53 protein-coding genes and 1 pseudogene are annotated in these 55,679 nt (G+C 72.3%); 23 read left to right on the top strand and 31 right to left on the bottom strand.

The features are described 5' to 3' along the window. Positions 1-65: 65 nt before the first annotated feature. The 3 genes from IRY44_RS17055 to sucD all read left to right on the top strand — a co-directional run bounded on the left by IRY44_RS17055 (position 66) and on the right by sucD (position 2,992). Positions 66-470, top strand: coding sequence for a cobalamin B12-binding domain-containing protein (locus IRY44_RS17055; protein ID WP_013288515.1), 405 nt, complete (start codon positions 66-68; stop codon positions 468-470). A 453-nt stretch (positions 471-923) separates the two neighbouring features. Continuing rightward, entirely contained in the window at positions 924-2,102 is a 1,179-nt protein-coding gene (sucC, locus tag IRY44_RS17050) for an ADP-forming succinate--CoA ligase subunit beta (RefSeq protein WP_013288514.1), read from the top strand. A gap of 2 nt (positions 2,103-2,104) precedes the next feature. After that, the gene (gene sucD, locus IRY44_RS17045) at positions 2,105-2,992 is read left to right on the top strand and encodes a succinate--CoA ligase subunit alpha (RefSeq protein ID WP_194801350.1); all 888 of its coding nucleotides are present in this window, start codon (positions 2,105-2,107) and stop codon (positions 2,990-2,992) included. A gap of 56 nt (positions 2,993-3,048) precedes the next feature. Here the strand turns inward: sucD and IRY44_RS17040 are convergent, their stop codons facing one another. After that, positions 3,049-3,318: a DUF4190 domain-containing protein gene (locus IRY44_RS17040; protein WP_135241993.1), complete on the bottom strand. Its 270-nt coding sequence runs from the start codon at positions 3,316-3,318 to the stop codon at positions 3,049-3,051. Positions 3,319-3,477: 159 nt separating this feature from the next. Here IRY44_RS17040 and IRY44_RS17035 point away from each other — a divergent pair, with 159 nt between their 5' ends. Next, positions 3,478-4,764 (top strand): DUF6350 family protein, encoded by a 1,287-nt coding sequence (locus IRY44_RS17035; RefSeq protein WP_194801349.1) that lies wholly within the window; start codon positions 3,478-3,480, stop codon positions 4,762-4,764. An 87-nt stretch (positions 4,765-4,851) separates the two neighbouring features. On the opposite strand, the gene IRY44_RS17030 is transcribed toward IRY44_RS17035, so the two are convergent. Both IRY44_RS17030 and IRY44_RS17025 read right to left on the bottom strand, forming a co-directional pair. Further along, positions 4,852-5,424 carry a DUF4190 domain-containing protein gene (locus tag IRY44_RS17030; RefSeq protein ID WP_194801348.1) on the bottom strand — a complete coding sequence of 191 codons (573 nt, stop codon included), beginning with the start codon at positions 5,422-5,424 and terminating at the stop codon, positions 4,852-4,854. A 35-nt stretch (positions 5,425-5,459) separates the two neighbouring features. Continuing rightward, on the bottom strand, positions 5,460-5,753 hold the full coding sequence (locus IRY44_RS17025) for a CD225/dispanin family protein (protein WP_194801347.1): 294 nt from the start codon (positions 5,751-5,753) through the stop codon (positions 5,460-5,462). A gap of 179 nt (positions 5,754-5,932) precedes the next feature. Between IRY44_RS17025 and purN the strand changes: the two genes are divergently transcribed. From purN to IRY44_RS17010, 3 genes are all read left to right on the top strand, one after another. Then, positions 5,933-6,553: a phosphoribosylglycinamide formyltransferase gene (gene purN / locus IRY44_RS17020; protein WP_194801346.1), complete on the top strand. Its 621-nt coding sequence runs from the start codon at positions 5,933-5,935 to the stop codon at positions 6,551-6,553. Beyond that, complete coding sequence (gene purH, locus IRY44_RS17015) at positions 6,550-8,124, top strand: bifunctional phosphoribosylaminoimidazolecarboxamide formyltransferase/IMP cyclohydrolase (protein ID WP_194801345.1); 1,575 nt, start codon at positions 6,550-6,552, stop codon at positions 8,122-8,124. The genes purN and purH overlap by 4 nt, the downstream gene beginning before the upstream one ends. 151 nt (positions 8,125-8,275) lie before the next feature. Beyond that, entirely contained in the window at positions 8,276-8,653 is a 378-nt protein-coding gene (locus tag IRY44_RS17010) for a hypothetical protein (protein WP_194801344.1), read from the top strand. A 223-nt stretch (positions 8,654-8,876) separates the two neighbouring features. Here the strand turns inward: IRY44_RS17010 and IRY44_RS17005 are convergent, their stop codons facing one another. From IRY44_RS17005 to IRY44_RS16985, 5 genes are all read right to left on the bottom strand, one after another. Further along, positions 8,877-9,905 (bottom strand): ABC transporter ATP-binding protein, encoded by a 1,029-nt coding sequence (locus IRY44_RS17005; protein ID WP_194801343.1) that lies wholly within the window; start codon positions 9,903-9,905, stop codon positions 8,877-8,879. Then, positions 9,889-10,926 carry an ABC transporter ATP-binding protein gene (locus tag IRY44_RS17000; RefSeq protein WP_194801342.1) on the bottom strand — a complete coding sequence of 346 codons (1,038 nt, stop codon included), beginning with the start codon at positions 10,924-10,926 and terminating at the stop codon, positions 9,889-9,891. Before IRY44_RS17000 ends, IRY44_RS17005 begins: the two co-directional genes overlap by 17 nt. Before the next feature lie 6 nt (positions 10,927-10,932). Continuing rightward, positions 10,933-11,889, bottom strand: coding sequence for an ABC transporter permease (locus IRY44_RS16995; RefSeq protein ID WP_187691290.1), 957 nt, complete (start codon positions 11,887-11,889; stop codon positions 10,933-10,935). Further along, a complete protein-coding gene (locus IRY44_RS16990; protein WP_194801341.1) occupies positions 11,882-12,820 on the bottom strand; it encodes an ABC transporter permease in 939 nt (312 codons plus the stop codon). Before IRY44_RS16990 ends, IRY44_RS16995 begins: the two co-directional genes overlap by 8 nt. Positions 12,821-12,909: 89 nt before the next feature. Next, complete coding sequence (locus IRY44_RS16985) at positions 12,910-14,508, bottom strand: ABC transporter substrate-binding protein (RefSeq protein ID WP_194801340.1); 1,599 nt, start codon at positions 14,506-14,508, stop codon at positions 12,910-12,912. Positions 14,509-14,901: 393 nt separating this feature from the next. On the opposite strand from IRY44_RS16985, the gene IRY44_RS16980 reads away from it, so the two are divergent. Both IRY44_RS16980 and mdh read left to right on the top strand, forming a co-directional pair. Beyond that, positions 14,902-15,765, top strand: a complete 864-nt coding sequence (locus IRY44_RS16980; protein WP_194801339.1) for a bifunctional methylenetetrahydrofolate dehydrogenase/methenyltetrahydrofolate cyclohydrolase — start codon at positions 14,902-14,904, stop codon at positions 15,763-15,765. A gap of 98 nt (positions 15,766-15,863) precedes the next feature. Further along, positions 15,864-16,814 carry a malate dehydrogenase gene (gene mdh, locus IRY44_RS16975; RefSeq protein WP_194801338.1) on the top strand — a complete coding sequence of 317 codons (951 nt, stop codon included), beginning with the start codon at positions 15,864-15,866 and terminating at the stop codon, positions 16,812-16,814. 128 nt (positions 16,815-16,942) lie between these two features. Here mdh and IRY44_RS16970 read toward each other — a convergent pair whose 3' ends face one another. After that, positions 16,943-17,749 carry an MBL fold metallo-hydrolase gene (locus IRY44_RS16970; protein WP_194801337.1) on the bottom strand — a complete coding sequence of 269 codons (807 nt, stop codon included), beginning with the start codon at positions 17,747-17,749 and terminating at the stop codon, positions 16,943-16,945. A 139-nt stretch (positions 17,750-17,888) separates the two neighbouring features. Between IRY44_RS16970 and IRY44_RS16965 the strand changes: the two genes are divergently transcribed. Continuing rightward, on the top strand, positions 17,889-19,106 hold the full coding sequence (locus IRY44_RS16965) for an NADP-dependent isocitrate dehydrogenase (protein ID WP_120573189.1): 1,218 nt from the start codon (positions 17,889-17,891) through the stop codon (positions 19,104-19,106). Positions 19,107-19,311: 205 nt separating this feature from the next. Here IRY44_RS16965 and galT read toward each other — a convergent pair whose 3' ends face one another. From galT to IRY44_RS16945, 4 genes are all read right to left on the bottom strand, one after another. After that, positions 19,312-20,385, bottom strand: a complete 1,074-nt coding sequence (gene galT / locus IRY44_RS16960; RefSeq protein ID WP_194801336.1) for a galactose-1-phosphate uridylyltransferase — start codon at positions 20,383-20,385, stop codon at positions 19,312-19,314. Beyond that, the gene (locus IRY44_RS16955; protein ID WP_194801335.1) at positions 20,382-21,170 is read right to left on the bottom strand and encodes a DeoR/GlpR family DNA-binding transcription regulator; all 789 of its coding nucleotides are present in this window, start codon (positions 21,168-21,170) and stop codon (positions 20,382-20,384) included. The genes galT and IRY44_RS16955 overlap by 4 nt, the downstream gene beginning before the upstream one ends. Positions 21,171-21,345: 175 nt before the next feature. After that, a complete protein-coding gene (gene cysC / locus IRY44_RS16950; RefSeq protein WP_194801334.1) occupies positions 21,346-22,875 on the bottom strand; it encodes an adenylyl-sulfate kinase in 1,530 nt (509 codons plus the stop codon). Between the two features lie 128 nt (positions 22,876-23,003). Then, positions 23,004-24,551 carry a glycosyltransferase family 2 protein gene (locus IRY44_RS16945; protein ID WP_194801333.1) on the bottom strand — a complete coding sequence of 516 codons (1,548 nt, stop codon included), beginning with the start codon at positions 24,549-24,551 and terminating at the stop codon, positions 23,004-23,006. A 162-nt stretch (positions 24,552-24,713) separates the two neighbouring features. Here IRY44_RS16945 and IRY44_RS16940 point away from each other — a divergent pair, with 162 nt between their 5' ends. From IRY44_RS16940 to IRY44_RS16920, 5 genes are all read left to right on the top strand, one after another. Beyond that, the gene (locus IRY44_RS16940) at positions 24,714-25,628 is read left to right on the top strand and encodes an ABC transporter ATP-binding protein (RefSeq protein ID WP_194801332.1); all 915 of its coding nucleotides are present in this window, start codon (positions 24,714-24,716) and stop codon (positions 25,626-25,628) included. Beyond that, the gene (locus IRY44_RS16935) at positions 25,621-26,499 is read left to right on the top strand and encodes an ABC transporter permease (protein ID WP_194801331.1); all 879 of its coding nucleotides are present in this window, start codon (positions 25,621-25,623) and stop codon (positions 26,497-26,499) included. The genes IRY44_RS16940 and IRY44_RS16935 overlap by 8 nt, the downstream gene beginning before the upstream one ends. After that, positions 26,496-27,455 carry an ABC transporter ATP-binding protein gene (locus IRY44_RS16930; protein WP_194801330.1) on the top strand — a complete coding sequence of 320 codons (960 nt, stop codon included), beginning with the start codon at positions 26,496-26,498 and terminating at the stop codon, positions 27,453-27,455. Before IRY44_RS16935 ends, IRY44_RS16930 begins: the two co-directional genes overlap by 4 nt. After that, a complete protein-coding gene (locus tag IRY44_RS16925; RefSeq protein WP_194801329.1) occupies positions 27,455-28,165 on the top strand; it encodes an ABC transporter permease in 711 nt (236 codons plus the stop codon). Before IRY44_RS16930 ends, IRY44_RS16925 begins: the two co-directional genes overlap by 1 nt. Before the next feature lie 150 nt (positions 28,166-28,315). After that, positions 28,316-28,753 (top strand): hypothetical protein, encoded by a 438-nt coding sequence (locus IRY44_RS16920; RefSeq protein WP_194801532.1) that lies wholly within the window; start codon positions 28,316-28,318, stop codon positions 28,751-28,753. 50 nt (positions 28,754-28,803) lie between these two features. Here the strand turns inward: IRY44_RS16920 and valS are convergent, their stop codons facing one another. The 5 genes from valS to IRY44_RS16895 all read right to left on the bottom strand — a co-directional run bounded on the left by valS (position 28,804) and on the right by IRY44_RS16895 (position 37,176). Next, on the bottom strand, positions 28,804-31,368 hold the full coding sequence (gene valS, locus IRY44_RS16915; RefSeq protein ID WP_194801328.1) for a valine--tRNA ligase: 2,565 nt from the start codon (positions 31,366-31,368) through the stop codon (positions 28,804-28,806). 70 nt (positions 31,369-31,438) lie between these two features. Next, a complete protein-coding gene (locus IRY44_RS16910; RefSeq protein WP_194801327.1) occupies positions 31,439-33,361 on the bottom strand; it encodes an ABC transporter ATP-binding protein in 1,923 nt (640 codons plus the stop codon). Next, a complete protein-coding gene (locus tag IRY44_RS16905) occupies positions 33,358-35,178 on the bottom strand; it encodes an ABC transporter ATP-binding protein (protein ID WP_194801326.1) in 1,821 nt (606 codons plus the stop codon). The genes IRY44_RS16910 and IRY44_RS16905 overlap by 4 nt, the downstream gene beginning before the upstream one ends. Positions 35,179-35,215: 37 nt before the next feature. Then, positions 35,216-35,728 (bottom strand): methylated-DNA--[protein]-cysteine S-methyltransferase, encoded by a 513-nt coding sequence (locus IRY44_RS16900; protein ID WP_194801325.1) that lies wholly within the window; start codon positions 35,726-35,728, stop codon positions 35,216-35,218. Then, complete coding sequence (locus IRY44_RS16895; RefSeq protein ID WP_194801324.1) at positions 35,725-37,176, bottom strand: DNA-3-methyladenine glycosylase 2 family protein; 1,452 nt, start codon at positions 37,174-37,176, stop codon at positions 35,725-35,727. Before IRY44_RS16895 ends, IRY44_RS16900 begins: the two co-directional genes overlap by 4 nt. A 242-nt stretch (positions 37,177-37,418) precedes the next feature. On the opposite strand from IRY44_RS16895, the gene IRY44_RS30735 reads away from it, so the two are divergent. Then, the gene (locus tag IRY44_RS30735; RefSeq protein WP_228532298.1) at positions 37,419-37,883 is read left to right on the top strand and encodes a hypothetical protein; all 465 of its coding nucleotides are present in this window, start codon (positions 37,419-37,421) and stop codon (positions 37,881-37,883) included. A gap of 50 nt (positions 37,884-37,933) precedes the next feature. On the opposite strand, the pseudogene IRY44_RS16890 reads toward IRY44_RS30735, so the two are convergent. Next, positions 37,934-38,755, bottom strand: a pseudogene (locus IRY44_RS16890) (EamA family transporter); the annotation flags it as partial. 93 nt (positions 38,756-38,848) lie between these two features. Between IRY44_RS16890 and IRY44_RS16885 the strand changes: the two are divergent. From IRY44_RS16885 to IRY44_RS16865, 5 genes are all read left to right on the top strand, one after another. Then, entirely contained in the window at positions 38,849-39,361 is a 513-nt protein-coding gene (locus IRY44_RS16885) for a MarR family winged helix-turn-helix transcriptional regulator (protein ID WP_194801322.1), read from the top strand. A 30-nt stretch (positions 39,362-39,391) separates the two neighbouring features. Then, on the top strand, positions 39,392-40,135 hold the full coding sequence (locus IRY44_RS16880; protein WP_194801321.1) for a peptidase E: 744 nt from the start codon (positions 39,392-39,394) through the stop codon (positions 40,133-40,135). Positions 40,136-40,196: 61 nt separating this feature from the next. After that, complete coding sequence (gene ychF / locus IRY44_RS16875) at positions 40,197-41,282, top strand: redox-regulated ATPase YchF (RefSeq protein WP_194801320.1); 1,086 nt, start codon at positions 40,197-40,199, stop codon at positions 41,280-41,282. Positions 41,283-41,380: 98 nt separating this feature from the next. After that, on the top strand, positions 41,381-42,079 hold the full coding sequence (locus IRY44_RS16870; protein ID WP_194801319.1) for a hypothetical protein: 699 nt from the start codon (positions 41,381-41,383) through the stop codon (positions 42,077-42,079). A 1,307-nt stretch (positions 42,080-43,386) separates the two neighbouring features. Then, positions 43,387-43,950, top strand: coding sequence for a dihydrofolate reductase family protein (locus IRY44_RS16865; RefSeq protein ID WP_194801318.1), 564 nt, complete (start codon positions 43,387-43,389; stop codon positions 43,948-43,950). A 72-nt stretch (positions 43,951-44,022) separates the two neighbouring features. Here the strand turns inward: IRY44_RS16865 and IRY44_RS16860 are convergent, their stop codons facing one another. Genes IRY44_RS16860 through IRY44_RS16850 form a run of 3 tightly spaced genes read right to left on the bottom strand, consistent with a single transcriptional unit; the run spans position 44,023 to position 45,949 of the window. Next, complete coding sequence (locus IRY44_RS16860) at positions 44,023-44,718, bottom strand: ABC transporter permease (protein WP_194801317.1); 696 nt, start codon at positions 44,716-44,718, stop codon at positions 44,023-44,025. Further along, positions 44,715-45,593: an ATP-binding cassette domain-containing protein gene (locus IRY44_RS16855; RefSeq protein WP_194801316.1), complete on the bottom strand. Its 879-nt coding sequence runs from the start codon at positions 45,591-45,593 to the stop codon at positions 44,715-44,717. The genes IRY44_RS16860 and IRY44_RS16855 overlap by 4 nt, the downstream gene beginning before the upstream one ends. Beyond that, complete coding sequence (locus tag IRY44_RS16850; protein WP_128137275.1) at positions 45,590-45,949, bottom strand: GntR family transcriptional regulator; 360 nt, start codon at positions 45,947-45,949, stop codon at positions 45,590-45,592. The genes IRY44_RS16855 and IRY44_RS16850 overlap by 4 nt, the downstream gene beginning before the upstream one ends. A 166-nt stretch (positions 45,950-46,115) precedes the next feature. Between IRY44_RS16850 and IRY44_RS16845 the strand changes: the two genes are divergently transcribed. Further along, a complete protein-coding gene (locus IRY44_RS16845; protein ID WP_194801315.1) occupies positions 46,116-46,397 on the top strand; it encodes a hypothetical protein in 282 nt (93 codons plus the stop codon). A 20-nt stretch (positions 46,398-46,417) separates the two neighbouring features. On the opposite strand, the gene IRY44_RS16840 is transcribed toward IRY44_RS16845, so the two are convergent. The 5 genes from IRY44_RS16840 to IRY44_RS16820 all read right to left on the bottom strand — a co-directional run bounded on the left by IRY44_RS16840 (position 46,418) and on the right by IRY44_RS16820 (position 49,375). Beyond that, the gene (locus IRY44_RS16840) at positions 46,418-46,909 is read right to left on the bottom strand and encodes a GNAT family N-acetyltransferase (protein WP_194801314.1); all 492 of its coding nucleotides are present in this window, start codon (positions 46,907-46,909) and stop codon (positions 46,418-46,420) included. An 87-nt stretch (positions 46,910-46,996) separates the two neighbouring features. After that, positions 46,997-47,728, bottom strand: a complete 732-nt coding sequence (locus IRY44_RS16835; protein WP_194801313.1) for a class I SAM-dependent methyltransferase — start codon at positions 47,726-47,728, stop codon at positions 46,997-46,999. A 207-nt stretch (positions 47,729-47,935) separates the two neighbouring features. After that, complete coding sequence (locus IRY44_RS16830; protein WP_194801312.1) at positions 47,936-48,649, bottom strand: vancomycin high temperature exclusion protein; 714 nt, start codon at positions 48,647-48,649, stop codon at positions 47,936-47,938. Between the two features lie 22 nt (positions 48,650-48,671). Further along, positions 48,672-49,034 carry a PH domain-containing protein gene (locus tag IRY44_RS16825; RefSeq protein WP_135241958.1) on the bottom strand — a complete coding sequence of 121 codons (363 nt, stop codon included), beginning with the start codon at positions 49,032-49,034 and terminating at the stop codon, positions 48,672-48,674. A 32-nt stretch (positions 49,035-49,066) separates the two neighbouring features. Beyond that, positions 49,067-49,375 (bottom strand): 4a-hydroxytetrahydrobiopterin dehydratase, encoded by a 309-nt coding sequence (locus IRY44_RS16820; RefSeq protein ID WP_194801311.1) that lies wholly within the window; start codon positions 49,373-49,375, stop codon positions 49,067-49,069. A 184-nt stretch (positions 49,376-49,559) separates the two neighbouring features. Here IRY44_RS16820 and IRY44_RS16815 point away from each other — a divergent pair, with 184 nt between their 5' ends. Continuing rightward, complete coding sequence (locus IRY44_RS16815; protein ID WP_194801310.1) at positions 49,560-50,000, top strand: (deoxy)nucleoside triphosphate pyrophosphohydrolase; 441 nt, start codon at positions 49,560-49,562, stop codon at positions 49,998-50,000. Positions 50,001-50,107: 107 nt separating this feature from the next. Here the strand turns inward: IRY44_RS16815 and IRY44_RS16810 are convergent, their stop codons facing one another. The 4 genes from IRY44_RS16810 to IRY44_RS16795 form a co-directional block, all read right to left on the bottom strand. Further along, positions 50,108-51,247 carry a succinate dehydrogenase/fumarate reductase iron-sulfur subunit gene (locus IRY44_RS16810; RefSeq protein WP_194801309.1) on the bottom strand — a complete coding sequence of 380 codons (1,140 nt, stop codon included), beginning with the start codon at positions 51,245-51,247 and terminating at the stop codon, positions 50,108-50,110. Positions 51,248-51,250: 3 nt separating this feature from the next. Continuing rightward, positions 51,251-53,161 carry a fumarate reductase/succinate dehydrogenase flavoprotein subunit gene (locus tag IRY44_RS16805; RefSeq protein WP_194801308.1) on the bottom strand — a complete coding sequence of 637 codons (1,911 nt, stop codon included), beginning with the start codon at positions 53,159-53,161 and terminating at the stop codon, positions 51,251-51,253. Positions 53,162-53,171: 10 nt separating this feature from the next. Continuing rightward, positions 53,172-53,993, bottom strand: coding sequence for a hypothetical protein (locus IRY44_RS16800; protein ID WP_121685313.1), 822 nt, complete (start codon positions 53,991-53,993; stop codon positions 53,172-53,174). 227 nt (positions 53,994-54,220) lie between these two features. Continuing rightward, positions 54,221-55,639 carry a TldD/PmbA family protein gene (locus IRY44_RS16795; RefSeq protein ID WP_194801307.1) on the bottom strand — a complete coding sequence of 473 codons (1,419 nt, stop codon included), beginning with the start codon at positions 55,637-55,639 and terminating at the stop codon, positions 54,221-54,223. Between the last annotated feature and the right edge of the window lie 40 nt (positions 55,640-55,679).

The following is a 55,679-nucleotide window of genomic DNA, read 5'->3' as shown; positions in this document are numbered from 1 at the left end:
CCGCCTCCCGTCCGGCCGGGTTACCGTTCGTTCAGGTCAGGAGTGCCGGTGAAAGGTGTGCGCAGATGAGCTCTCGTATCCGGGTCGTCGTCGCGAAGCCCGGCCTGGACGGCCACGACCGGGGAGCGAAGGTGGTCGCCCGTGCCCTGCGTGACGCCGGCATGGAGGTCATCTACACCGGCCTGCACCAGACGCCCGAGCAGATCGTCGAGACCGCCATCCAGGAGGACGCGGACGCGGTCGGCCTGTCGGTGCTCTCCGGCGCGCACATGACGCTGTTCAAGCGCGTCGTCGAACTGCTCACCGAGCGCGACGCCACCGACATCGTGGTGTTCGGCGGCGGCATCATCCCCGAGGCCGACATCCCGGAGCTGGAGCGGCTCGGCGTCGCGAAGATCTTCACCCCGGGTGCCACCACCGGGTCGATCGTCGAGTGGGTACGGGAGAACGTCGCCCAGCCGGTCGGCTGACCCGCCGCGTCGTCGGCCGTCGCTGTCCGGCCGCCGCGTTCCCGGCTCCGGGCACGGGGGAGGGGCCGGACGCACCCCTCACACGCCCGGCCCCTCTATGCACGATGCCCCGCCGCCACCCCTCGACCGACAGGGCATCGGCCGCTCCCGTCGCCGCGCTTGACCAGCGCGCCGACATCACACTCAACGACGCCCCCGACGGGCGGTTACGCCCCGGTCCGGAGATCCCCCGGACGGCTGACGCCCGCGCCCGCCGGGGCGGCCGTGCCCGGCCCGGCCGGACGACGGCCTGTGCATTACCGCACACCCCGCACCCGCTCGGTTGCCGCCCGTTCCCATCTCGTTAGGCTGCGGCAAATGGCCTGTCTCATCTGATGACAGGCGTCAAACTGATTTTCCGAAGCTGGTGGCGGCGCGACGGCGCGCCGCGGAGACGGGACGGGACGCGCAATCGTGGACCTGTACGAGTACCAGGGGCGGGACCTGTTCGAGCGGCACGGCTTGCCCGTGCTCGCCGGCGGCGTCGCCACTACCCCGGAGGAGGCCCGCGCGATCGCCGAACGCCTCGGCGGCCGGGTGGTCGTCAAGGCGCAGGTGAAGGTCGGTGGCCGCGGCAAGGCCGGCGGCGTGAAGCTGGCCGAGGGCGCGGAGGAGACGGTGGCCCGGGCCACCGACATCCTCGGCATGGACATCAAGGGTCACACCGTCCACAAGGTCATGATCACCGTGACCGCGGACGTGGCCGAGGAGTACTACTTCTCGTACCTGCTCGACCGGGCGAACCGCACCTTCCTCTGCATCGCCAGCGTGGCCGGCGGTATGGACATCGAGCAGGTCGCGGCCGAGACCCCGGAGCGGGTCGTGAAGGCGCCGATCGACGCCAACACCGGCGTGGACGAGGCCAAGGCACGCGAGATCGTCACCGCGGCCGGCTTCCCGGCCGAGATCGCCGACCAGGTGGTCGAGGTCGCGGTCAAGCTGTGGCAGGCGTTCGTGGCCGAGGACGCCACGCTCGTCGAGGTGAACCCGCTGGCCACCACCAAGGACGGCAAGCTGCTGCTCCTGGACGCCAAGGTCACCCTCGACGAGAACGCCGGGTTCCGGCACCCGGACCACGAGGCCCTGGTCGACCAGGCGTCGGTGGACCCGCTGGAGCAGGCCGCGAAGGCCAAGGACCTCAACTACGTCAAGCTCGACGGCGAGGTCGGCATCATCGGCAACGGCGCGGGCCTGGTCATGTCCACGCTCGACGTGGTCGCGTACGCGGGCGAGCGGCACGGCGGTGTCAAGCCGGCCAACTTCCTCGACATCGGCGGCGGCGCGAGCGCCGAGGTGATGGCGAACGGGCTGGAGATCGTCCTGTCCGACCCGTCGGTCAAGAGCGTCTTCGTAAACGTCTTCGGCGGCATCACCGCCTGCGACGCGGTAGCCAACGGCATCGTGCAGGCGCTGGCACTGCTGGAGCAGCGCGGCGAGAAGGCCACCAAGCCGCTCGTCGTGCGCCTCGACGGCAACAACGCCGAGGCCGGCCGGGCGATCCTCGACGGCGCGGCCAACCCGCTGATCCAGCGGGTCGACACCATGGACGGCGCGGCCGAGCGGGCCGCCGAGCTGGCAGCTGCGGGGGTCTGACAATGGCTATCTGGCTGACCAAGGACTCCAAGGTCATCGTGCAGGGGATGACCGGTTCCGAGGGTTCCAAGCACACCCGGCGGATGCTCGCCGCCGGCACCAACGTGGTCGGCGGCGTGAACCCGCGCAAGGCCGGCACCACTGTCGACTTCGACGGCACCGAGCTGCCGGTCTTCGCGTCCGTCGCGGACGCGATGAAGTCCACCGGTGCCGACGTCACCGTCATCTTCGTGCCGCCGCAGTTCACCAAGGCCGCCGTGGTCGAGGCGATCGACGCCGGCATCGACCTGGCCGTGGTGATCACCGAGGGCGTGCCGGTGCACGACACCGCCGCGTTCTGGGCGTACAACAAGGCCAAGGGCGAGCGCACCCGGATCATCGGCCCGAACTGCCCGGGCATCGCCTCGCCGGGCGCGTCGAACGCCGGCATCATCCCGGCCGACATCACCGGCTCCGGCCGGATCGGTCTGGTCAGCAAGAGCGGCACGCTGACCTACCAGATGATGTACGAGCTGCGCGACATCGGCTTCTCCACCTGCGTCGGCATCGGCGGTGACCCGATCATCGGCACCACCCACATCGACGCCCTGGCCGCCTTCGAGGCGGACCCGGAGACCGACGCGATCGTCATGATCGGTGAGATCGGTGGCGACGCCGAGGAGCGGGCGGCCGAGTTCATCAAGGCCAACGTCACCAAGCCGGTGGTCGGCTACATCGCCGGCTTCACCGCCCCGCCCGGCAAGACCATGGGTCACGCCGGCGCGATCATCTCGGGCTCGGCGGGCACCGCCGACGCCAAGAAGGCGGCGCTGGAGGCGGTGGGCGTCAAGGTCGGCAAGACCCCGACCGAGACCGCCAACCTGATGCGGGAGCTCATGTCCGGCCGCTGAGCGGCCGAGCGACACGCCGAGAGGGCCGATCGGGCAACCGGTCGGCCCTCTCGCGTTCAGCGGTACCAGTACGGGTAGTACGAGTTGCCCCGGGCGCGCACGATGGCGCTGGCGACGATGTTGATCACACCGAAGGCGATGCCCAGCCAGCCCAGCAACTGCGACCTGCCGTTGCGCCGGGCGTCGCGGATCGACAGCGCGCCGAAGACGATGCCCAGGATGCCGCAGCAGAACAGGCCGAAGACGATGCCGAGGACGCCCCAGAGCGTGGTCCGGTCCCGGCCGACGGCCGGTGGCGGCGGGGGCGGCGGATACGGAGCGTGCACGGCTTCCTCCGAGCGGTCGGCACCGCGACGGGAACGGTCGCGTCTGAGGCCGAGGCTAGACCGGATCAGCGCCGCCGGGGCCGGGGTTCGGCGAACTCGCCAGGCAACCGGCCCGGTATCGGACTGCCGTCCTTCCCGCGGCGTGCCAGAGTAGACACGATGTCACGCGTCACCCCTGACCAGCCCCGCCGTCCGGCCACCGGTCCCCCCGCCGGCGCCCGGCCGCCCGGCCGTGCCCGCCCGGCCGCGCGCGTGCCCGCGCCCCGATCGGGTACCGAGCCCCGCAGCCGGGCCCCGCTGCCGGTCGCCGCCGGGGTGGCCGCGCTCTGGGCGGCGCTGACCTCCTGGCTGCCGGTCTCCGCCGTGCTGGGCCTCGCCCAGCTCAGCGAGGACGCCGGATCGCTCGGCGGCGCGCTCCGCGCCGGCCTGGCCGGCTGGCTGCTCGGCCACGGGGTGCCGCTGCAGACCACCGCCGGTCCGCTCGGCCTGGCGCCGCTCGCGCTCAGCGCGCTCGCCGTCTGGCGGCTCACCCGCGCCGGGGTGCACGTCAGCCGGGCCGTCGGCGCGCGCGGCGCGGGCTCACCGCGCCAGGCGCTCACCGTCGCGGTCGCCGTCGGCATCGCGTACGCGCTGCTCGGCGCACTCGCCGCGTTCGCCGTCGACGCCGGCGGCCTGCGGGTCTCTCCGGTCACCGCCGCGCTCACGTTCGCCGCGTTCGGCGTGTCCGCCGCCCTGGTCGGCGCGCTGCGCACCACAGGTGTCTGGGCGGTGCTGGTCGAGCGCTGCCCACCGCCGGTGCGCGACGGTCTGCGTACCGGACTGGTGGCGGCGCTGCTGCTGTGCGGCGCGGGTGCCGGTGCGGCCGGGCTGGCGGTGGCCACCGGTGGCGGCGACGCGGCCGACATGATCGGGGCGTACCGGACCGGGGTGGCCGGTCAGGCAGGCATCACCCTGGTCAGCCTCGCCTACGCGCCGAACGCGACCGCCTGGTCGGCGAGCTATCTGCTCGGTCCCGGGTTCGCGGTCGGCACCGACACCGCCGTCCGTACGAGCGAGGTCTCCGTGGGTGCGCTGCCGGCCGTACCGCTGCTGGCCGGCCTGCCGCGGGGCCCGATGGACGGGCTGGGTGGCGCGCTGCTCGCAGTGCCGGTGCTGGCCGCGATGGCGGCCGGCTGGCTGCTGGCCCGGCGGCTGCTGCGCGCGGCGGCCGAGGAACGGGCCGAGGTGGGCTGGCCGGCGCTGCTGCTGCCGGCCGCGCTCGCCGGACCGGTCGCGGGCGCGCTGCTGGGGCTGTTCGCGGCGGCCTCCGGCGGGTCGCTCGGCGGTGGCCGGTTGGCCGAGGTCGGGCCGTCACCGTGGGCGGTGGCCGCGGTGGCCACGCTCGTGATCGGGGTGGGCGCGGTACTCGGCGCCGCCGCCACCCGCACGCTGACCCGCACCCGTTGACCCGCACCCGCTGACGCGCCGCCTCCGGGGCCCGGAGACGCGTCAGGGGCGCCCACCGGAAGGTGGACGCCCCTGGACGACTGACGATCAGGGCTGGGCGGGCAGGCTGACGTTTGCGACGATGCCCAGGATGATCAGGATGATGCCCAGGCCGGCGCCGATCGCGCCGCAGATCAGACCGGTCTTGGCCTGACCGTCGTTGTTGGCGAGCCCCTGCGCGGCCTTCTGGCGGCCCAGGTAGCCGGTGACCGCCGCCGCGATACCCAGCGGGATGCCGAGGTAGAAGCAGCAGACCATCGGGATCGAGGCGATACCGAGGATCATGGACACGAGGCCCAGCGTGTTGTTCGGGGCCTGGCCCGCCCCGGCCGGGTAGCCGGCACCCGGGTACTGCGGCGCGGCACCGTACGGCTGCTGCTGCGCGTACGGGTCCTGGCCGTAGGCGGGCTGACCCGAGGTGGGCTGGCCGTACGGCTGGCCCGAGGTGGGCTGCTGGCCGTACTGCGGCTGCTGCCCGTACTGCGGCTGCTGCCCGTACTGGGGCTGCTGGCCGTACTGCGGGGCCTGCGGCGGCTGGGCGTACGGGTCGTGCGGCTGAGCGTTCGGGTCCTGGTTCGGCTGCTGGCCGTACGGGTCCTGTCCGGGGTAACCGGGCTGCATGTCTGGGTGCTCCTCAGATCGGTTCGGGTTGTCCGTCAGTTTGTGCTGCTGCCGCCGACGAGACCAGCCAGGCCGCCGAAGAGGCAACACACCACGATGAGGCCGATCCAGACCAGGCCGACGATGAGGGCCCACTTGGACCACTTCTTGGACTCGGCCGCGGCGGCCTGCGCGCCGGCGTAGTCACCCTGCTGGATCAGCGGGTTGACCTTCGACGCGTTGATGATGGCCGGGATCGCGAGCGGCCAGAACAGGAAGATCGCGACGATGGACATCGTCATGTTGTTGTCGATCTGCTGCGGCTGCTGCGGGGGGTATCCGGGCTGCATGGAGGTACTCCTCGGTCCGACGGCACGCGGCGTGCCGGATTCTTCGTGGGGGTGCGGGCCGGGCGCGAGGCCGGACACCGGGCGACCGGCAGCGTACCGCGATCACGCCACCCGGGAGGTCAACCGATGAGCCGCCGCCCCGCGGCCGGGCCGCCTGACCTGCCCGATAGGGTTGCCCGGTGACCGAGCCCGCGTCCGTCGCCCGCCTCGTCGTCCTCGTCTCCGGTTCCGGCAGCAACCTCCAGGCGCTGCTGGACGCCACCGCCGACCCCGGGTACGGCGCCCGGGTGGTCGCGGTCGGCGCCGACCGGGACGGGATCGCCGGCCTGGACCGGGCCGCCGCCGCGGGCGTGCCGTCCTTCGTCGAGCGGGTCAAGGACCACCCCACCCGCGCCGACTGGGACAAGGCGCTCACCGCGCAGGTCGCCGAGCACCGGCCCGACCTGGTCATCAGCGCCGGGTTCCTCAAGCTGGTCGGCCCGGAGTTCCTGGCCGCGTTCGGCGACCGCTATCTCAACACGCACAACACGCTGCTGCCGGCGTTCCCCGGCATCCACGGCCCCCGCGACGCGCTGGCGTACGGCGTGAAGGTCACCGGGGCCACCCTGTTCTTCGTCGACGCGGGCATGGACACCGGCCCGATCGTGGCCCAGGTCGCCGTGCCGGTGCAGGACGACGACGACGAGGACACGCTCACCGAGCGCATCAAGTCCGCCGAGCGGCGCCAGCTCGTCGAGCAGGTCGGCCGCCTGGTCCGTGAAGGTTGGACGATCACCGGCAGAAAGGTCACCATCCCGTGAACGCCACTGAGGACGCCGGCCGCCGCCCGATCCGGCGCGCGCTGGTCAGCGTCTACGACAAGACCGGCCTCGCCGAGCTGGCCCGCGCCCTGCACGAGGCCGGCGTGGAGATCGTGTCGACCGGGAGCACCGCGTCGACGATCGCCGGCGCCGGGGTGCCGGTGACGCCGGTCGAGCAGGTCACCGGCTTCCCGGAGATCCTCGACGGGCGGGTCAAGACGCTGCACCCGAAGATCCACGGCGGCCTCCTCGCCGACCTGCGCAAGGACGCGCACGCCGCCCAGCTCGACGAGCACGGCATCGCCGGCATCGACCTGCTGGTCTCCAACCTGTACCCGTTCCAGGCCACCGTCGCCTCCGGCGCCGGCACCGACGAGTGCGTCGAGCAGATCGACATCGGCGGCCCGGCGATGGTGCGGGCCGCGGCGAAGAACCACGCCTCGGTGGCGGTGGTGACCGACCCGGCCGCGTACCCGGCGGTGGTGGCGGCGCTCGCCGAGGGCGGCTTCACGCCGGCCCGGCGCCGGGCGCTGGCGGCCCGCGCGTTCGCCGACATCGCCGACTACGACGTCGCGGTGGCCGACTGGTTCGCCACCACCGTGTCGCCGGCCGAGGACGGCTGGCCGGAGTTCGCCGGGCTGGCGCTGCGCCGCCAGGCGGTGCTGCGGTACGGCGAGAACCCGCACCAGGCGGCGGCGCTCTACACCGATCCGGGCGCGCCGGCCGGGCTGGCCCAGGCCGAGCAGCTGCACGGCAAGGAGATGTCCTACAACAACTACGTCGACGCGGACGCCGCCTGGCGTGCCGCCAACGACTTCCCGGACCAGCCGGCGGTGGCGATCATCAAGCACGCCAACCCGTGCGGCATCGCCGTCGGCGCCGACGTGGCCGAGGCGCACCGCAAGGCGCACGCCTGCGACCCGGTCTCCGCGTTCGGCGGCGTGATCGCGGTGAACCGGCCGGTCGACGCGGCGATGGCCGGCCAGGTCGCGGAGATCTTCACCGAGGTGCTGGTGGCGCCCGGCTTCGACGAGGACGCGCTGGAGCTGCTGCGGGCCAAGAAGAACCTCCGCCTGCTGCGGGCGCCCGAGTTCGCCGTACGACCCGCCGAGTGGCGGCAGGTCAGCGGCGGCGTGCTGGTGCAGACGCGGGACGCCGTCGACGCGCCGGGCGACGACCCGTCCGGCTGGACGCTCGCGACCGGCGACCCGGCCGACGAGGCGACGCTGCGCGACCTTGCGTTCGCCTGGCGGGCGGTCCGCGCGGTCAAGAGCAACGCGATCCTGCTGGCCCGCGAGGGTGCCACCGTCGGTGTCGGCATGGGACAGGTGAACCGGGTGGACTCGGCGCGGCTGGCGGTCAGCCGGGCCGGTGACGAGCGGGCCCGCGGCTCGGTCTGCGCCTCGGACGCGTTCTTCCCGTTCGCCGACGGCCCGCAGATCCTCATCGACGCCGGGGTCCGGGCGATCGTGCAGCCGGGCGGCTCGATCCGGGACGAGGAGACCATCGCGGCCTGCAAGGCGGCCGGCGTGACCATGTACCTCACCGGCACCCGGCACTTCTTCCACTGACGAGTCCGGCCGTGACCGTCCGGGTGTGTCAGTCGTCCACACGACTGGCGCACCCGGACGCCGGGCCGTTGCCCGCCGCGGGAGGCGGTTGCTAGCGTGTGCGCGGCGACGATCGAGCGTCTCCGCTGTCTGTGAGCCCGGCAGGTGTGCCATGCGCGTTCGCGACCGGTTGACCGCCGTCGTCGTCACGCTGGCATTCGTCCTGGCCGGACTCGGAGCGGCAGCCGCACCCGCCGTCGTCGCACCGGCCGCCGCCGCGCCGGCCACTGCCTCCACGAGCGGGACGAGCCCGGCCGCGCTGCGTACCGCGTACCCCGGAATCTCCTGGTCGGAGCTTGCCGCCGGGCCGTGGCACGACCACAGCGACGGCCTCGGCTACGCCGACGGGCCGGACGACCTGACCCCGGCCGCGCTCCCGCGCGTGGCCGGCCCGGCCGTGCCGGAGCCCGTCGTACCAGCGCCCCGGCCGCAGGTCGTGCCGCTGCCGCCGTGCGGCCCGCTCGCCGCGCGCGCCCCGCCGGCCGCCTGAGCCGCACCGAACCCGCAGCCCGCACCGGGACGCGCGCTCGCGCCGCACCGGACACCGCCGCGTCGACCCGGCGGTCTCCGCCGCGAGCTGCCGTCCGCCGGTACGGCGGCGCGCCTCACGCCGCCGGGCCGCCTCGGGTTCGTCCCGGGTCCGCCGTCCGCACGCGTGCCCGCATCGGAGGCCCCGCCCCCTCTTCCTCCGGGGGACGGGGCCTTCGTCACGCTCACGCCTCGGTGCGCACCTCGGCGAAGTGGCAGGCGCTGGGGTGCGGGTCCGCCGCGCGGGGTACCGCCTGCGGGTCCTGCGTCGCGCAGACCTCCTCGGCCTTCCAGCAGCGGGTCCGGAAGTGGCAGCCGGACGGCGGCTCGGCCGGGCTGGGCACGTCGCCGGTGAGCCGGATGATGGTCCGCCGGTCGCGGGCCTCCGGGTCGGGCACCGGCACCGCGGACAGCAGCGCCTGGGTGTACGGGTGGGTCGCGCGCTGGTAGATCTGCTCCTCGGTGCCGATCTCCACGATCCGGCCCAGGTACATCACCGCGACCCGGTCGGAGATGTGCCGCACCACGGACAGGTCGTGGGCGATGAAGATGTACGACAGCCCCAGCTCGTCCTGGAGCTGTTCGAGCAGGTTGATCACCTGGGCCTGGATGGACACGTCCAGGGCCGACACCGGCTCGTCGCAGACGATGATCTCGGGCCGCAGCGCGAGCGCCCGGGCGATGCCGATGCGCTGCCGCTGACCGCCGGAGAACTGGTGTGGGTAGCGGTTGACGTGCTCCGGGTTGAGCCCGACCACGTCCAGCAGCTCCTGCACCCGCTGCCGCCGGCTGCGCTTCGGTGCCGCCTCCGGGTGGATCTCGAACGGCTCGCCGATGATGTCGCCGACGGTCATGCGCGGGTTCAGCGAGGTGTACGGGTCCTGCATCACCATCTGCATGTTCCGCCGCAGCCGGCGCAGGTCGGCACCGGTGGCCCGGAGCAGGTCGCGCCCCTCCAGCGTGACCCGCCCGGCGGTGGGCGTCTCCAGGCGCATGAGCAGCCGGGCCAGCGTGGACTTGCCGCACCCGGACTCGCCGACCACGCCGAGCGTCTCACCGCGCCGCAGCTCGAACGAGACGCCGTCGACCGCCTTGACCTGGCCGATGGTCTTCTTGAACAGCACGCCCTGGCTGATCGGGAAGTGCTTGACCAGGTGGTCGACGGCGAGGATCGTCTCGCCGCGCACCTTGGCGGGTTCAGCCGTCGCGGTCATCGTGCACCTCCTGGGCGAAGTGGCACGCGCTGGTCCGCCCGTCGGCGAGCACCAGGTCGTGCGGCACCTCGTCCACACAGACCGGCTGGACGTACGGGCACCGGGGGTGGAACGGGCAGCCGGACGGGATCGCCATCAGGTTCGGCGGCAGGCCGCGGATGCTGGACAACGCCTGGCCGCGCACGTCCAGGCGCGGGATCGACTCCAGCAACCCCTTCGTGTACGGGTGGGCGGGCGCCCGGTACAGCGCGTGCACGTCGGCGTGCTCGACGATCCGGCCCGCGTACATGACCGCGATCCGGTCCGCCACACCGGCGACCACGCCCAGGTCGTGGGTGATGAGGACGAGCGCCATGCCGAGGTCCCGCCGCAGGTCGGCCAGGAGGTCCATGATCTGGGCCTGCACGGTGACGTCCAGCGCCGTGGTCGGTTCGTCGGCGATCAGGACCTTCGGGTCGAGCGCCAGCGCCATCGCGATCATGACGCGTTGCCGCATGCCGCCGGAGAACTGGTGCGGGTGGTCGCCGAGCCGCTTCGCCGCGGCCGGGATCCGGACCAGGTCCATCAGCTCGACGGTGCGCCTGCGCGCGTCGGCCCGCGACATCCCGGCCCGCTCGCGCAGCGACTCGCCGATCTGCCAGCCGACCGGGAAGACCGGGTTCAACGCCGACAGCGCGTCCTGGAAGATCATCGCGATCTCGGCGCCGCGGATCTGCCGGCGCTCCTCCTCCGGCCGGGTGAGCAGGTCCCGCCCCTGGTAGAGGATCTGCCCGGCGCGCACGTACGCGGGCGGGGTGTCCAGGATGCCCATGATCGCCTGAGCGGTGACGGACTTGCCGGAGCCGGACTCGCCCAGCACCGCGAGCGTCTCACCGGCGTCCAGGTGGTACGTCACCCCGTTGATCACGCGGGCCACGCCCTCCCGGGTGCGGAACTCGACGTGCAGGTCCCGTACCTCCAGCAGGTGCCCGCCGGGCGGGGTGGGTGAGGCCGGCGTGGGCCGGACCGACGACTGGGTCATGGGTTGTCACCGCAGCTTCGGGTCGAAGGCGTCGCGGATCGCGTCGCCGAGCATGATGAAGGCGAGCACGGTCAGGGCGAGGAACGTCGACGGCACGATCAACGGCGTCGCCGACTCACGCATGTGCACCCGGCCGGCGTCGATGTCGATGCCCCAGGAGATGGTCGGTGCCTTCAGGCCGATGCCGAGGAAGCTCAACGTCGCCTCGGCCGCGATGAACGACCCGAGCGCGATGGTGAGCACCACGATGGCCGGGGCGAGCGCGTTCGGCAGGATGTGCCGCCACATGATCCGGCCGTTGCCGGCCCCGAGCATCCGGGCCGCCGCCACGTAGTCCTGCTCCCGGGCGGTGATCACCGAGGAGCGGACCACCCGGGCCGCGGTGGTCCAGCCGAGCAGCGCCAGGACGAGGATCACCGCGAACAGGCGTACCGTCTCGCCGCTCGTGCTGACGCGCTTGAGCAGCACGATCGCGGCGAGCAGCAGCGGGATGCCGAGCACGATGTCGATCACCCGGGACAGCACCGCGTCGACCCACCCGCCGAAGTAGCCGGCGACCATGCCGACGACGAGGGCGATCACGCCGGTGATCAGCGCGGAGAACGCGCCCACGAGCAGCGAGGCGCGGGCGCCGTAGACCGCGCGGGCGAACGTGTCGCAGCCCTGGAAGTCGTACCCGAAGATCGCCCCGCCGGACGGCCCGGCGTGCTGCCGCGACAGCACGCAGTCGCGTGGGTCGTTGGCGGCGAACAGCCCTGGTGCCACCGCCATCGCGGCGACCAGCACCACCAAAAGCAGGCTGATCCAGAAGACCGGGTTGCGGCGCAGGTCCCGCCAGGCGTCACCGGCCAGGCTGCGGGCCCGGTCCGGCCGCCCGGCCCGGCCGGGTGTGCCCGGTTCGCCGGAGACACCGCGCCGTGCGGCCTGGTTCTCCGTCGCCGCCACCGTCTCGAAGTCACTCATAGCGGATCCTCGGGTCGAGTACGGCGTAGAGCACGTCCACCACCAGGTTGGACAGCAGGTAGACCACGACGAGCACGCTCACGATGCCGACCACCAGGGGGCCGTCCTCGGTGCGGATGCCGCGGAACAGGTTGAAGCCGACGCCCGGGACGTTGAACACGCCCTCGGTGATGATCGCGCCGCCCATCAGGTTGCCCAGCTCGACGCCGAGGAAGGTGACCACCGGGATGAGCGAGTTGCGCAGCACGTGCACGCCGACGATCCGGCGTCGCCGCAGGCCCTTGGACCGGGCGGTCCGGACGTAGTCGGCGCGCAGGTTCTCGGTCACCGAGGTGCGGGTCAGCCGCAGCGCGGTGGCCAGGGACAGCGAGCCGAGCACGATGCCGGGCAGCAGCAGCGCGTAGAAGGACGGCTGGGCGCCGGCCGTGGGCGGGAAGACCGGCCACCGGACGCCGAGGAAGTACTGCGCCAGCGGCGCGAGCACGATGGTGGGGATGCCGAGCACCAGCAGCGTGAGCACGAGCGTGGCGTGGTCGAACACGCCGGAGCGCCGGATCGCCGCGATCACGCCGGCGGTGACTCCGAAGATCACCGTCACGGCCATCGCGATGACGGCGAGCTTCACGGTGACCGGCCAGGCGGCGGCGAGGATGTCGCTGATCTGCCGCCCGGTCAGCGACTGCCCGAGGTCACCCTGGACCAGACCGCCCAGGTAGTCGAAGTAGCGGTAGAAGAAGCCGCCGACACCCGTCGCGTCCAGGTGGTACTTCTCGGTCAGGTAGGCCCGCTGCGCGGCGGTCACCGGCCGCTCCCCGGCGAGGGCCTGGATCGGGTCTCCCTGCCCGGCGAACATCAGCGCGTACACGATCAGCGTGGTCCCGAAGAAGGCGAGGACCATCTGGAGCAGCCGCCGCAGGATGAACCGGAACATGCTGGCAAGTCTGCCGAAAGCGGCCGAAATGCGTGCCAATGCGAGGGCCGGGCCACCCGGTGGGGGTGACCCGGCCCGTCAGCGGGGTGTCAGGCGCGTTCGATCTTCAGCAGGTCCACCCGGTCGAAGAGGTCCACGTGGACGTTCTTGACCTTGGTCGAGTGGCCGAAGTTGTTCTGCCCGTACCGGAGCGGGATTACCGGCATGTCCTGCGCGAGCAGGTCCTCCGCCGCCTGGTACTTCTTGATCGCCTCGTCCTCGGTCGCCGCGCGGGCGCCCTCGGCGAGCAGCTTGTCGAACTCCGGGTTGCTGTAGCCGTAGTAGTTCGACGAGCCGGTGCTGCTGTACAGCGGGCCGAGGTAGTTCTCCATGGACGGGTAGTCCATGACCCAGCCCATCCGGAACAGGCCGACCGGCTGCTTCTGCTTGACCTTGGTCAGCAGGTCCGCGAACTTCGGCTCGGCGGTGCCCACGCAGTCCACGCCCAGGTTGGCCTTGAGCTGGTTGCAGGTGGCGTCGATCCAGTCCTTGTGGCCGCCGTCGCCGTTGTAGGACAGCTCGATCTTCTTCGGGCCGCCCGCGGCCTCGTACATGGCCTTGGCCTTGACCGGATCGAACGCGCCCGCCGTACCGATGGTGTTCTCCCGGTAACCGGCGACCACCGGCGAGACGAACGAGCGGGCCGGCTGCTGCGAGTCCTTGAAGATCGACTTGGTGATCTCGTCCCGGTCGATCGCCATCGAGATCGCCTTGCGCACCTCGGGCTTGCTGAACTCCTCCTGGAACGTCGGGAAGGCCAGCACCTGCAGCGACGAGGCCGGGCTCTGCTGGAAGCGGTCGCCCAGGTCGGTCGCGGCGGTCGACAGGTTCTCGGTCGGGATTGTCTTGATCACGTCGAGGTTGTCCGACAGCACGTCCGCGTACGCAGCGGTCGGCTGCTGGTAGATGCGGAACTCGACGCCGCCGACCTTGGGCTGCTGGCCCGGGAACGCGTCGTAGCGCTCCACCTCGACCTTGGCGTCGTGCTGCCAGCTGCCCTTCATCTTGAACGGGCCCTGGCCGATCGGCGCCTGCTCGTAGCCTTCGGCGAGCACGCCCGGCGCGGAGAAGGCCGCCTTGGGCAGCGGGTAGAAGGCGGTGTAGCCGAGCATGGACTTGAAGTCCACGTACGGCTGGCTGAGCGTCACGGTGAAGGTCAGGTCGTCTACCTTCTTCAGCCCGCTCATCGTCGTCGCCTTCGGGCTCTCGCCCTGGAGGTCGTCGTAGCCGGCCACCTTCTCGAAGAAGTAGCTGGAGTTCTGGCCGTTCGGCGCGTACGCGCCGTAGTTCCAGGCGTCGATGTAGTTGTCGGCGATGACCTTCTCGCCGTTGTGGAACGTGTAGCCGGGCTTCAGCTTGATCGTCCAGACCTTGTTGTCGGACGTCGTCACCTCCTCGGCGGCCACCTCGTGCGGCTTGTTCGCCTCGTCGTAGTCGACGAGCGGGCTGAACAGGGCCGACAGGACCTGGGAGCCGCTCGTCTCGTTGGTGTTTGTCGGCACGAGGTGCTGCGGCTCGGCGATCTCGATCCGCACGGCCGCGTCGGAGTCGCCGGCACCGCCGCCGCCACCGCCCGAGCCGCAGGCCGTCAGGCCCAGCGTCACCGCGAGCGGGAGCGCGGCCCAGGCCGCGAGCCTACGAACACGCATTGGGGGTCTCCTCATCTCCTCACGCTGCGCGGTCGTCCCGGCGCTGGGTGACTCTGCGCAACGAGCGGTAACGGTAGGTCGCGATCCGGCTCGTCGACAACTATTGCGTGGTCAACTGATGACGGATCGTGTTCGACGAGCCTTGTCGCTGCTGCCCGCGCGTGCTAAAACCCGCTTCTAACTGGTCTTTTATTCACCCTCAATGGTCCGATCGGGGCCCGGTCGAGCGCGTCTGCGACGTCCGGCCTGCCTGTCCGGTCCCTGCCTGTCCGGGTGTGTCCGGGCAGCCACGTCGCAATGGCTGGTCACTCTCCGTGATTCAGGGCACGTTGCGGAGCGTGATCGTCGGCTGTCGTCGTCCGGGCCTGCCCGCGGGCGTGAGACGATCACGGCGTGACGGCGACGATCCTGGACGGCAAGGCCACCGCGGCGGAGATCAAGGACGAGCTACGAGCCCGGGTCAAGGCGCTCGCGGAACGCGGCATCACCCCCGGCCTGGGCACCGTGCTGGTCGGGGAGGACCCCGGCTCCCAGGCGTACGTCAACGGAAAGCACCGCGACTGCGCCGAGGTCGGCATCGCCTCGCTGCGGGTCGCGTTGCCCGCAGACGCCACCCAGGAACAGCTCGACGCGGCGCTGGCCGAGCTGAACGCCGACCCGGCCTGCCACGGCTACATCGTCCAGCTGCCGCTCCCCGGTCACCTCGACACCCAGCGCGCGCTGGAGTCGATCGACCCGGACAAGGACGCCGACGGGCTGCACCCGGTCAACCTGGGCCGGCTCGTCCTCGGGTACGACGCGCCGCTGCCCTGCACCCCGCGCGGCATCGTGGAACTGCTGCGCCGGCACGACGTGCCGCTGCGCGGCGCGAACGTGGCTGTCGTCGGCCGGGGCAACACGGTCGGCCGCCCGCTGGGCCTGCTGCTCACCCGGCGCAGCGAGAACGCCACAGTGACGCTCTGCCACACCGGCACGCTCGACCTGGCCGCGCACACCCGCGCCGCCGACGTCGTCATCGTGGCTGCCGGCGTGCCCGGGCTGCTCACCGCCGACATGGTCAACCCGGGTGCGACGGTGGTGGACGTCGGCATCACACGGGTCATCGGTGAGGACGGCAAGGGCCGCTACACCGGCGACGTGGACCCGGAGGTGGCCGAGGTCGCCGGCAAGCTGGTGCCGATGCCCGGCGGCGTGGGTCCGATGACCCGGGCGATGCTGCTGACGAACGTGGTCGAACGGGCCGAGCGGGCGGGCTGACACCCACCCAGGTCATAACCGTCCGCCCCTGACCTGATCGGTGCCAGGATGGCTGATACGGTCCGGAAAACCGACTGGTATCAGGGAGTGGGACGACCATGGGTAAGAAGGTCACTGTCGTCGGCGCCGGCTTCTACGGCTCGACCACCGCACAGCGCCTGGCCGAGTACGACGTCTTCGACACCGTCGTGATCACCGACATCGTGGAGGGCAAGCCGGCGGGTCTCGCGCTCGACCTCAACCAGTCCCGCGCGGTCGAGGGCTTCGAGACCAAGGTCGTGGGCGTCACCACCGGCCCGAACGGCGAGGGCTACGAGGCCATCGAGGGCTCGGACGTCGTCGTCATCACCGCCGGCCTGCCGCGCAAGCCGGGCATGAGCCGGATGGACCTGCTGGAGACGAACGCCAAGATCGTCCGGCAGGTCGCCGAGAACGTCGCCAAGTACGCCCCGAACGCCGTCGTCATCGTGGTGTCCAACCCGCTCGACGAGATGACCGCGCTGGCCCAGCTCGCCACCCAGTTCCCGAAGAACCGGGTGCTCGGCCAGGCCGGCATGCTGGACACCGCCCGCTTCACCAACTTCGTCGCCGAGGCGCTGAGCGTACCGGTGAAGTCGGTACGGACCCTGACGCTCGGCTCGCACGGCGACACCATGGTCCCGGTGCCGTCCAAGAGCACCGTGAACGGCAAGCCGCTGCGTGACGTCATGCCGGCCGAGCAGATCGAGGAGCTGGTCGTCAAGACCCGCAACGGTGGCGCCGAGGTCGTCGCGCTGCTCAAGACCGGTTCCGCGTACTACGCCCCGTCCGCCGCCGCGGCCCGGATGGCGAAGGCAGTGGCCGAGGACTCCGGCGACGTCATGCCGGTCTGCGCCTGGGTCGACGGCGAGTACGGCATTTCCGGCGTCTACCTGGGCGTCGAGGCCGAGATCGGCGCCGAGGGCGTGAAGCGGGTCGTCGAGACCGACCTGGACGCCGACGAGCTGGCCGCGCTGAAGGAGGCCGCCGAGGCCGTCCGCGCCAAGCAGGGCGACGTCGCCAGCATGTGACCCCCGTCCCATCGCGCAGAGGGCCCGCCGGCTTCCGCCGGCGGGCCCTCTGCCGTCCGACCCGACCCCCCCCACCCCGTCGATCATGAAGTTGGCGGCGGAAATGGAGATCGACAAGGCGGTCAACTTCATGATCGACCGGGGGTGGGTGGGGGTGGGTGGGGGGTGAAGGGTGCGGTCAGGTGGGGGGTCGCCAGGGTGGCGGGGGAGAGGGTTGTCAGCAGGGTCGTGCGGGAGTGGCGGGCTTCGTCCGGGTCCACCTCGTGGGCGTACGCCAGCTCCGGGTCGACCAACTGGATCGCGTGCACCAGCAGGTCGCCGGTGATCAGGAGGCGCTCGTCGTCCGCCTCGACCAGCACCGACTGGTGACCCGGCGTGTGGCCGGGCGTGTGCAGCAGCCGTACCCCCGGGGTGAGGGGCGTCTCGCCGTCGACCACCCGCAGCCGGCCGGCGGCGCGCAACGGCGTCAGCAGCCGGGCCGGCAGCTCCGGGTGGAACAGCTCCAGCGCGTCCAGCTCGGCCCGCTGGATCAGGTGATCGGCGTTCGGGAACAGCGCGCCGGCCCAGCCCACGTGGTCGGTGTGCAGGTGGGTGAGGACCACTGTGCGGACGTCGGCCGGGTCGATCCCGGCTTCGGCCAGCTCGGCCGGCAGCCGGCCCGGCACCGGCGCCCAGCTCGCGGCGAGCGAGTCGGCCGGGCCGATGCCGGCGTCGACAAGCGTGACCGGCCCGTGGCCGGACCGCACCGCGAACGCGCGGAACCGTAGCCACCACCTGCCGTCGTCGGTGACGGCACCAGGATCGAGCCGGTCGGCCGCCGCCCAGTGCGCCTGGGTGGCACCGGGAAACGCCTCGCCGCGGGGCTGGAAGAAGGGCCCCTCGCCGTCGGAGAGCGCGGTGACCGTGATAGACCCGATGGTGCGGCTGTGCGGCATCGGACGATGATGCCAGCGGGCCGAGGCGCGGCGCAGCCCGCTTTTCCGGCGGTCCACCCGGGCCGCCTGGGGACTGCCGGTCAGTTTCCAGTACGCTCGTACTGCTTGAGCACGTGTCCCCCGAGAGGAGCGCCGGCCGATGGCGAAGATCAAGGTAAACAACCCGGTCGTGGAGATCGACGGCGACGAGATGACCCGGATCATCTGGAAGCAGATCCGGGAGCAGCTGATCCTGCCCTACCTCGACGTCGACCTGCACTACTACGACCTGTCGATCCAGCACCGTGACGCCACCGACGACCAGGTCACGGTCGACGCCGCCAACGCCATCAAGGAGCACGGCGTCGGCGTCAAGTGCGCCACCATCACCCCGGACGAGGCCCGGGTGGAGGAGTTCGGCCTGAAGAAGATGTGGCGGTCGCCGAACGGCACCATCCGCAACATCCTCGGCGGCGTGGTCTTCCGCGAGCCGATCATCATGTCGAACGTGCCGCGGCTCGTCCCGGGCTGGACCAAGCCGATCATCATCGGCCGGCACGCGCACGGAGACCAGTACAAGGCCACCGACTTCGTCGTCCCCGGCCCGGGCACGGTGACCATCACCTACACCCCGGCCGACGGCGGCACCCCGATGGAGATGGAGGTCGCCAACTTCCCCGGCGGCGGCATCGCCATGGGCATGTACAACTACGACGAGTCGATCCGGGACTTCGCCCGCGCCTCGTTCCGGTACGGCCTGGACCGCAACTACCCGGTCTACATGTCCACCAAGAACACCATCCTCAAGGCGTACGACGGCCGGTTCAAGGACATCTTCGCCGAGGTGTTCGAGAACGAGTTCAAGGCCGAGTTCGACGCCGCCGGCCTCACCTACGAGCACCGGCTGATCGACGACATGGTCGCCGCCGCGCTCAAGTGGGAGGGCGGATACGTCTGGGCGTGCAAGAACTACGACGGTGACGTGCAGTCCGACACCGTCGCGCAGGGCTTCGGCTCGCTCGGCCTGATGACCTCGGTGCTGCTCTCCCCGGACGGCCGCACTGTCGAGGCGGAGGCCGCGCACGGCACCGTCACCCGGCACTACCGGCAGTACCAGAAGGGCGAGAAGACCTCGACCAACCCGATCGCCTCGATCTACGCCTGGACCCGGGGCCTGGCCCACCGGGGCAAGCTGGACGGCACCCCGGCGGTCACCGAGTTCGCGAACACGCTGGAGAAGGTCATCGTGGACACCGTCGAGGGCGGCCAGATGACCAAGGACCTCGCGCTGCTCATCTCGCGGGACGCCCCGTGGCTGACCACCGACGAGTTCATGAACGCGCTCGACGAGAACCTGGCGCGCAAGCTCGCCGCCTGATCACTCCCGTCGATCACCACGGAGCCCGCCGGCACGTGCCGGCGGGCTCCGTCGTGTCCGGGTTCGGTGCGTCACCGGGTCCGGGCCGGGCTCGTTGTACCGGGTGGACGCGATGCCAGTCTCGTCCAGCCGTCCCTTCCCTTGCGGGGGGCCCTGGCCCTGTCCCGGGCCCCCCGCGCCCTGTTGCGGGACCCGCGCGCCCGGGTCAGGCGGTGCGGAGCAGCTCGGCGGCTCTCTCGGGGGCGATGTCGTTGATGAACACGCCCATGCCGGACTCCGACCCGGCCAGATACTTCAGCTTGTCCTTGGCCCGCCGGATGCTGAACAGCTGAAGGTGCAGGTGGCCCAGTTCCCTGTCGATCCGTACCGGCGCCTGGTGCCAGGCCGCGATGTACGGCATGGGCAGATCGAACAGCCCGTCGAAGCGGCGCAGCAGGTCCAGGTAGAGCGGCCCGAAGGCGTCCCGCTCGGCGTCGTCGAGCGCCGGGATGTCCGGCACCGGCCGGTGCGGCGCCACGTGCACCTCGAACGGCCAGCGGGCCGCCGCCGGGACGTACGCGGTCCAGTGCTCGTTGCTCGCCACCACCCGCTCCCCGGAGGCGCGTTCGGTGGCCAGCACGTCGGCGTAGAGGTTGCCCCCGGTGCGGTCGGCGTACCGCCGGGCGGCGGCCAGCATGGTGCGGGTGCGCGGCGTGACGAACGGGTACGCGTAGATCTGCCCGTGCGGGTGGTGCAGCGTCACCCCGATCTCCACGCCCCGGTTCTCGAACGGGAAGACCTGCTCCACGCCGGGCAGCGCGCTCAGCGCCGTGGTGCGGTCGGCGAGCGCGTCGAGCACCGTCCGGACCCTGCGCGGGGAGAGCCGGGCGAACGAGGCGTTGTGGTCGTCGGTGAAGCAGACCACCTCGCACCTGCCGCGCCCGGGGCGTACCGGGGTGAACGGCGTGATCTCGGCCGGTTCGTCGGCCACCCGCTGGCTCAGCGACGGGAACCGGTTCTCGAACACCACCACGTCGTAGTCGGGCGCCGGGATCTCGCTGTGCCGCTCGCCCCGCGACGGGCAGAGCGGGCACTGGTCGGCCGGGGGCAGGAACGTGCGGGTCTGCCGGTGCACCGCCACCGCCACCCACTCGTCGGTCAGCGGGTCGTACCGCAGTTGCGAGGCGGGCGGGGGAGGGGGCAGGTCCCGCCGGTCCGGCTGGTCGCGGACCGCGTCGTCCCGCTCGTCGAAGTAGATCAGCTCGCGGCCGTCGGCCAGCGCGATCTGCGTACGCTTCACTCCGCCCCCCTCGTCGTGGGCACCGTCACCAGCTCACCCACCCTGTCGTCGAGTACCCGTCGGGCCTCGGGTGCCAACCGGTCGTCGGTGATCAGCACGTCCGCCGCGTCCAGCGGCACGATCGACGAGATGCCGACGGTGCCCCACTTGGTGTGGTCGGCGAGCACCACCAGGCGGTCCGCTGCGGCCACGAGCGCCCGGTTCGTGTCCGCCTCCATCAGGTTGGGCGTGGTGAAACCGGCCCGTTCGCTGATCCCGTGCACGCCCAGGAAGAGCAGGTCCAGGTGCAGCGCGGCGATCGCGGCCACGGCGAGCGGACCGACGAGCGCGTCCGACGGCGTGCGGACGCCGCCGGTGAGCACCACCGTCTGGTCCGGCCGGCCACCGACGTGCAGGGCCTCCGCCACCGGAAGCGAGTTCGTGACCACGGTGAGGCCGGGCACGTCGACCAGTCGCCGGGCCAGCTCGGCGGTGGTGGTGCCGGCGGACAGCGCGATGGCGGCGCCGGGCCGGACCAGTCCCGCGGCGTGCTCGGCGATTGCGGCCTTCTCGGCGGACTGGCGGACGGACTTGGCGTGGAAGCCGGGCTCGTCGGTGGAGCCGGGACCGGCCGGTGTCGCGCCGCCGTGCACCTTGGCGAGCAGGCCCGCCTCGTGCAGCGTGTCCAGGTCGCGCCGGATGGTCATGTCGGAGACGCCGAACTCGGCCGCCAGCTCGGTGACCCGGACGCCACCGGCGCGGCGCAGTCGTTCCAGGATGGCCGTCTGCCGCTGCCGCGCCAGCATCCCCGGCTCACCTCCGCGCCTCACCGACTCACGTGGGCACTCCACGCGGTCGAACGTGTTCCAACAAAGACGAACACTACCGCGCAGCTACGCCTATGCGAAACCGCCGCCGTCCGGAAGGCCGGACGGCGGCGGTCGAGGTGCTCGCAGGCCGGACGCGTCCGGCGTCAGGAGATCAGGCGGGCTGGAGGCGGGGCTCCACCCAGCCGGTCTCGGTGAGGTGCTCCATCACCTTCCCGATGGCCTCCTCGACGCTCAGATCCGAGGTGTCGACCACCAGGTCGGCGTCGGTGGGCTCCTCGTACGGGTCGTCGATGCCAGTCATCCCGGTGATCAGGCCGGCCCGGGCGCGGGCGTACAGGCCCTTGCGGTCGCGCTGCTCGCAGACCGCGAGCGGCGTCGCCACGTGGACCAGCAGGAACCCCGCCCCGGCCGTCTCGGCCATCTCCCGGGCGGTGGCGCGAGCCGCCGCGTACGGCGCGATCGGGCAGCAGATGCCGACGCCCCGGTGCCGGGCGATCTCCGCCGCCACCCAGCCGATCCGGCGGACGTTGAGATCCCGGTCGGCCTTGCTGAACCCCAGCCCGGCGGAGAGTTCCCGCCGCACCACGTCGCCGTCGAGCAGCGTGATGGTGCGGTCGCCCTGCTCGCGGAGCACGTCGGCCAGCCCGCGCGCGATGGTCGACTTGCCCGAGCCGGACAGGCCGGTCAGGAAAATCACCAGGCCCCGGTGCCGCCGCGGCGGGCGCGCCCGGGACAGTTCCTTCGCCACCGCCGGCGGCGTGTGCCACTCGGGCAGCGGGAAGCCCCGGTCCAGCAGGTCGTCGATCTCCCGCGTGCTCAGCGCCAGCCGCCGGTTGCGCGGCGGGATGTCCTCACGCCAGCGCCACTGCCCGTCCCGGTTGTCGTAGGCCAGCTCGCGGGGCACCAGCACGCGCAGGCCGGCGCCGGAGAGCATGCCCTCGGTGGACAGCAGGTGGGTCACCCCGTACGCGGCGGCGACCCGGGCCCGCAGCAGCGCGTCGCTGATCTCGTCGCGCCGCCGGGCCAGCGGCACCGCCACCAGCGTCGCCGGGGGCATCCGGTCGCGCGCGGCGAACACGCTGCGCACCAGCGCCTCGGCCGGCAGCCCGGCGATCGACTCCTCGCCGATCGGGATCATCACCAGCAGGTGCGCGCCGAGCGTACGGGCCGCATGCGCGATCTGCGCCAGCTGCGGCCGGTGCAGCGGACGGTCGGCGAACACGCCGAGCACCCGGCCCGGCGGCAGCAGTCCGCGTACCTCGTCGGGGCCGCGCCGCAGCCGCTGGAACGGCCCGTGGCCGCCGTCGCCCAAGCGGCGCACCGCGCCACCGACACCCACCATGCCCTCGCGGCCCGGCCAGACGTCGGTCACGTCCATCGCCGCCACCGGTGCGCCCTCACCGTCGGTGAGCACCACCGCGCGGCGGGCCGGGTCGGCCGGGTCCAGCCCGTCGGCGAGCGCCGCCGGCACCTGGAGCGTCACCGGCACCGGCCACGGCGTGCCGTCGGCCAGCCGGCCGCGCCGGTTCAGCGAGGCCAGGTCGGCCCGGCTCATGAAACCGGTGAGCGGTGCGTACGCCCCACTCAGCAACAACTGGAGATCGGCCAGCTCAGCGGGTCTGGGCGCGTACGACGGCGCATCCCGCAGAACGTCCTCGGGCAGCAGCCACCCGTTGCTCATCGAACCCCCAACTCACCGGCCGGCACACAGTTTCGCAGCCCACCGGCGATCGGTCGAGAGCGCCACCCGGCCTCCCGGTGATCGCGTGTCCGGCGACGGTGCCGAGGGCGAACCGGGGTCATCGAATCCTAACGGCGAGCGGCGGCCGGCCGATCGTGCGAACGGCTGCCGGCGCGCGCCGACCGGCCGAGCGCGCGGTCCCGGATCCGCCGGACCGCGCGACGGATCCGGGACGGGAGCCGGCGCGAGTCCTCCACCCGGGGCGGGCCGCCGTCAGCCGCGCAGCGCACCACGAGCGGCAGGCGGACGTCCGGCGCCCAGCCGGCCTGGATCACCCGGGCCCGGACCTCCCAGGTGCCCCGGGTCCGGCCACCGTTGAGTTCCGCGAAGTCGACGCTGGCGGTGCTGCGGTGGCGCACCTCGCCGGTGTCGGCCCGCTCGGTGGTGGCGGCCACCGGCAGGAAGAACTCCTCCCGGGTCTCCCGCCGGCGGACGACGACGTCGGTCCGCGCCCCGCCGGCCCGCATCACGACCCCGGCCGGCACCGCGTCGGCCACCGGGAGCACCGGCAGCCCCTGGTCGTCGAAGCGCAGCGGCTCGTCACCGGCGCGCAGGTGGGCGTCGACGGTGACGGTCAGCGTCCGCCCCTGGACCCGCCATCCGCCGACCGAGACGTGGGCCCGGACGCTCACCTCCCACTCCGCCAGCCGGCGCAGGTCCGCCACCCGGCCCTGCGCGGCGAGGTGCGCGATCACCTGGAACATCGGCGGCAACCCGGCGACCGCCTCCGGCGTGAAGCGCTCCTCGACGAGCCGGCCCACCTCGCCGGCCACCTGATCGGCCCACTGCTCCGGTGCGCTCAGCAGGGTCTGCCCGCGCAGCCGGCTCAGCATCTCCTTGCGCAGCCAGCGCCGCTGCAGGCGGAGGCGGGTCGCGACGGGCGACCGGTTCGCGTCCACGATGTCCAGCGCCTCCCGCAGCGCCGCGTAGTACTCGGCCGGGTCCATCCGGGTGGCGGTGACGTTGCCCGCGTCCGCCCGGCGGACGTGGTGGTAGCAGGGGTGATCGGCCAGTACGCAGACGCGCCCCGCAAGCAGGTAGGCCGCCGCCATCAGCCGGTGGTCCTCCAGGCGGCGCGGGTGGCCTTCCGGGAACCGCAGCCCGTGCCGGTCCAGGAAGGACCGCCGGAACAGCGCGTGGCAGGTCATGCTGTCGGCCAGTGGCGCGTTCGCCAGCGTGACGCCGAACCGGTTCTCCCGGAACAGCTCCCGCGGTACGCCCCGCCGGTGCCCGATCATCCGCCCGATGACGATGTCCGCGTCGTGTTCCCGGGCACAGGCGTGCAGGCGGGCCAGGGCCTCGTCGCCGAACCAGTCGTCGTCGTCGGCGAAGAAGACGTACTCGCCACGCGCCTGCTCCAGCCCTCGGTTGCGCGGGTGCGACGGCCAGCCCGAGTGCTCCAGGTGCAGGACCCGTACGTGCGGGTCGGCGGCGGCCAGCTCGTCCAGGCGCTGCGGGGTGCCGTCGGTCGATCCGTCGTCGGCGAAGATCACCTCGTACGAACCGGGCGGCAGCCCCTGCTTCGGCAGCGAAGCGACGAGCGGATCGAGGTTCGCGCCGCAGTTGTACGTGGGCACCACCACGCTCACCATGGTCCGGTCCGTACCGTCGGTCATGCCGCCCCCCGTCGAGTCGCCTCACCCGGTGGCAGCATCCCGGAGCGGTCGCCACCCCGCTACCCCGTTCCCGCCACCTAGGGGCTGCGAGGGCCGAGGATCAGGGGATCGCAGGGGTCAGGAGCGGCTCCGGCGAGGCGCCGGAGTTCTACGCTGAACGGCGTGACACTGCTCGCGACCGAGTCGCTGACCAAGACGTACGGAGGCCGGGTCACCGCGTTGGCCGACCTCACCGTGTCGGTCGAGCCGGGGATCATCGGGCTGGTGGGCGCGAACGGCGCCGGCAAGTCCACTCTGATCAAGATCCTGCTGGGTCTGCTCCCGCCGACCAGCGGCCGGGTACAGGTGCTCGGCCTCGACCCCACCACCGACCCCGCCGCGGTCCGTGCCCGGGTCGGCTACATGCCCGAGCACGACGCCCTCCCGCCCGACCTGTCCGCCGCCGAGCTGGTCACCCATCTGGGCCGGATCAGCGGGCTGCCGCGCACCGTCGCCCGGGAACGGGCCTCCGAGGCGCTGCGCCACGTCGGTCTGCACGAGGAGCGGCACCGGGCCGTCGGTGGCTACTCCACCGGCATGAAGCAGCGGGTCAAGCTCGCCCAGGCGCTCGTACACGATCCCGATCTGCTGTTGCTCGACGAGCCGACGAACGGCCTCGACCCGGCCGGCCGGGACGCCATGCTCGCGCTGATCCACCGGATCGGCACCGAGTTCGGCATCTCGGTGGTGGTCTGCTCGCACCTGCTCGGCGAGGTGGAGCGGATCTGCGACACGCTCGTCGCCATCGACGGCGGCCGGCTGCTGCGCGCCGACCGGGTGTCCGCCATGACCACCGCCACCGACGTGCTCGCCGTCGAGGTGAGCGAGGGCACGGACGACCTGGCCGCCCGGCTCGCCGCGCTCGACCTGCCGGTGACCCGCGACGGGCGACTGCTGCTCGTCCCGCTCGCCGACGACGCCACCTACGACCAGATCCTCGGCGCGGTCGCCGAGCTGGACCTGCCGCTGCACCGGCTGGACCAGCGGCGGCACCGGGTGGCCGAACTCTTCGCCGCGAGGGAGCCCAGCCATGTCTGACGCGACCGGGGTCATCCACGACATCGGCTACCAGCGCTACACCGGCCCGCGGCTCGGCCGCCGGCAGGTCTTCGGCGCGCTCTACCTGCACGGCGTGCGTACCGTCTTCGGGCTGGGCCGCAGCGCCAAGGCCAAGATCTTCCCGTGGCTCGTCGTCTCCGTGGTGACAGTGGTGGCCGCCGGGGTGACCGCGGTGCGCAGCCAGATCGGCGAGGTGGTGATGACGTACGCCCAGTTCGCCGACGCGATGAGCTGGCTGGTCATCTTCTTCGCCGCGGTGGCCGCGCCCGAGCTGGTCTCCCGCGACCTGCGCAGCGGCGTGCTGCCGCTGTACTTCTCCCGGCCGCTGCCGCGCGGCGACTACGCCCTGTCCAAGCTGCTGGCGCTCGTCACCGCGCTCTGGCTGCTGCTCGGCGGCCCGCAGCTGGTGATGTTCCTCGGCGCCGCGTTCACCACGAAGCGGGGTATCGGCGGGGTGTGGGACGAACTGCTCGACCTGCTGCCCGGGCTGCTCTACGCCGGGCTGTGGGCGGTGGTGTTCGCCTCGATCGCCCTGCTCGTCGCCTCGCTCACCGGCAAGCGCGCGTTCGCCGCCGGCGGCATCGTGGCGGTCTTCCTGATGACCACGCCGGTCGTCGGCGTGCTGTCCATCCTGCCCTCGCAGACGATCAACGAGCTGGCCTTCGTGGCCTCCCCGCCGACGCTCGTCGGGGGCGTGGGCAACTGGGCGCTCGGCGACCGGCTGACCCAGGGACGGGGTGGCATGCCGATCGGCGACTTCGGGCCGGTCTACGCCGTGGTGGCCGTACTGCTGGTCGCCGCCTGCGTCAGCCTGCTGCTCCTGCGATACCGGAAGGTGGCCGCCCGATGACGGCGATCAGCACCCAGTCGACGGCCGGCGCGCCCGCCGCCGCGACGAGCACGCTCGACCTGGCCGGTGTCTCCCGCTGGTACGGCAACGTGGTGGCGGTGAACGACGTCACCATGCGGCTCGGCCCCGGCGTGACCGGCCTGCTCGGCCCCAACGGCGCCGGCAAGACCACGCTGCTGCACATGATGGCGGGCTTCCTGTCCCCGTCGCGGGGGACCGTGACGCTGGACGGGGAGCCGACCTGGCGCAACCCCGCCGTCTACCGGCGGCTCGGCCTGGTCAGCGAGCGCGAGGCGGTGCACACGTTCCTCAGCGCGTACGAGTTCGTGCTCGCCAGCGCCAAGCTGCACCGGCTGCCCGACCCGGAGGCCGCCACGAAGCGGGCGATCGAGCTGGTCGAGATGGAGGACGCGCAGACCCGGCGGATCGGCACCTACTCCAAGGGCATGCGGCAGCGCACCCGGGTCGCCGCCGCGCTCGTGCACGACCCGCAGGTGCTGCTGCTCGACGAGCCGTTCAACGGGATGGACCCGCGCCAGCGGCTGCACATGATGGCGCTGCTGCACCGGCTCGGCGACGCGGGGCGGACCATCCTGTTCAGCTCGCACATCCTGGAGGAGGTCGAGCAGGTCTCCGGCACGGTCCAGGTGATGGTGGCCGGCCGGCTCGCCGCCTCCGGCGACTACCGGACCATCCGCCGCCTGATGACCAACCGGCCGCACGTGTTCGCGGTCCGCTCCACCGACGACCGGGCGCTGGCGGTGGCGCTGATGGCCGAGGCGTCGGTCTCCGGCGTCGAGCTGGGCCGTACCGGCCTGACCGTCAAGGCCGGCGACTACGGCGCGTTCACCCGGGCACTGCCCCGGATCGCGCTCCGGCACGGCATCCGGGTCCGGCAGCTCCTGCCGGAGGACGAGTCGCTGGAGAGCGTCTTCTCGTATCTGGTGGAGGCATGATGTCGACAGTCACCTGGATCACCGCGCGTGGCCTGTTCGGCCGGAGCCGGTTCCTCATGCTGCTGCCGTTGCCGCTGGTCCTGATCGGCCTGGCAGTGCTCTGCCGGTCGCTCGGCGTCGACCCGGGCCAGTGGGGCCCGCCGGTGCTCGTCGGCCTCGGCCTCGCGGTGGTGCTGCCGGTGGTGGCCCTGATCGTGGGCACCGGCGTGCTCGGCGCGGAGATCGACGACGGTACCGTCGTGCACATCCTCACCAAGCCGCTGCCGCGCTGGCAGATCGTGCTGCCGAAGCTGGCGGTCGCGGCCGGCGTCACAGCGGTCACCGTCGGCGTCCCGATCTACGTCGCGGGCGTGCTCGCCGATTCGGTACGCCTCGGACTCGCTCTGGTCGCCGCCTCGGCGGCGGGCGCGCTGGCGTACTCGGCGCTGTTCCTGGCGCTGAGCCTGGTGACCCGGCGGCCGGTGCTGCTCGGCCTGGTCTACGTGCTGATCTGGGAAGGGCTGCTGGGCCGGTTCGTCGGCGGCACCCGGGTGCTGTCGATCCAGCAGTGGGTGATCGCCCTGGCCGACCGGATGGCGCCGACGCCGCTGCTCGGCACCACCGTCTCGGTGCCGGTCGCGGCGGTGCTCACCGCCCTGGTGGCGGTCGGGTTCACCGTGCTGGCGATCGACCGCCTGCGCTCGTTCAACGTGGCCGGCGAGACGAGCTGAACTGCGGGGCGGAACCCGTTCTCCGGTACGAGCGCCGGAAAACGGGTTCTGCCCTGCCGTGTCCGGTCTGTTAGTTTGCGGCGGCTACGAACACCGACACGGGGAGACACATTGCGTTCGGCTCGACTCGCCCTGCTGGCCCCAGCCGCGGTGGCGCTGATCGTCATGTCCGGCTGCGACGGCGGCGACGACAAGCCCTCGGCCGGGCCGGCGGCGCCGTCCGTACCCGCCGCCACCTCCGTGCCGCCGGTGACCCCGGCGCCGGCGGGCCTCGACGAGGCCACCAGGAAGACCTGCGCGACGGCGGAGAAGGACATCACGGCCGCCCTGAAGGAGGTGGCCGAGGCGGAGAAGATCGGCCCGCCGGCCGGCCACTCGGCGGTCAGCGCCCAGTACTCGGCGGGCGCGGCCACGCTCTACACGCACGCCTTCACCAGCAGCGACGAGGTGAACGCCGCGGTGAAGGGGGTCGCCACCGCCATGACCGACCTCGCCGACACCTGGGCCAAGGCGCCGGGTAAGGCGCCGAGCAAGGCGGATCTCACCGCCGCCCGGGACAAGCTCAAGGCGGCCTGCGCGGCTGACTGAGGCATGCACCGCCGAGGGGCGGCCGGCGTCACGCCGGCCGCCCCTCGCTGTCAGAACGCGCAGGCGACGACCAGTTCGGTGGTGCGGTCGGGCAGCAGGTCCAGCTTCGCGATCCGGCCCGCCGCGCGCAGGTCGTCGGCGACGGTGCCGAGCTGCTCCAGCACGGCTGCCGGCCCGAGCGCCTCGGCCAGCGGCACGTCCGCCTTCATCGACAGCTTCCGTTCCGACTTGGCGCGGCGCACCTGACCCAGCGCGTCAGCGGCCAGCCGCAGCAGTTCCGGGTCACCCGGCGCCTCCATCGCGCGGCCCACCTCGTACGTGGTCGGCCACGGCGCGCGGTGCACCGACCCGTACCGCCACCACGACCAGACCTCCTCGGTGACGAACGGCAGCACCGGCGCGAACAGGCGCAACTGCACCGACAGTGCGGTCGCCAGCGCCGCCCGGGCCGAGTCGGCGGCCGGCCCGGTGCCGTAGGCGCGTTCCTTCACCAACTCGATGTAGTCGTCGCAGAACCGCCAGAAGAACGCCTCCGTGGCCATCAGGGCGGCCGTGTGGTCGTACCCGTCGAAGGCGGTGGTCGCGGTCGCGACCACGCCGGACAGATCGGCGAGCATCGCGGTGTCGAGCGGTTGGGTCGCCGCGGCCCGCAGTTCGTCGGCGGCACCCAGCCCGAGCGCGAACCGTGACGCGTTCAGCAGCTTGGTGGCCAGCCGGCGCCCCACCTTGACCTGGGCCGGGTCGAAGGCGAGGTCCATGCCCGGCTTGCCGTTGGCGGCCCAGTAGCGGACCGCGTCGGATCCGTTCTGCTCCAGCAGCGCCATCGGCGTGACCACGTTGCCCTTGGACTTCGACATCTTCTTGCGGTCCGGGTCGAGGATCCAGCCGGAGAGCACAGCGGTGTGCCACGGCAGCGTGCCGTGCTCCAGGTGGGAGCGGGCCACCGTGGCGAACAGCCAGGTCCGGATGATGTCGTGCCCCTGCGGGCGCAGGTCCATCGGGAAGACCCGGGCGAACAGGTCCGGGTCGGTCTCCCAGCCGCCGACGATCTGCGGGGTCAGCGACGAGGTGGCCCAGGTGTCCAGCACGTCCGGGTCGCCGGTGAAACCGCCCGGCTCGCCGCGCTGCGACTCCTCGTATCCGGGCGGCGGCTCGCTCGTCGGATCGATCGGGAGCGTCGCCTCGTCCGGTGTGAGAGGGTGGGACCAGTCCGGCTCGCCAGTGTCGTCGAGCCGGTACCACACCGGCACCGGCACGCCGAAGAACCGCTGCCGGCTGACCAGCCAGTCACCGGTGAGGCCGCCCACCCAGTGCTCGTAGCGGTGCCGCATGTGCTCCGGCACCCAGCGCAGCTCCCGCCCCCGGGCCAGCAGATCTTCGCGCAGGTCCGCGTCGCGGCCGCCGTTGCGCAGATACCACTGCCGGGTCGAGACGATTTCCAGCGGCCGGTCGCCGCGCTCGTAGAACTTCACCGGGTGGGTGATCGGGCGCGGCTCGCCGACCAGGTCGCCCGCGTCCGCGAGCAGCTCCACGAGCGTCCGCCGGGCGCCGTTCACCGTCTGCCCGGCCAGTGCCGCGTAGGGCTCCGCCGGCACGCCGGTCGGCGGCTCCGGCAGCAGGCGTCCGTCCCGGCCGATCACCACGCGGGTGTCCAGCCGCAGCTCACGCCACCAGGTCACGTCGGTCAGGTCACCGAACGTGCAGACCATCGCGATGCCCGTGCCCTTGGCCGGGTCCGCCAGCGGGTGCGCGCGCACCGGCACCTCGACCCCGAACACCGGGGTACGCGCAGCGGCGCCGACCAGGTCCGCGTACCGCTCGTCGTCGGGGTGGCAGACGAGCGCCACGCAGGCCGGCAGCAGTTCCGGGCGGGTGGTGTCGATCAGCACCTCGCGGCCGTCCGGTCCGGTGAACCGCAGCCGGTGGTACGCGCCCGGCCGCTCCCGGTCCTCCAGTTCCGCCTGCGCGACGGCGGTGCCGTACCCGACGTCCCACAGCGTCGGCGCCTCGGCCTGGTACGCCTCACCCCGGGCCAGGTTGCGCAGGAACGCGCGCTGGCTGGCCGCACGGGCCGCCGACCCGATCGTGGTGTACGTCAGCGACCAGTCCACCGACAGCCCGAGCCGCCGCCACAGCGCCTCGAACGCCTTCTCGTCCTCGACAGTGAGCAGTTCGCACAGCTCGATGAAGTTGCGCCGGGAGATCGGCGTCGGGTTCTTCCGGGCCGCGTCGTCCACAGGTGCGGCCGGCGGGCGCCAGCCCCCGTCGTACGGCAGCGCCGGATCGGGGCGCACGCCGTACACGTTCTGCACCCGGCGTTCGGTGGGCAGCCCGTTGTCGTCCCAGCCCATCGGGTAGAACACGGTCCGCCCGCGCATCCGCTGGAACCGGGCCACCGTGTCGGTGTGCGTGTACGAGAAGACGTGCCCCATGTGCAGCTCGCCCGACACGGTCGGCGGGGGAGTGTCGATCGCGTATACGTCCGACCGCTCCTTCGTGCGGTCGAACGCGTACGTGCCGTCGGACTGCCAGCGGCGGGCCCAGGTCTCCTCGAGGCCGTCCAGGCTCGGACGCTCGGGGACGCCGCCGCGGGCGCTCCTCGTGGTGTCGGTCATCAGCCGATGGTAGGCAGCGCGCCCGTCGCACTCCACGACTTTCCCCACCCCGCGCGTCCCCGCGGGAGAGCTAGAGGAGGGAGTCGCGCCACTGGCGGTGCAGGGCGGCGTAGCGGCCGTCGGCGGCGATCAGCTCGGCCGGCGGGCCGTCCTCCACGATCCGGCCGTCGTCGAGCACCAGCACCCGGTCCGCGGTCTCCACTGTGGAAAGGCGATGGGCGATCACCAGGGCGGTGCGGTCGCGCAGCACGTTGTGCAGCGCCCGCTGCACCAGCCGTTCGGTCGGCACGTCGAGCGACGAGGTCGCCTCGTCCAGGATCAGCACCCGGGGATCGGCGAGGAACGCCCGGGCGAACGCGACGAGTTGCCGCTGCCCGGCGGAGAGCCGTCCGCCACGCCGGTGCACGTCGGTGGCGTACCCGTCGGGCAGCGCGGCGATGAAGTCGTGCGCGCCGATCGCCCGCGCGGCCGCGACCACCGCCTCGTCGTCGGCGTCGGGACGGCCGAACCTGATGTTGTCGGCCACGGAACCGCTGAACAGGTGGGTCTCCTGGGTCACCAGCACCACCGCCCGGCGCAGCTCGGCATCGGCCAGGTCGCGCAGGTCCACCCCGTCCAGCCGGACCGCGCCCGCGTCCGGGTCGTGGAAGCGGGCCACCAGCTTGGCGACTGTCGACTTCCCGGCGCCGGTCGGCCCGATCAGCGCCACTGTCTGCCCCGGCGGCACGGTCAGGTCGAGGCCGGACAGGATCGGCGTCCGGCGGCGGTAGCCGAAGTCGACGGCACGGAAGGTCACCGCCCCGCGCGGCGGACCGGCCGGCAGCGGCACCGGCTGCGCCGGTTCGGCCACCGCCGGACGCTCGTCCAGCACCCCGGCCAGCTTCTCCAGCGCGGCGGTCGCCGACTGGAGCGAGTTGTAGAACTGGCTCAGCTCCTCCATCGGTTCGAAGAACCGGCGCAAATAGAGCAGGAACGCGGCGAGCACGCCCACCTCGACGCCGCCGCCCAGCACCCGCCAGCCGCCGTACCCGAGCACCACCGCCGCGGTCAGGTTGCCGATCAGCCGGATGCCCGGCGAGTAGATCGCGATCAGCCGGAACGCGCTCAGGCTGGAGCGCCGGTAGTCGTCGTTCACCGCGCCGAAGATGCGGTCGTTGCGGTCCTCCCGCCGGTACGCCTGCACGGCCCGGATCCCGCGCAGCGACTCGACGAAGTGCACGATGACCAGCGCCACCGCCTCCCGGGTGCGCCGGTACGCCCCGGCCGACGCGCGGGCGAACCAGCGCGACAGCACGAACAGGAACGGGAAGGCGAGCAGCGTCACCGCCGCCAGTGGCAGGTCCAGCCAGAGCAGGATGCCCGCCACCGACAGCACGGAGAGCCCGGCCATCACCAGCTTGTCGATGCCGCCGTCGACCAGCTCGGCGATCGACTCCAGGTCGCTGGTCAGCCGGGACACCATCCGCCCGGACGTGTAGCGCTCGTGGAACCCGACGTCGAGGCGCAGGAAGTGCCCGTACACCCGACGGCGCAGGTCCAGCAGGACGGCCTGGCCGATCCGGGCGGCGAGGGTGAGGAACGCGCGCCGGGCCGCGTACTCGATCGCGGTGGCGACCACGAACGCGGCGGCGACGGCGATCAGCGGGCCGGGGTCCCCGGCCCGCAGCGGCCCGATGCCCCTGTCGATGCCGAGCATGACCAGGTACGGCCCGGACATCGCGGCGGCGTTCTGGGCCAGCAGCAACACCACCGCCAGCCCGAGCGCACGCCGGTGCGGGCGGAGCAGCAGCCGCAGCAGCAGCCGGCTGCGGGCGCGCAGCCTGGTCACCGCCTCCGGGGACGAGTCCTCGGCCCGGCTGCGGTCGGCGTCCGGGTCGGTGGCCCGCCCACGCCAGCGCGACAGGTCGTCACCGTCGCCGTGGCGCGCGCCGGTCGACCCGTCACCGCTGCGCGCGTCCCGGGGCCTGGGTACCCGCGGCGCGCGGCCGGTCACGAGCGCACCAGGCCGAGGCCGTCGCTCCGGCGCTCCGGCTCGGCGGACAACACCGCCCGGTAGGCGGGCACCCGGGCCAGAAGCTCCGAGTGGGTGCCGACGGCGACGATCCGGCCGTCGTCGAGCAGGGCCACCCGGTCCGCCAGCGCCACCGTCGACGGACGGTGCGCCACCAGCAGGGTGGTGGTCGCGGTGTCCCGCAGCACCCGGCGCAGGGCCGCCTCGACGAGCGCCTCGGTGTGCACGTCGAGCGCGGACAGCGGGTCGTCGAGCACCAGCACCGCGGGCCGGCCGAGGACCGCACGCGCCAGCGCGAGGCGCTGCCGCTGGCCGCCGGACAGCGACAGCCCCTGCTCACCGACCCGGGTGGCGAGCCCCCACGGCAGCTCGTACGCGAAGTCCGCCTGGACCAGCGTCAGCGCGGCGCGGACCTCGTCCTCGCTCGCGTCCGGCCGGCCCAGCGTGAGGTTCTCCCAGATCGACATGGAGAACAGCGTCGGCTCCTCGAACGCCACGGCGACGAGCCGGCGCAACGAGTCCAGCCGCAGGTCACGTACGTCGTAGCCGTCGAGCGTGATCCGGCCGCCGGTCACCTCGTGCAGCCTGGGGACCAGCGACAGCAGCGTGCTCTTGCCGCAGCCGGTGACGCCGACCAGCGCCATCGTCTCGCCCGGCTCGACCGCCAGGTCGAGGTCGCGCAGCACCGGGCCGGACGTGCCGGGGTAGCGGAAGCGGACCCCCTCGAAGCGGAGCCGGCCGCGCACCTCGCCCCGGTCGAGCGACCGGGCGTGCGGGGCGTCCACGATGGTCGGCGGCGTGTCCAGCACCTCCTGGATCCGGTCGGCGGCGGTCGCGGCCTCCTGGCCGTTGGCGATGATCCAGCCCAGCGACTGCACCGGCCAGATCAGCATGAGCTGAAGGCTGACGAACGCGACCAGCTCCCCGATGGACAGCACGCCGTCGGCGACCGCTGCGGCGCCGGCCACCAGGACCGCGCCGAGCGTCAGGTTGGGTACCAGGTCGAACAGCGCGGAGGTCCGCGCCAGCAGCCGGGCCTTGCCGATCCCGGTGTCGTGCAGCCGGCGCGCGCCGACCGCGAACCGGGCCGCCAGTTCCGGCCCGCGCCCGTACGCCCGCATGGTGCGCAACCCCAGCGCGGTCTCCTCGACCAGTGTGGCGACGTCGCCCTGCTGGTCCTGCATGCGGCGTGACGCCGCGTGGTAGTGGCGCGCGAAGCGGCGGCTGATCAGGAACAGCGGTACGGCGCTGGCCGCGACCAGCAGCCCCAGCCACTGGTGCAGCCGGATCAGCAGCGCCACCACCGCCGCGTACGTGACCAGGTTGAGCACCAGGAACAGCAGCCCGAAGGAGAGGAACCGCCGGATCACCGACAGGTCGCTGGTGATCCGGGACAACAACTGGCCGGACTGCCAGCGGTCGTGGAAACCGGCCGGAAGCCGTTGCAGGTGGGCGTAGATGTCGGCGCGGATGGCGGCCTCCATGCCGACCGAGGACGACGACTGCGTCCAGCGGCGGATGAAGATGAGGACCGCCTCGGCCACACCGAGCAGCAGCGCGAGCGCGCCGAGCCGGAGCAGCCCGGCCTCGTCGTGCCGGGCCACCGGCCCGTCCACCACCCGCTGCACCACCAGCGGCACGGCCAGGCTCGCCGCGGTGGCCGCCAGCGCCGCGATCAGCAGCCAGGCGAACTCCATCGCGTACGGGCGCAGGTAGGGCCGCAGCCGCCAGAGGTTGCGCAGCGGCTGGGACCGGGCGCCGGTATGCGCCGCGGGGTTGCCGTCGCTGGACGCGGGCACTACCCGACGGTAGCCCCCGGGGGTGACAGTCCTGCTGTCAGCTAGCCGTCACCCGTCCCTCATGCCCGAGAAGCCACTTCTTCACGTCCAGCCCCCAGCGGTATCCACCCAGTGTGCCGTCGGTGCGCAGCACCCGGTGGCAGGGCACGAACAGCGCGGCGGCGTTGCGCGCGCAGGCCGCCGCGGCGGCCCGGATCGCCGCCGGTCGCCCGGCCAGCGCGGCGAACCCCGTGTAGGTGACCGGGTCGCCGGGCTTGACGTCGCGCAGCACCTGCCAGGCGTGCGTCAGGAATGCGCCGCCGGTGTGCTGCTCCACCGCTACCGCATCGATGGCGGCCAGGTCACCGTCCAGATAGGCCCGTACGGCGGCGGTCACCGGGCCGAGGTCGGCCCGTTCCCGCAGTTCGCCGCGCAGGCTCGGATGGATCAGCGGCAGCAGGACCGCCGGGTCGGCGGTGAAGCCCGCCGCGCGTACCGCCCCGTCGGGGCCGGCGAGCACGCTCAACGGGCCGGCGGGAGTGTCGATGACGGTGCTGTCCACAGTGCTCATGCTGCTCTCCAGAGTCGGATGGTCGCGTACGACCGCCAGGGGCGCCAGCGGTCGGCGTACGCGGACAGGGTCTTCGGGTCGTCGGACAGGCCGAGCGCCGCTGCGCCACGGCGTACGCCCAGGTCGGTGGCGAGCGCGACATCGGGGTCGCCGAGTGCGCGCATGGCCAGGTAGCCGGTGGTCCACGGGCCGATGCCGGGCACCGCGGCCAGGAGCCGGACCGTCTCCTCCCGGTCGCCTCCGGGTTCCAGGTCGAGTTCGCCGTCGGCGACCGCGCGGGCCAGCGCGCGGAGCGTCTCCCGGCGGGCCGCCGGCATCCGGAACGCCGTGTCCGGCGCCGCGAGCACCTCCGCCGGACCGGGGAACGCCACCAGACCGTCCGCCGGATCGTCGGCGGCCGCCCCGCTCGCCGCCCGGGTGGCGGAGAGCAGGCGGGTGAGCGTGGTCCGCGCCGAGGCCAGCGAGACCTGCTGGGTGGCGACGGCGCGGACGGCCAGCTCGAAACCGTCGACCGCGTGCGGCAGCCGGACGCCGGGCTCGGCCGCGACGGCCGGTGCCAGCGCCGGGTCGGCGGCCAGGGTGGCGTCCACCGCCACCGGGTCGGCGTCCAGGTCGAGCAGGCGGCGGCAGCGGGCCACCGCGGGGGCCAGGTCGCGCATGTCGGCCAGCCGCAGCGTCGCGTCGATGTGGCCGTCGGCGGGGGTCAGCGCCACCGTGGCGGGACCGTGCGGCAGGCGCAGCCCCCGGTGGTAGGTGCCGTCGCGGACCACCTCGACGCGGGGCAGCGCGCGCAGCGCGAGGAAGTCCAGCAGCGCGCCCGCGTGCAGCGGGGGCCGGTAGGCCAGCCGCAGCGAGAGCGTGCCCGCACCGGTGGCAGCGGCCGGGCCACGACGGCCGGCCCGCAGCTCGGACGGGGTGCCGCCGTAGACCTCGCGGACCGTGTCGTTGAACTGCCGGACACTGCCGAACCCGGCGGCGAAGGCCACCTCGGCCAGGCCGAGGCCAGTGGTCTCGATCAGGATCCGGGCGGTCTGCGCGCGCTGGGCCCGGGCCAGCGCCAGCGGGCCGGCACCCAGCTCGGCCCGGAGCATCCGGTGCAGGTGCCGCTCGGTGTAGCCCAGCCGGGTGGCCAGCCCGGGCACGCCGTCCCGGTCCACCACGCCGTCGGCGATCAGCCGCATGGCGCGGCCGACCAGGTCGGCCCGGACGTCCCACTCGGGCGAGCCCGGTGCCGCGTCCGGCCGGCACCGGCGGCACGCCCGCAGCCCGGCCCCCTGCGCGGCGGCGGCGGACGGGAAGAACCGGACGTTGCGCCGCTTAGGCGTCATCGCCGGACAGGACGGCCGGCAGTAGATCCCGGTCGACGTCACACCGGTGTAGAACCAGCCGTCGAACCGCGGGTCGCGGCTGTCGACGGCTCGGTAGCACCGCTCGAAGTCCAGTTCCATGCCACGATCCTGCCTCGCAGCTCCCGGGCTCGGCTGGCGGGATTCAGACATGACGTGCGGGAGTCGCGCCAGCCCGGGGAAGTGGCGGTGTCCCCGGCCCCGGGACGGCACCACTCCGCCGAGGTGGCGTGGATCATGGCCGGCGGACCCGAGAAAGTGTCGTAAGTGGTCGGTAGCGTCCCGCCACCAACTCAAGAAGAGGTGCGGGGCATGGCGAGCGTGGCCGGGCGGGGTGTCCGCTGATGCGATCGGGGCGAGCACCGTTGGACGCCGCGGTGGTGGAGGGCTTCTACGAGCGGATGCGGGTGGTGGCGCCGGCCGCGTACGGCGCGATCGAGCGTGATCGGGCCGGTGACCCCGGTCGCCCCTTCGCGGACACCGCCTGCGGGCGGCTGGCCGGCTCCCTCGACCCGGACGGGCTGCGGGCGCTCGGCATGTGGGCCCACCACTGGTGCATGCGCTTCTACGACGACGACACCCGGGTCGGCGTACGGCTGGTCCGCGAGATCGCCGCCCGCTCCGGCCTGGGCTGGACCGCCGACGAGGTGCGGTGGCTGCTCGACCGGTCGTACGCGGCCGGCCCCGCCGCCGCGCACCGGTTCACGCTGCCGCTCGCAGCAGCGGCGCAGCTACCGGCCGGTGCGCTGCCCGAGGGCGTCGCCGCCGAGGCGTGGCCGGACGACTGGCGGCGGCTGCGGGCCGGCTGAGCGCCGGGTGGGATCGCCGCCCGGTCCGGCATCTGGGCCAGCACCATCGCCGCCACTGCGACCGCGAAACCGGTGAGCTGGACCGGGTCCAGCGCCTCGCCGAGCACCACCCAGCCGAGCGCCGCGGCGGTGAGCGGGCTCAACGCGCCCAGCACCGACACGCGGGACACCGGCAGTCGCGCCGCGCCCCGGAACCACAGCACGTACGCCAGGGCGGTGCCGGCCAGCCCGAGCCACGCGTACCCGAGAAGGGCCGGCCCGTCGGGCACTGGTGGCGCGCCCTCGACGGCGGCGGCTACCGGCACGATCATCAGGCCACCGGCGACGAGCTGCCAGCTCGTCGCGGCGAGGACGCCCACGCCGGGCGGCCGGCCCCAGCGGCGGGTGAGCACCAGCCCGGTGGCCATCGCCACTGCACCGGCCAGCCCGGCGGCGACGCCGAGCGGGTCGAGGCCGGCGCCCGGCCGCAGCACCACGAGGGCGACGCCGAGCGGGGCGGCCACGGCGGCGACCAGTGCCGGCCGGGTGGGGCGGTCGCGGAGCAGCGCGACCGTCAGCACCGCCACCAGCAGCGGCTGCGCGGCGCCGAGGACGGCGGCGGTGCCGCCGGGCAGGCGGTACGCGGCGAGGAACAGCAGCGGGAAGAACACCCCGATGTTCAGCGCGCCGAGCACGGCGGCCCGCCCCCACCAGAGGCCGTGTGGTCGCCTGCGGGTCAGGGCGAGCAGCAGCAGGCCGGCCGGCAGGGCGCGGATCGCCCCGGCCCAGAGCGGCCGGTCCGGCGGAAGGAGTTCGGCGGTGACCAGGTACGTGGTGCCCCAGGTGACGGGTGCGGCGGCGGTGAACGCGACGTCGGTCCAGCGGGGGTTCATGTCGGCCTCTTTCTCAGGCGTAAGTATCTTAGTGCTAAGCTAATCAGGCCCGAGTGAAAAGGTGAAGTGGGACGTGCGGCACAATCGGCAGCCGTGACAGGCGACGAGGTGGACGCGATCGTCGAGCAGTGGCGGCGGGAACGCCCCGGCATGCGGCCCGAGCCGATGGCCGTGTTCGGCCGCATCTACCGCCTGGCCCGGCTGGTCGGTGACGGCCAGGAGAAGGTGTACGCGGGCTGGAACATCGGCCGGGGCGAGTTCGACGTGCTCGCCGCGCTGCGGCGCTCCGGTGAGCCGTACACGCTGGCGCCGAAGGCGCTCGCCGCTTCATTGATGCTCACCTCCGGCGGCATGACCGGGCGGCTCGACCGGCTCGAACGGGCCGGCCTGGTACGGCGCTCGCCGGATCCGGCCGACCGGCGGGCGCTGCGGGTGACGCTCACCGACACCGGCCGACGGGTGGTGGAGGAGTCGGCCGAGGCCGGGCTCGCCGTGCAGCGGCGGATTCTCGACGCGCTGCCCCCGGCCGACCAGGACCGGCTGGCCGATCTGCTGCGCGCGTTGCTCGCGGCAGCCGAGACCGGGCCCGCGGATCCGGCACAATGATCAGCACCGCCGCCGCCCGGAAGGACGCCCGTGCCCGCCACCGAACCGACGATCGTCGCCACCAGCATGGGCTTCACCAGCCGTCGCCGTGGCCCCTGGGACGCGCGGCCCAGCTCCCTGTTCGACCTGATGGCCGACCTGGCCGGGGCCGGTGACGCGCCGCGCGTCTGCTATCTCGGCCAGGCCACCGGCGACCAACCGACCGGGTTCACCGTCTTCTACGGGGCCTTCGCCGGCACCCGGTTCCGCACCTCCCACCTGGCGCTCTACCCGATGCCCAACGTCGAGGACATCCGCGCGCACCTGCTCGCGCAGGACATCGTCTGGGTCGGCGGCGGCAGCGTGGCGAACCTCTGCGCGGTCTGGCGGGTGCACGGCCTGCCGGAGATCCTGCACGAGTGCTGGCAGGCCGGAGTGGTGCTCGGCGGGGTGTCCGCCGGCTCGATCTGCTGGCACACCGGCGGCGCCACCGACAGCTACGGCCCGGCGCTGCGGCCGTTCACCGAAGGGCTGGGCTGGCTCCCGTACGGCAACGGCGTGCACTACGACAGCGAGGAGCAGCGCCGCCCGCTGATGCACCGGCTGGTCGCCGACGGCACGCTGCCCGCGAGCCACTGCACCGACGACGGGGTGGGGCTGATCTACCGGGGCACCCGCCTGGCCGAGGCGGTGGCGGACCGGCCCGGCGTGGCCGCGTACGAGCTGGTCCGCGCCGAGGACGGCACCGTCCGGGAGACCCGGATCGAGCCACGCCTGCTGTCCGCCGCGCCGTAGTGACCGGCTTCGCGCACCTGCCTGCCCGGCGGTGTCGGCGAGGCGCGTAAGCTGGTTCGTCGTGAGTCTCACCATCGGCATCGTCGGCCTGCCCAACGTGGGCAAGAGCACCCTGTTCAACGCGCTGACCAAGAACGACGTGCTCGCCGCGAACTACCCGTTCGCCACCATCGAGCCGAACGTCGGCGTGGTCGGGCTGCCCGACGAGCGGCTGACCAAGCTGGCCGAGATCTTCTCCTCGCAGAAGGTGCTGCCGGCGCCGGTCTCGTTCGTCGACATCGCCGGCCTGGTTCGGGGCGCCTCCAAGGGGCAGGGGCGGGGCAACGCGTTCCTCGCCAACATCCGCGACGCCTCGGCGATCTGCCAGGTGGTGCGCGCCTTCTCCGACCCGAACGTGGTGCACGTCGACGGCAAGGTCTCCCCGGCCGACGACATCGAGACGATCAACACCGAGCTGATCCTGGCCGACATCCAGACGCTGGAGAAGGCGCTGCCCCGGCTGGAGAAGGAGGCCAAGCTCCGCAAGGACCGGGCCGCCGCCGTCGAGGCCGCCAAGAAGGCGGTCGAGGTCCTCGACAACGGCGTGACCCTGTACGCGGGCGCCGCCGCCGCGAAGGTCGAGCTGGAGCACCTGCGTGAGCTGCACCTGCTCACCACCAAGCCGTTTCTCTACGTCTTCAACGTCGACGAGGCCGAGCTGGGCAACGAGGAGTTCCTCGACGAGCTGCGCGGCCTGGTCGCGCCCGCCGAGGCGATCTTCATGGATGCCAAGATCGAGTCCGAGCTGGTGGACCTGCCCGAGGACGAGGCCCGCGAACTGCTGGAGTCGATCGGGCAGTCCGAGCCGGGCCTGAACCAGCTCGTCCGGGTGGGCTTCCGGACGCTCGGGCTCCAGACGTACCTGACGGCCGGTCCCAAGGAGGCGCGGGCCTGGACCGTCCCGGTCGGCGCGACCGCGCCGGAGGCCGCCGGGGTGATCCACAGCGACTTCCAGCGCGGCTTCATCAAGGCCGAGGTGGTCTCCTACGACGACCTGGTCGAGGCCGGATCTATGGCGGCGGCGAAGGCCGCCGGCAAGGTCCGGATCGAGGGCAAGGAGTACGTCATGCAGGACGGCGACGTGGTGGAGTTCCGCTTCAACGTCTGAATCGTGATTCGACAGTTGATGTGCGACAGGTGCCCCAGAACCAGGCGGCCCTCCGCACGATTGGCGGATCATCCACGGCTGTCCGCTACCGTGCGGTCATGCTCATCCCCGGCTACCAGGATCGATTCCCCGAGGACGTCGACGTCACCGCGCTGACCACGGACGGCTGGCATCTCGCAGTGCGGCCCGGGTTCTGGGCCCAGTACTGGCGGGAACTCCTGCTTCCCGACGAGGACGACCTGCTCTCCGAGGTTTGGGGAGCCGCCGGCGACGACCTGGGCGGGCTTCTCGACGCGGAGTCCTGGCAGGTGCTGCGAGTGGGCCTGGGCGGCGGAGCCGAGCTCGCCGTGGTGTTTCGTAACCTCGACGAGGACCGCGGGGTCGACTTCCTGGTCCTGCCTGGCGGCGGCCGGGACGCCATTGAGATCGCCGCACTGGACGGGCACCAGACCGGCCCCGGACTTTCCTGGACGGATCTGGTGGCCGTCGCCGGACGCCAGCCCGACCCGGTCCGGCGTGCGCAGACCCTGATGCTTCTCGCCCCTGCGTTCGGCGACAAGGCCGCAGACACCCCGGACGCAGTGGTCTTGCTCGCCGCGGCGATGCGCACGCTCGGCGCAACCGGAGACACTGAGCGAGTGGCGGCGGCCGCGGTCTCGGACGAGGTGCACTTCTGGGGACACGTGCTGTGGGCGGCGGGCGTGCCTGGCTCGGAGTATGCGCCACGCAACCCGGAAAGCGTGTTCGCCCTGCCGGAAGCCTCCCGGTGGCTGGTCACGCAGCTGCTGGCGCCGTGATCCCGGTAGCCTGCCCTGACCTGCTGGCCGCGGGCCGGAGTGCTTCGGCCGGACGGTGCCGGAGCAGCCGTGTCAGCGGGTCTGCTCCCTACTCCTCTTGGACGTCGACGGGGTCCTGACCCGTTCGGGGCCGACCGATGGGCACGAGACGACCACCGGCGTGATGGTCAGGCAGCCCGATCCCGATGAACTGGAGGCTCCCGCAGGTTGCCGATGGGAACTAGTTTCACGGTGTGGCTCGCCCCGCCAGGATACGGCTGTCTGTCGGTCTGCCGCTCACGACGAGGGTGCTTCTCGGTTGTGTGGGCCTGATTCCGTTGCTCGTTGCGGCGTTCCTGGTGCTCATGGGCGCCCTCGTATGGCGGCAGTTGGATGGGCCGTGGTGGCAGCAGGTCCTCGCCGGCGTCTTCATCTACGGGCTGCTCGTCGTCGCGATCCATATTCTTTGCGTCGGCGCGTTCTACGCGTTTGCTCACGTCACATACTCCGGTTGGCTGCGGGGATCGATGATGACCCTTCTCGTCGCTTATCGGAGAGAGCAGGTCGACCTCAGCCTCGCCACGGTCCGCTACGACGACCGATCGTCGGTCCTGACTGCCACTGACCCGAGGTCCGGTAGAGAGCTGACGCTGTACATCGACGAGTTCGGGGATGCCATGCTTCCGGCCGCCCCGTTGACCGCATTAGCAGATGCGATCTCCGGCGGCCGGGTCCGTAGAGGACACCCAGCAGGATGCCCTCGCTGTGGCACGGAAGCTACGCACTCTCGCGAAGGTGGCGGGTGGGGCGGGCCGCGCCCTGGCAGATCCTCGGCCCGAAGACACCCGGTCGTAGCCACAGGTGGGCGACAAGCTGGGCGGGGCCGGGGCAGCGATGCCGTGCTCTACTGGTCCGATGCGTAGGCGACGCCTCATGTACCTGCTCTTGGCTATGGTCGGTGCGCTGATGGCGGTCACCGGGCTCGCCATGACCTGGCCGTACGTGGCCGAAGCTGGTTGGCCTTTGTCTGCTCCGACCTTGTGCGCAGTTGGCGGGGGATTGACGGGCGCGGGCATCCGAGGCGCCAGGAAGTACCAACGTCCCGAAAACCAATTGCCGGGTCCTGGGGCACACACGGGGCACAAGACAGCGTGAGACGTCGGCAACCAGCGATCAATGGCGTGAGCCCGAGATGGGCCCGCTCAGCTCATCCGACCCGCATTCGGACGCGGGACACCCGTGGGCCGGCGCTCGGCGTGGCCTGACCGATGGTTTCCCGGCGCCGTGCTGGTCTGTACGTCGAGTACCGACCACGGGAGGCTGGCACGATGCGCAAACTGACCTTCGGCATGAACGTGAGCCTGGACGGCTACGTCGCCGCGCCCGGCGACGATCTCAGCTGGGGTGTGCCGAGCGACGAGTGGTTCCAGTGGTGGTCCGACCGGGTGGCGGCGACCGGCACGGCGCTCTACGGGCGGCGACTGTGGGAGGCGATGAGCTCCCACTGGCCGACCGCCGATCAGCAGCCGGACGTCACAGCGGCGCACGCCGAGTTCGCCCGTCGCTGGCGGGACATGCCGAAGGTGGTGTTCTCCTCGACGACCAGGCCGGTCGACTGGAACACCCGCCTGGTCACCGGCGACGCGGTCACCGAGATCAGCCGGCTGAAGGCCGAGGACGGTGGTCCGATGGACATCAGTGGCGCCACCCTCGCCGCGGCGGCCATGCGGGGCGGGCTGATCGACGAGTACGTGCTCGCCACCCACCCGGTCCTGGTGGGTGGCGGTAAGCCGTTCTTCGCCGCCCTGGACAACTGGGTGAACCTGACCCTGGTGGAGACCCGGACGTTCTCCGGTGGCGTGCTCCTGACCAGGTACGAGACCAGGCGCTGAGAGCCCGGAACCCATCGCACGGACGACCGCCGGCCCGCGTCTCGCGGACCGGCGGTCGCCGTCTGCGTACCGTCAGGCGTTCGCCCGGCGGATGGCCGCCATGCCGCCGAGCGCGGCCAAAGCGGCGATCAGGGCGGGCCACCCCACCAGCAGGCTGACCTGGTGCTGGCTGCTCAGCCACTGCCAGATGTCACCGAACCATCCCTGCCAGGTGATCAACGCGACGAGCAGGCCGGTCACCAGGATCAGGGCCGCGCCGGCCCCGAGCAGGCCGTTCATGCCGAACCGGACGTACCAGACGGCGACGAAGACGGCGAGGAAGTTCAGGAACAGGAACGGCACCGCGTAGACGGCGATCTGCAACAGCCCGTTGTCGACGTCGATGTACGGGATCCGGAAGAACCGCAGCTCGATCCCGAAGCCGCCGGTGGCGCCCTCGATCAGGTTGAGCAGGTAGAGCAGGACGCCGTAGGCGACCGCCTGCACCACGTTGACGAGCACCGTGGCGAGGTAGAAGGTGCGCCGGGTGACGCCCATGCCGAGCGCGAACGGGAACACCTGGCTGATCGAGGCGGCGGCGACGATCGAGCAGACGATGTAGAGGCTGGCCAGACCGCCTGTGGTGTTCTTGCCCGGCGCCGCCTCGTCGATCGAGGCGAAGATCAGCAGGTTGACGCCGAGCGAGATGGCCATGATGCCCCACGGCCAGGCCAGCTGGCCGATCCAGGCGATGGTGTGCATCCGGGCGACGTCGAGGATGCGAGTCATCGGGTCTTCGTCCTTTCCGTCGTCAGGCGCACCACTGCCTGCTGGAGCGACACCGGCGCCAGGTCGATGCCGAGCTTCTTGGCGCGCATCCGTTCGGCGTTGTCGAACGACCCGCGCAGCGACGCGCGGACCGCGCCGCCGAGCTGTTCGCGGTGCAGCACCCGGTACGCGGCGGCGAACTCGTCCACCACCGCGGCCGGGCCGGACGCCTCCATCACCTCGCCGCGCAACTCGTCGCTGGGTGCGTCGAGCAGCAGCTTGCCGCGGTCGAGCAGCAGCACGTGCTCGATCAGGTCGGCCACCTCGTCGATGAGGTGGGTGGAGAGCACGACGGTGCGTGGATTCTCGGCGTAGTCGGCGAGCAGCCGGTCGTAGAAGAGCTGCCGGGCGACCGCGTCGAGACCGAGGTACGGCTCGTCGAAGAAGGTCAGCGGCGCGCGTGCGGCCAGGCCGATCGTCACGCCCAGCGCGGACAGCATGCCGCGGGACAGCTTGCGCACGTTGCGCTTGCGCGGCAGGTCGAAGTCGTCCACGAGGGACTGTGCGAAGTCCTCGTCCCAGTTGGGGAACAGCCGCTTGGCCAGGCTCAGGACGTGCCGGACCTGGTAGGCGGCCGGGTAAGTCTGGCTCTCCTTGATGAAGGCCACCTGCGACAGGGCCCGCTCGTTCTCGTACGGGCGCTCGCCGAAGAGCGTGAGGTCGCCGCTGGTGCCGCTGTTCTGGCCGGTGATCAGCTGCATCAGCGTCGTCTTCCCGGCGCCGTTGCGGCCGAGCAGGCCGTAGATCTTGTTTCCGGTCAGCGTGAAGGTGACGTCGTCGAGAGCGGTCACGTCGCCGAACCGCTTCGTGAGGCCGGCTGCCGCCACGACGCTCATCGCTGTTCCTCCCCTGTCTCGATGAGCTTCTTCAGCTCCTCGGTGCCGATGCCCAACTTGCGTGCCTCCTCGATGAGGGGCCGCACGTACTGGTCGGAGAACTCGCGCCGGCGGCGTTCCCGGAGTGTTTCGACGGCCCCCGTTGCCACGAACATTCCGATCCCCCTGCGCTTGTAGAGCAGCCCGTCATCGACCAGGCGGTTGATCCCCTTGGCGGCGGTCGCCGGGTTGATCCGGTGGAACGCCGCCAGCTCGTTCGTCGACGGCACCTGGGTCTCCTCCGCGTACGTCCCGTCGATGATCGAGTTCTCGATCAGCTCCGCGATCTGGACGAAGATCGGCCGGCCGTCATCCATCCCGGTTCTTTGGTTCATTACTCATGTAACTAACCATCGCACCTGGGCGGCAGAACCGTCAAGTCCTCGCTAGGGTTCGCGCCGTGACACTGAGGATCGGGCCCACATCCGCACCGACGGCGCGACGGCGGCCGTCTACTTCGCGAGCTGCTACCACCACGACGGCGTGCACGAGGTCTGGATCGACGCGATCCTGGGCAGCTGGGGCCGCGACGACTTCGACGACCACGTCACGTTCGGCTGCCGGCTCGGGCCGGTGGCCGGCTCGCCGGGGCCGGCCGCGACGCTCGTCAACGGTGGTGAGGTCGCGGATGACAGCCCGGTCTTCGGCCGCAAGCTCAGCCGCGAGGAGGGCCTGACCCATCCCCGGATCGCCGAGTTCTGGCAGATGATCGACCTGGTCCTGGAGCGGGACGCCCTGGTGCGCCGTCACCTGGTCGGCGCCTGACCGACCCGGTGACCAAGGGGTCAGATTCGGGGACTGCGGCGCTCGATCAGGGTCACGTCGCGCCAGGTGCCGTGGTGGCGGCCCACCCGCTCGCGGGTGCCGACGACGCGGAAGCCGCACGCCGCGTGCAGCGCGAGACTCGCGGTGTTCTCCGGGAACACGCCGGACTGGATGGTCCAGATCCCGGCCGCCTCGGTGGAGGCGATCAGCGCCTCCAGCAGGGCCCGGCCGACCCCGCGTCCGCGCCCCCGCGGGTGCACGTAGACGGAGTGCTCGACCACCCCGGCGTAGACGCTGCGCTCGGAGACCGCCGAACAGGCCGCCCAGCCGAGCACGTCGCCGGCCTCGTCGAGCGCCACCCAGCGGTGGCCGGGCATCCGGGTGGCGGTGAACCGCGCCCAGTCCGGCGGCGCGGTCTCGAACGTGGCGTTGCCCTCGTCGATGCCGAGGCGGTAGATCTCCAGCACGGCGTCGGCGTGCGAGTCGTTCATGGCGACGACGGTGACTGTCATCGGTTCCCCCTGTCCGGACCGGCGGTGGTCAGCGTAGTCGCGCGGCCGAAGGGCCGGGACGGGATGCCCGGCCCCTCGGTGTGAGCGCTACCGCCGCCGGTAGACGGAGATGTGCGAGCGGCTGTCCGCGTCGAACGGCGACCGGTCCCAGTCGGCGTACCGCTCGGTGAGCCGCAGCCCGGCCCGCTCCGCCAGTTCGTCGATCTGCTCCGGCCAGGCGTACCGCATGGCGAACGGCTTGAGGTGAACGCCGGCGGCGTCGAACGTGACGGTCTGGCGCACGAACGTCTGCGCCGCCCGGTCGTACCGATGCATGCGGATGGTGGCCGAGTCCTCGGTCACCTCCCGCACCTGGACCTGCTCGTCCCGGTCGAAGTCCGCCGGGTCGGGCACGAAGGTCTCGATGACGAACGCCCCGCCGGGCGCGAGCACCCGGGCGACGTTGCGGAAGCACGCCGCCTGGCGCTCCTCGGAGACCAGGTTGAACAGCGTGTTGAACACCAGGAACACCAGACGGTACGGCCCGGGGACCGGGACGTCCGCCATGTCGCCGACGGTGACGGGCATGTCCGCGCCGCCCGGCTTGGCGCGCAGGTGCGCGACCATCTCCGGGGACGCCTCGACGCCCTCCACGGTCAGGCCGCGCTCGGCCAGCGGCAGGGCCACCCGGCCGGTGCCGATCGCCAGTTCGAGCACCGGGCCGCCCTCGGCCAGCGGGGCGAGGAAGTCGACGGCCGGGGCCGGGTCGGGATTGCCGGGGCCGTCGTAGGTGGCGGCCCAGAGCCGGCCGAACAGGCCGGGATCGTCGAAGACGGACATCACGCGCCCTCCCGCCGGGCGGACGGGACGCGACGCGGCGCGAGGTCAGTGACCTCCGCCGGAATGGGGTACGACAACACGAAGCCTCGTTTCGGATGAGGTGACGACGGGTCGGGTGGGCTTCGCAGCGTGTGGCATGGTGATGCTCCCTCCGGTCGGCTTCGAGAGGCTCAGCAGATCAGCAGCCGAGCCGGCGGGACAACCGGATTACGCCCGCAGCGCGTCGTCCACTCCGGTCTCCCGGCGGCCGAGGTGCACCGGGTCACGCCCGGTGAGCACGTCCAGGGCAGCCTTCACACACGCCCCGTACTCCCGGACGGAGCTGATCCGCCACTGGCCCGCGTACCGGCGGGCGGTGTCGTCGCCGACGCCGACGGTGTCGATGCCGGCGTCCCGGCAGAGCGCCACCGCGCGCGACAGGTGGAACGACTGGGTGACCACAGTGGCCCGCCGCACCCCGAAGACGCGGTGCGCGCGCACACACGAGTCGTACGTGTCGAACCCCGCGTGGTCCAGCACCGTCTTCTCGGCCGGGACGCCCCGGTCGACGAGCCAGCGCCGCATCGCGTCCGGCTCGTCGTAGTCCCAGTTCATGTGGTCCCCGGAGAGCAGCAGCACCTTGACCTTGCCGGTGGCGTACAACTGGCGGGCGATCTCCAGCCGGGCGGCGAGGAACGGCGCCGGCGTGCCGTCCGGCTCCACCTTGGTGCCCAGCACGAGCGCCACCGGCGTCTCGGGCGCGTCCGCGGCGTCGAACAGGCGGCCCTCGGCGGCGCCGCGGACCCAGACCACGCTGGCGACCGTCGCGGCGCCGAGCAGCATCACGGCGGCGGTGGCGAGCACCAGGAGGCGGCGGAGCAGGCGTACGGCCCGCCGACGGTCGCCCCGCCAGGCCCGCCATCGCGCCGTCAGCCCTCGCATGGCGGCGATTGTGCCAGGCGGGTCAGGAGATGTACTGCAGGATCACGTTGTGCACGTGGTGGCTCTTCTGCGCGCCCCGGAACTCGACCTCGTAGGTGTGGGTGCCGACGTGCACCGCGATGGACCCGGTGGAGAAGAACGAACCACCCCAGGACTTGTTGCTCACCACGCTCACGCTGGTGATCTTCGAGTACGGGATGCTGGTGATCGCGTACCGCTTGCCGACGAAGGAGCGGTCCTGGACGATCACGCGCCGGTCGGTCAGGCCGATGAAGCCGGTGCCGGTGCCGATCGCGTCGTAGACGGCGATGATCTGCTCGCCGGGCAGCAACCCGCTCTGGATCTGCTGGAACTGTTCCTTGCGGTCGTACGTGGGGCCAGACATGCACCCGAGGGTAGGCGGGGCGTGCCAGCGGCTCAGGCTTCGGTGACCGCGCGGACCGCGTCCTCGATGCGTGCGGCCAGCAGCACCTCACCCTCGGTGAGCGGCTCGCCGTCGCCGTGGCCGAGCCGGATCTGGGTACGGTCGGCCCGGCGGCTGATCTCGGGGCGCAACCGCAGCGCGTCGGCCACCACCGCCACCCGCTCGGTGAGCGCGGCGTGCTGGGTGTCGTCGAGGACGATGGTGCGGCGGATCTGTTCGCCCTCGCGCGTCCATCCGGACAGCAGGGCGAGCGCGTCGCTGAGGTAGTCGTGCTTCGCCCGGCCGCTGAACAGCACGCGCATCACCGCACCTCCCAGGCGTCGTTGCCGGCTTGTGGCCAAATCGTCGCCATCCCGTGTCCCAGTCGACGCCCTCTAGTCTCTCGCCACTCAGATGGTGTGTCCACGCCCACACTTCCGTGTTCTGCTGACCTGACGGTCGACGCAGCTACCCAAACCGCCGATTGATCTGGCACGCTGGTGGCCCGTGCGGACCGAACGGGTTAGCGGAAACGGGCAGGCCGACCGGCGGGAGCCGAAGGTGGTCGTCGGGGCGGCGATCATCGAGGGCGGCCGGGTGCTGGCGTGCGAGCGCTCCGCGCCACCCGAGGTGGCGGGGCGATGGGAGTTCCCGGGCGGAAAGGTCGAGCCCGGTGAGGCCGAGACCGACGCGCTGGCCCGGGAGTGTGCCGAGGAGCTCGGCGTGCGGGTGGCGGTCGGCGCGCGTGTCGGCCGGGACGTACGGATGGCGCACGGCCGGTCCGTGCTGCGCGTCTACGCCGCCCGCCTGCTGCACGGCGACGAGCCCAAGGCGCTGGAGCACGCCGAGCTGCGCTGGCTGTCCGCCGCCGAACTGGACAGCGTCGACTGGCTGCCGGCCGACGTGCCGATCGTGGCCGCGCTGCGCCCGCTGCTCGACGCCCCCTGAACGATCGCGGCACGGGCCGGGCCGTCCGGTGAACCGGACAGCCGGGCAGAAACGGGACGAGGGCCCGCGGCGTGTGCCGCTGGCCCCCGTCGTCGTCGCGCTGCTGTTCAGTGCTTCGGCTCGTCCTGCTGCGGGTGAGCGAAGTTGAGGTGCTCGGGCGGCAGCGGGAACGTCACGTCGTCGCCGAACGGCGACGGCGCGGCGGCCTTGTTGAACGTCAGCTCGGTCAGTGGCAGCCGACCGTTGGCGTCCACCGCCGGGGCGGTCGGGTGCGGCACCTCGCGGTGCCAGTTGACGCCCTGCTGCGCCTGACGCTCGGCGGCACTGTCGTGCGAGCCGCCCGCGTGCGAGTGCACCCCGCCGGCGTGCGAACCGCTGCCGTGCGCGTGCGCCCCGCCGTGCGCCCCTCCGGACGTGACGGCACCGCTGGAATGCCCGCTGGTCGCGCTGGTCTGAGGCACCTGACCCCTCCGGAAGATCTTGTTACCGAGCCACACAAGGGGATCGTACCTGCGGTCGACGACCCGTTCCTTCATGGGGATGATCCCGTTGTCGGTGATCTTGATGTGCTCGGGGCAGACCTCGGTGCAGCACTTGGTGATGTTGCAGAATCCGAGTCCCATGTCCGACTGCGCGTACTCCCGGCGGTCGGTACGCGCGTCGAGCGGGTGCATGTCCAGCTCGGCCGCCCGGATGAAGAACCGGGGACCGGAGAACGCCGGCTTGTTCTCCTCGTGGTCACGGATCACGTGGCAGACGTTCTGGCACAGGAAGCACTCGATGCACTTGCGGAACTCCTGCGAGCGCTCGACGTCGACCTGCTGCATCCGGTAGTCGCCGGGCGCCACGTCGGCCGGCGGCGCGAACGCCGGGGTCTCCCGGGCCTTCTCGTAGTTGAACGAGACGTCGGTGACCAGGTCCCGGATCACCGGGAAGGTGCGCAGCGGGGTGACGGTGACGGTCTCGGACTCCTCGAACGTCGACATCCGGGTCATGCAGCCCAGCCGCGGCTTGCCGTTGATCTCCATCGAGCAGGAGCCGCACTTGCCGGCCTTGCAGTTCCACCGGCACGCCAGGTCGGGGGCCTCGGTGGCCTGGAGCCGGTGGATCACGTCGAGGACCACCTCGCCCTCGTTCACCTCGACCGTGTAGTCCTTCAGGTCGCCGCCGGTCTCGTCGCCCCGCCAGATGCGGAACTGGCGTTTCGCGCCCGGCTTGCCGGTCGCCTGCTGCGGATCGGTTCCCATTCCTCAGCGCTCCTGTTCGGTGAGGGCGTCGAACTCGGCGAGTTCCTCGTCGGTCAGGTACTTGGCCAGCTCGGCCCGGTCGAACAGTCCGATCAGCTCCGGCCGCATCTTCGGCAGCGGCTTCTCGGTGAGCCGGACCGCGTCCCCGTCCAGTGAGCAGACCAGGTTGACCCGGCGCCACTTCGGGTCCATCGCCGGGTAGTCCTCCCGGGTGTGCCCGCCGCGTGACTCCTGCCGCTCCAGCGCCGCCATCGCGGTGCACTCCGAGACCACGAGCATGTTGCGCAGGTCCAGCGCCAGGTGCCAGCCCGGGTTGTAGCGCCGACCGCCGGCCGCGCTGACCTTCGCCACCCGCTCCCGCAGCTCGGCCAGCCGCCGCATGGCGTCGGCGAGCTCGCTCTCCCGGCGGATGATGCCGACCAGGTCACCCATCACCGCCTGCAGGTCCTGCTGGAGCTGGTAGGGGCTCTCGCCGGTGTCCCGCTGCAGGGGCGCCAGCGCCGTCTCCACGGCGGCCTCGACCGCCGCCACCGACACCGCCGGGCGGGTGGCGAGCTGATCGGTGTACGTGGCCGCGTGCCCGCCCGCGCGCTTGCCGAAGACCAGCAGGTCGGACAGGGAGTTGCCGCCGAGCCGGTTGGAGCCGTGCATGCCGCCGGACACCTCACCGGCGGCGTAGAGCCCGCGCACGGTGCCGTACGCCGCGCCGGAGTCCGGGTCCACCTCGACGCCGCCCATCACGTAGTGACAGGTCGGGCCGACCTCCATCGGCTCCTTGGTGATGTCGACGTCGGCCAGTTCCTTGAACTGGTGGTACATCGACGGGAGGCGGCGGCGGATCTCCTCGGCCGACTTACGGGAGGCGATGTCCAGGTAGACGCCACCGGCCGGCGTACCCCGGCCCTCCTTGACCTCGCTGTTGATCGCGCGGGCGACCTCGTCGCGGGGCAGCAGCTCCGGCGGACGCCTGTTGTTGTCCGGGTCGGTGTACCAGCGGTCCGCCTCCTCCTCGGTCTCCGCGTACTGCTTGCGGAACACGTCGGGGACGTAGTCGAACATGAACCGCTTGCCCTCGGAGTTCTTCAGCACGCCGCCGTCGCCGCGGACCGACTCGGTGACCAGGATGCCCTTCACCGAGGGCGGCCAGACCATGCCGGTCGGGTGGAACTGGAGGAACTCCATGTTGATCAGGGTGGCCCCGGCGCGCAGCGCCAGCGCGTGGCCGTCGCCGGTGTACTCCCACGAGTTCGAGGTGACCTTGTAGGACCGTCCGACGCCGCCGGTCGCGAGCACCACCGCGGGCGCCTCGAACAGGACGAACTCGCCGGACTCGCGGTAGTAGCCGAACGCGCCGGCGATCCGGTCGCCGTCGAGCAGCAGCTCGGTGATCGTGGTCTCGGAGAAGACCCGGATCCGCGCGTCGTAGCTGCCGAACTCCTGCTTGTCCTCCTGCTGGAGCGAGACGATCTTCTGCTGGAGGGTACGGATCAGCTCCAGGCCGGTCCGGTCGCCGACGTGCGCCAGGCGCGGGTACTCGTGGCCGCCGAAGTTGCGCTGCGAGATCTTCCCGTCCTTGGTGCGGTCGAACAGCGCGCCGTACGTCTCCAGCTCCCAGATCCGCTGCGGCGCCTCCTTGGCGTGCAGCTCGGCCATCCGGAAGTTGTTGAGGAACTTGCCGCCGCGCATGGTGTCCCGGAAGTGCACCTGCCAGTTGTCGCGCGAGTTCACGTTGCCCATCGCGGCGGCGGCGCCGCCCTCGGCCATCACCGTGTGCGCCTTGCCGAACAGCGACTTCGAGATGATCGCGGTCTTCTTGCCGGCCAGCCGGGCCTCGATCGCCGCGCGCAGGCCGGCGCCACCGGCCCCGATCACGACGACGTCGTAGTGGTGTCGTTCGATTCGCGTCTCAGTCATGTCCAGGCTCTCAGTTGATGAACCGCAGGTCGTTGATCCAGCCGGCGGCGACCGCCATCACGTAGAAGTCGGTGAGTGCCAGGGTGCCGAGGGTGATCCAGGCGAGCTGCATGTGCCGGACGTTCAACCAGGACACCCCGGTCCACGCCTTGTAGCGCATCGGGTGCTTGGAGAAGTGCTTGAGCCGCCCGCCGATGATGTGCCGGCAGGAGTGGCAGGAGATCGTGTACGCCCACAGCATCACCACGTTGCCGATCAGGATGATGTTGCCCAGGCCGAAGCCGAAGCCCTCGGGGGAGTGGAAGGCCAGGACCGCGTCCCAGGTGTTGATCAGCGAGATGATCGCGGCGGCGTAGAAGAAGTAGCGGTGCAGGTTCTGGCCGAGCAGCGGGAACCGCGTCTCGCCGCTGTACGACTGGTGCCCGTCCGGCACCGCGCAGGCCGGCGGCGACAGCCAGAACGACCGGTAGTACGCCTTGCGGTAGTAGTAGCAGGTCAGCCGGAACAGCAGCAGGAACGGCAGGGTGAGCGCCGCATCCGGGATGATCCACCAGCCGGGCAGGAACTGGCCGAAGTGCGAGGAGCCCTCGACGCAGCGGTCGGTGACGCAGGGGGAGTAGAACGGCGTCAGGTAGTGGTACTGCTCCACCCAGTACCACTTGTGCATGAAGACCCGGACCGTCGCGTAGATGACCCACGCGCTGAGCCCCACCACTGTGATCAGCGGGGCGATCCACCATCTGTCGGTCCGCAACGTCTTCGCCGCGATGGCGGCGCGTGCCCGCCCTCCCCGCGGCTGCGGTCTCGGCGTCCTGGCCGACGTAGTTGTCATTCGAGTCATCTCCCTGACGTCACTGTCACGTCCTGCGCACGCGCGAGGCCACACCGGCGAACCGGTGCGGCTAAGTGACACACGTTACGCCGATCTTCACGGCCCGGCCGCGCAACGCAGTGTCCCGTGTGTCCCGCAGCTTGGAAAGAGTCAGTTCATGATCAATGTGGCGGGTCGGCCGAACGGTGCGCCGACCGGTGCCGTGACGCGCCCGGCGGCGCGCCGGGTCACCCGGACGCGCCGCCGGTGAAGTGCCACGAGGCCAGCCGCAGCGCCGGGGTCTCGTACCAGGAGCCGTCGACGCGAGCGGGCTGGCGGACCGCCGTCCGGCCCAGGCCGAGCACCCGGCCCGGCCCCATCGCCAGGGGGTACGACTCGGTGAACCGGAAGTCGCGCACCGCCCGGGTCGGCACGCCGTCCTCGACCAGCCACACCCCGTTGCGGGTCAGCCCGGTGACCACCAACTGCTTCGGGTCCAGCACGCGGGTGTACCAGAAGTCGCTCACCAGCAGCCCGCGCCGCATCCCGGACACCAGCGCGGCGGTGTCCGGGTCGCCCACCGCCCCGGTCACGCCCGCGCTCACCGCCGCGGCGGCCGACCCCGCGCCCGCGTCAGCGCCGGCCGTCAGCAGGCGGATGTTGTGCGGGATCGGCCCGAACGTCGCGCTCCCCGGCATACCGTGGCCGGTGGACCCGGTGCCCGCCTCGGCGCCGCCGCGCCTGTCGTACGCCACCGCCCCTGTGGTGCCGCTCTGCACCAGCGGCAACGCCCGCCGGGGCGTGCCCTCCAGGTCGAACGGCAGCGCGCTCGCGTGCAGCGGGTCGTCCACCAGCGTCACCGCCGGGTCGAACTGGGCGGTGCCCGGTTCGGCGAAGGACTGCCGTTCGGCGTACCGCTTGCCGTTGAAGCCGTACCAGGCCAGGTTCTGCAGCAGGTCGGCCACGGCCGCCGGTTCGAGCACCACCTCGTAGTGCCCGGGCGGCAGCTCGACCGGGTCGGCCGCGGCGCGCGCCTTCGCCGCAGCACGGGCGCCGAGGGCCGCGCCGTCGAGATCGGCCAGCCGGTCGCCGCAGAGCCGGGCCACCCCGTCGGCGCCGCCGGCGCGGGCGATGCCGTCCATCGCCGCCTCGCCCGCCCGGCCCACAGCCGTGTGCCCGGCCGAGTTGGCGAACGCCCCCGACCGGTACGCGGTGCGGCAGTAGCCGGCCGCCTCCAGCCCGTCGACCGCGTCCACGAACGCGCGTACCCGCTCGGCCCGCTCGTCGGGCGAGGCGAACGCCGTCGCCTCGTCGACGGCCGGGCCCGACGGCACCGAGGTCGGTGCGGTGAGCCCCGGCCAGGCCGGGTCGGGCGGCGCGAGCCGGGCCGCCGCGCGGGTCCGCTCGACCAGGGCGGCCAGGCCGTCGGCGTCGACCCGGCTGCCGCTGCCGGTCGCGGTCCGCCCGTCCACGTGCAACCGCAGGTGTACGGCGACACCGGTCTCGGACACGTTCTGGTGGATGAACGAGTTGGCGAACCGGGTCAGCGCCAGGTCGGTGCGGGTCACCAGCACCTCGGCCTCGGCGGCCGGCCCCGCCGTGTGCCGGACCAGGTCCACCACCCCGGCGGCGATCTCCAACTCGGCGCTCACGCTGCGCTCGCTCATGCCGGCACTCCGCTTCGCTCCGTGCCGTCATGAGGCACCG

This window comes from Micromonospora sp. ANENR4, from assembly GCF_015354395.1.
GTDB classification, from domain to species: Bacteria; Actinomycetota; Actinomycetes; order Mycobacteriales; family Micromonosporaceae; genus Micromonospora; species Micromonospora aurantiaca.
This window is presented reverse-complemented; position numbering and strand designations above follow the sequence as displayed.

Coding starts and splice junctions, on each gene's coding strand:
- IRY44_RS16805 (WP_194801308.1), bottom strand. CDS start 53,161: ATGACTGAGACGCGAATCGAACGACACCACTACGACGTCGTCGTGATC.
- IRY44_RS16930 (WP_194801330.1), top strand. CDS start 26,496: ATGACGGCGATCAGCACCCAGTCGACGGCCGGCGCGCCCGCCGCCGCG.
- IRY44_RS16935 (WP_194801331.1), top strand. CDS start 25,621: ATGTCTGACGCGACCGGGGTCATCCACGACATCGGCTACCAGCGCTAC.
- IRY44_RS17000 (WP_194801342.1), bottom strand. CDS start 10,926: ATGACCCAGTCGTCGGTCCGGCCCACGCCGGCCTCACCCACCCCGCCC.
- IRY44_RS16870 (WP_194801319.1), top strand. CDS start 41,381: ATGCTCATCCCCGGCTACCAGGATCGATTCCCCGAGGACGTCGACGTC.
- IRY44_RS16800 (WP_121685313.1), bottom strand. CDS start 53,993: ATGACAACTACGTCGGCCAGGACGCCGAGACCGCAGCCGCGGGGAGGG.
- IRY44_RS17055 (WP_013288515.1), top strand. CDS start 66: ATGAGCTCTCGTATCCGGGTCGTCGTCGCGAAGCCCGGCCTGGACGGC.
- IRY44_RS16970 (WP_194801337.1), bottom strand. CDS start 17,749: ATGCCGCACAGCCGCACCATCGGGTCTATCACGGTCACCGCGCTCTCC.
- IRY44_RS16865 (WP_194801318.1), top strand. CDS start 43,387: ATGCGCAAACTGACCTTCGGCATGAACGTGAGCCTGGACGGCTACGTC.
- valS (WP_194801328.1), bottom strand. CDS start 31,368: ATGACCGACACCACGAGGAGCGCCCGCGGCGGCGTCCCCGAGCGTCCG.
- cysC (WP_194801334.1), bottom strand. CDS start 22,875: ATGAGCAACGGGTGGCTGCTGCCCGAGGACGTTCTGCGGGATGCGCCG.
- mdh (WP_194801338.1), top strand. CDS start 15,864: ATGGGTAAGAAGGTCACTGTCGTCGGCGCCGGCTTCTACGGCTCGACC.
- IRY44_RS16830 (WP_194801312.1), bottom strand. CDS start 48,649: ATGCGAGGGCTGACGGCGCGATGGCGGGCCTGGCGGGGCGACCGTCGG.
- sucD (WP_194801350.1), top strand. CDS start 2,105: ATGGCTATCTGGCTGACCAAGGACTCCAAGGTCATCGTGCAGGGGATG.
- IRY44_RS16810 (WP_194801309.1), bottom strand. CDS start 51,247: ATGGGAACCGATCCGCAGCAGGCGACCGGCAAGCCGGGCGCGAAACGC.
- IRY44_RS30735 (WP_228532298.1), top strand. CDS start 37,419: ATGCGATCGGGGCGAGCACCGTTGGACGCCGCGGTGGTGGAGGGCTTC.
- IRY44_RS16820 (WP_194801311.1), bottom strand. CDS start 49,375: ATGCGCGTGCTGTTCAGCGGCCGGGCGAAGCACGACTACCTCAGCGAC.
- IRY44_RS17005 (WP_194801343.1), bottom strand. CDS start 9,905: ATGACCGCGACGGCTGAACCCGCCAAGGTGCGCGGCGAGACGATCCTC.
- IRY44_RS16835 (WP_194801313.1), bottom strand. CDS start 47,728: ATGTCCGTCTTCGACGATCCCGGCCTGTTCGGCCGGCTCTGGGCCGCC.
- IRY44_RS16850 (WP_128137275.1), bottom strand. CDS start 45,949: ATGGATGACGGCCGGCCGATCTTCGTCCAGATCGCGGAGCTGATCGAG.
- IRY44_RS16900 (WP_194801325.1), bottom strand. CDS start 35,728: ATGAGCACTGTGGACAGCACCGTCATCGACACTCCCGCCGGCCCGTTG.
- IRY44_RS16945 (WP_194801333.1), bottom strand. CDS start 24,551: ATGACCGACGGTACGGACCGGACCATGGTGAGCGTGGTGGTGCCCACG.
- IRY44_RS16855 (WP_194801316.1), bottom strand. CDS start 45,593: ATGAGCGTCGTGGCGGCAGCCGGCCTCACGAAGCGGTTCGGCGACGTG.
- IRY44_RS16990 (WP_194801341.1), bottom strand. CDS start 12,820: ATGTTCCGGTTCATCCTGCGGCGGCTGCTCCAGATGGTCCTCGCCTTC.
- IRY44_RS17030 (WP_194801348.1), bottom strand. CDS start 5,424: ATGCAGCCCGGTTACCCCGGACAGGACCCGTACGGCCAGCAGCCGAAC.
- IRY44_RS16825 (WP_135241958.1), bottom strand. CDS start 49,034: ATGTCTGGCCCCACGTACGACCGCAAGGAACAGTTCCAGCAGATCCAG.
- IRY44_RS16995 (WP_187691290.1), bottom strand. CDS start 11,889: ATGAGTGACTTCGAGACGGTGGCGGCGACGGAGAACCAGGCCGCACGG.
- IRY44_RS16965 (WP_120573189.1), top strand. CDS start 17,889: ATGGCGAAGATCAAGGTAAACAACCCGGTCGTGGAGATCGACGGCGAC.
- IRY44_RS16860 (WP_194801317.1), bottom strand. CDS start 44,718: ATGACTCGCATCCTCGACGTCGCCCGGATGCACACCATCGCCTGGATC.
- IRY44_RS17035 (WP_194801349.1), top strand. CDS start 3,478: ATGTCACGCGTCACCCCTGACCAGCCCCGCCGTCCGGCCACCGGTCCC.
- IRY44_RS16795 (WP_194801307.1), bottom strand. CDS start 55,639: ATGAGCGAGCGCAGCGTGAGCGCCGAGTTGGAGATCGCCGCCGGGGTG.
- IRY44_RS16985 (WP_194801340.1), bottom strand. CDS start 14,508: ATGCGTGTTCGTAGGCTCGCGGCCTGGGCCGCGCTCCCGCTCGCGGTG.
- IRY44_RS16925 (WP_194801329.1), top strand. CDS start 27,455: ATGTCGACAGTCACCTGGATCACCGCGCGTGGCCTGTTCGGCCGGAGC.
- IRY44_RS16895 (WP_194801324.1), bottom strand. CDS start 37,176: ATGGAACTGGACTTCGAGCGGTGCTACCGAGCCGTCGACAGCCGCGAC.
- IRY44_RS17025 (WP_194801347.1), bottom strand. CDS start 5,753: ATGCAGCCCGGATACCCCCCGCAGCAGCCGCAGCAGATCGACAACAAC.
- IRY44_RS16840 (WP_194801314.1), bottom strand. CDS start 46,909: ATGACAGTCACCGTCGTCGCCATGAACGACTCGCACGCCGACGCCGTG.
- IRY44_RS16955 (WP_194801335.1), bottom strand. CDS start 21,170: ATGCTGGCGCGGCAGCGGCAGACGGCCATCCTGGAACGACTGCGCCGC.
- IRY44_RS17010 (WP_194801344.1), top strand. CDS start 8,276: ATGCGCGTTCGCGACCGGTTGACCGCCGTCGTCGTCACGCTGGCATTC.